Below are 57,671 nucleotides of genomic sequence, written 5' to 3'. Positions count from 1 at the left end.
CATCCTGTGCGATTCCTTTCCAAACGGACAGGTCGCCTGTCTCTTTCCAGTACATATAAGCAAGGGAAGATTTGGTTCCGGCGCCGTCGGCGTGCATGATATTGCAATATTCCGGGTCACCTCCCAATATATCGGGGATGATTTTGCAGAATGCTTTCGGGAAGATTCCTTTGTCGATGTTCTTGATGGCATTGTGCACATCTTCTTTGGATGCGCTCACGCCGCGCATCATGTATCTTTGATTACTCATGAGTTATAGAATTATTTTGTATACGGCTACAAAAGTACTGTTTTTTTTTCGTACAGCCAACTATCTGAATGGAAAAGCCGTTGGCTGACAAAGTTTTCGTATCTGATGAGATACGGATACTTTGTCAGCCAACGGCAAACTTTTCCGGGCAAAATTCAAGCTGTGCTTAGAACTCTACTTTGGGAGCTTTCTCGCTGCCCTCTTCTGCCTGGAAGTATGCTTTCTTTTCAAAACCGAACATTCCCGCGAAGATATTCTTCGGGAAGCGGCGGATATTGGTGTTGTAAACCTGTGCGGCGTCATTGAAGTTCTTGCGCGCCACATTGATGCGGTTTTCGGTGCCTTCCAGTTGCGCCTGTAGCTCAAGGAAGTTCTGATTAGCTTTCAAGTCCGGGTAATTCTCGGTGATGGCCAGCAGTTTGCCCAATGCGGAAGTCACGGCACCCTGTGCTTGTTGATATTGGGCGAGTTTTTCCGGCGTCAGGTCGGCGGCATCCACTTTTATCTGGGTAGCCTGGCTACGTGCGGCAATCACTCCTTCCAGCGTCTCTTTTTCGTGCGTGGCATACCCTTTCACTGTATTTACCAGGTTGGGAATCAGGTCGGCGCGGCGCTGGTATTGGGTTTCTACGTTTGCCCACTGCCCGTTCACGTTCTCTTCCATATCTACAAGGCTGTTATGCACGCCGATTGCCCAAATAGCAATGGCAGCTACAATGGCTAAGATGATAATAATTGACTTTTTCATGTTTCTTGTTTTTATTGATGTTGATAATCTGATTTTCAAATCTTCTTTTAAAACCGCGAACCGGCACCTCCTCCGCCACCCATTCCGCCGCCGAAGCTGCCTCCGCCAAAGCCTCCGCCTCCGAAACCTCTGCCGCCGATGAGCGGACCTCCTCCGCCACCGCGATGGTGATAGTCGTTTTCGTAACTTTGCTGACGCCGTAGGAGGGTGTGTCCGCAGTTTCTACAAGTATAAGTGACGTCTTCTGTCCTCACACCGTTTCTTCGCGACACTATCCTGCTACCGCTTCTTTGCAGGGTATGTTTTCCGCATTTCGGGCAACGGCTCTGTTTGCGTGCGGCAAAGAAGGCCGTACTTCCCCCAATCAGCATGAAGAAAAAGAGGGCGAGGATAAAATCGAACGAACCGCCTTCGCCCGAATCGGAAAGAGCATCGTTCTCCATAGAGCCGTCGAGCCGTTGGCAGGTGGCTTTCAGGCCTGCCACCATTCCTGCATCCCAGTTGCCGTCCTTCAGATAAGGAATCATATATTGCGTCTGAATCCTTTTGCAGATAGCATCGGGAAGGATACCTTCCAAGCCGTAGCCGGTATAAAACTGGATACAACGCTGGTCCGTAACCAACAATATCACCAAGCCGTTGTCCTTGCCTTTTTTCCCTACGCCCCATCGGTTCAGTAATTGGTGGCAGAAGTCGAAGCAACTTTCCTCGCCGATGGAAGGCACTGCGGCAACTACCGTTTCGATACCCGTCTGCTGCTCCAAAGCATACAGCATGGCGTCAATGTTGTCGCAGGCAGCTTGCGAAAGTACTCCCGCAGGGTTACACACATACTGCATTTTATTCTGCAGATGAACCTTCGGAAGATTGTCTATCGTATATACTTTCTCCCGCGCTTGCAAGGGAATCAGCAGGAAAGTGAAGATGAGAAGGCTGAATATTGATTTCATAATGGTTTCAGTGAATGTATCGTTCGACAAACTTGCGGACTTTATCGGTATATTCCTGTTTGTTTTCCTGATAGGAAACGGCATGGTCGGCGCCCGGTACAATCCAGAGTTCCTTAGGTTCCGGTTTGGCTTCGTAGAGCGGATATACCATCCATGTCGGGACGTATGTGTCTTTATCTCCGTGAATGAACAACATCGGCAGTTTGCATTTTGCCACTTGTTTCAGTGAAGAGGCCTCTTTGAAGCCCCAGCCGTATTTCTTTTGGCATAGCAGGCTTGTGGTGTACATCAACGGGAAAGGCGGAAGTTGGAAAGACGACTTCAGTTCGTTGGCGAATTCGTCCCATACACTGGTATAGCCGCAGTCCTCGACGAAGCATTTTACAAAAGGCTGCTGTTTCTCGCCCGATACCATCATGGTGGTTGCGGCACCCATTGAAATTCCATGTACCACCATCTGCGTGCTGTCGCCGAACACCGCATTGGCTACGTTCATCCACTGCAATACGTCCAGGCGGTCTTTCCATCCCATCTGGATAGCAGGACCTTCGCTGGCTCCGTGATGTTGAAGCTCGGGGAGCAGGATGTTGTATCCCAAATCGCGGTTGTACAGGTAACCAATCATAAACATCCGGACGGCGTTGTCCGTATATCCGTGCACGATGACTGCCGTCTTCCCGGTCGGCTTGGGAGCAGCGGCATAATAGGCATGAAGCTGCCGTCCGTCCGGATTGACGATAAAAGTATCTTTCAGTGCATTCGTTTGCCGCAGACTGTCTACCCACGGGCGCAGGAAAGGATAGTGCTTGTACATGAAAGGATAAGAGTCGGCATTCTTTGACAATAGCTGTGCGTCGGGAACCAGGGAGAAGTTCAGCATATAAAAACTTCCTCCGACGATGCAGCCGGCTATTGCCAACAAAACGATGATAATGCTATAAACTACTTTTCTCTTCATATCAATAATACCTTATCCTTTTTTTACTCTCTCGTCTTGAAAAAGGGGTAGGAGAGAGAATTTATCTGTGCCATATTTCCCAGGCGGCAAAGGCCTGAAGAAGCAACATTTCAAGACCGTTTTTAACAACGGCACCCTGTGCTTCTCCCTTTTTCATGAAAAGGGTTACGTTTGGATTATATAACAAATCGTAGAGCAAATGGTTTGGAGTCAGCAGCTCGTAAGGGATGTCGGGACAGAAATCGACTTTGGGAAACATACCGACAGGAGTACAGTTGACAATGACCGTATATTCCGCCATGATTTCGGGGGTCAGTTCCTCGTAGGTCAGTACGCCGTCCGCTTTGCGGGTGCGCGAAACGAACACACTCTCGATTCCCAGATTCTTAAGACCGTGATAAACAGCCTTCGACGCTCCGCCGGTGCCTAAAATCAGGGCTTTTTTGTGATGAGACTGCAACAGAGGTTGTATGGATTGGGTAAATCCGATGATGTCGGAGTTGTATCCCACCAACTTTATTTTACCTTTCGGTTGGCGGATAATTTTGATTACATTCACCGCACCGATTTTCGCCGTGTCGGGGTCCAACTCGCTCAAGAAGGGGATGACTTGTTCCTTGTAAGGAATAGTGACGTTCAGACCACACAGGTTGGGATTTGCTTCAATCACTTCCGTGAATTCGTCGATTTTGGGAATCTCGAAGTTCACATATTCTGCATTGATATCTTCGGACTTGAATTTCTCGTTGAAATATCCGATGGAGAATGAATGTCGGAGCGGGTAACCGATTAAACCATATTTTTCCATGATACGAACGGATTAAATTAATCAATCATTGTAATTCGTTATTTTGTTGCGGTGTAAAGCGTGCAGATACCGAATGTGAGCCGTCGGAAATGGACTTTGCTGAATCCGGCGCGTGCGATGACTTCCTTCATGATTTCCCCTTGCGGAAAAACCTTGATGGTGTCCGGCAGATAACGGTAGGCACAGTTGTCTTTGGAGAGCAGTTTGCCCAACAATGGGATGACGGCTTTGGAGTAGACGGCAAACAGTTGCTTCATCGGGAAGCGGTCGGGGGTGGTAAGCTCTAAAATCACGAGATGTCCTCCCGGTTTCAGTACCCGACACATTTCGGAAAGCCCTTTGTCAAGGTCCTCGAAGTTGCGGATGCCGAATGCTACGGTAATGGCGTCAAAGTCATTGTCGGCAAAAGAAAGAGAAGTGCAGTCCTCCCGGGCAAAAGAGATTTTGTCCGAGAGTCCCGCTTTCTTTACTTTTTCGCGTCCCACGTTCATCATACCTTCCGAGATGTCCGTGCCGATTAGTTCGGCAGGTTGCAGTTTGCGGCAGGCAAGGATGGCGAAATCTCCCGTGCCGGTTGCCACGTCCATCATGCGCTGCGGCTGGAAAGGGTGCAGCCAGGCAATGGCTTTGCGTCGCCAACTGCGGTCGATGCCCAAAGAGAGGGCGTGGTTCAACCTGTCGTAAGCGTGGGCGATGTTGTCGAACATACGCTCCACCTGCTCGCTCTTTTTCCCCTCCTTGTCGTAAGGTTTGATATGTTGCTGTGGGTAGTCCATTTCTTGTTTTCGATGGCGATTGACGGCTGCTGCTTAACCGTTAATCATGGATGAAACGTTCTTTTCGATACGCTCGGCGATGTTGCTTGTATCTTCTTTCACAAATTTCTCGCCGGTGATGTTTTCGTACAATTCGATGTAGCGGTCGCTGATGCTCTGCACGATAGCCGGTGTCATTTCGGGTACCTGCTGACCCTCTTTGCCCTGGAATCCGTTTTCCATCAGCCATTCGCGTACAAATTCTTTGGAAAGCTGTTTCTGCGGCTCGCCTTTCTCAAAGCGTTCTTGGTAGCCTTCGGAGTAGAAATAGCGACTGGAGTCGGGCGTATGGATTTCGTCCATCAGATAGATGGTGCCGTTGTGCTTGCCGAATTCGTATTTCGTGTCGACAAGAATCAGTCCGCGTTCCGCAGCGATTTCCGTACCGCGTTTGAAGAGAGCCAATGTATATTTTTCGAGCACCTCATACTCCTCGGGAGTAGCCAGTCCTTGTTTCAGGATTTCCTCTTTGGAGATGTCTTCGTCGTGCAGTCCCATTTCGGCTTTGGTAGTCGGGGTGATGATGGGTTCGGGGAATTTTTCGTTCTCACGCATTCCCTCCGGCAACTTCACGCCGCATATTTCGCGTACGCCGCTTTTGTAGGCACGCCATGCGCTGCCACAGAGGTAGCCGCGTACAATCATTTCGACCGGAAAACCTTCGCACATCACGCCCACCGTAACCATCGGGTCTGGAGTGGCCAGTTTCCAGTTCGGGCAGATGTCGGTAGTGGCGTCGAGGAATTTGGCTGCAATCTGGTTCAGCATTTGTCCTTTGTAGGGAATACCTTCGGGCAGTACTACGTCAAAGGCCGAAATGCGGTCGGTTGCTACCATGACGAGTTTTTCGCCGTTGATGTTGTACACATCGCGCACTTTTCCGTGGTACACGCTTTTCTGTCCCGGAAAGTTGAAATCTGTTTTTGTTAATGCTTTCATTGTCTTATCTGTAATTACAAATTATTAGTTTCGTTTTTCCGTCTCTCCCGTTCGGCTTTCGCTTCCTTGTCGAATTTCTCATAAGCGTCTACGATGCGTTCCACCAGTTTGTGGCGCACGATGTCTTTCCGGTTCAGTTCGACAAAACTGATGCCTTTCACCCCTTTCAGTATGCGGAGTGCCTGCACCAGTCCCGAAGTTTGCGAGGCGGGCAGGTCGATTTGTGTCATGTCTCCCGTCACAATCATTTTGGTGTTCATGCCCATACGGGTGAGGAACATCTTAATCTGTTGGGCGGTGGTGTTCTGCGCTTCGTCGAGAATCACGACTGCGTCGTTCAGTGTGCGTCCGCGCATGAAGGCCAGCGGGGCAATCTGTATGATGTTCAGTTCCATGTATTCCTTTAACTTGGCGGCGGGTATCATGTCCTGAAGCGCATCGTACAGAGGTTGCAGGTAAGGGTCTATCTTGTCTTTCATGTCGCCGGGCAGGAAGCCGAGTTTCTCTCCCGCTTCTACGGCGGGGCGGCTGAGGATAATTTTTTTGATTTCTTTGTTCTTCAACGCCCGTACGGCAAGGGCGATGGCGGTGTACGTCTTTCCCGAACCTGCGGGGCCGATGGCGAATACCATATCGTTCTTGGCGAATCCTTCCACAAGTTTCTGCTGGTTTTCGCTTCGGGGGATGATGGGCTTTCCCGTGACGCTGAACACAATCACGTTGCTGCTCTGTTCCGTTTGTGGAGCATTCCCTTTTATGATGTCGATGATGACTTCTTCTTTCAGCGCGTTGTATTGGGCGCAGTATTTTTCGAGTTTGGTGATGTTTTCTTCAAAGGCGCACATCTCTTCCTCATCGCCCAGCACTTTGATGACATTGCCACGGGCAACGATGCGCAGCTTTGGATATAAAGCTTTAATTAACTGTATGTTGGCGTTGTTTACGCCGTAAAAAATAACAGGATCAACATCCTCAAGAACAATTGCTTTCTCTATCATTCAATCGTATTAAAGAAAAAAATTTCTGCAAATTTAATGAAACGTTTTGGATTCTCCGGTTGTTTGGGCGATGAATTTTACTGCATTTTACACGCATCTCCCCGTTATCGGGCGGTGATGTGGAAACATCCCTGCTTCAACTCATATTTCACGTAGCATTTTTCCGCCTTCCGCAAGTCTCTTAAAACCTCAGACAGAACGAGTTTCAGTGTGTCCGCGCTTACGTCTTGCAGAGGGCGTCCGTCTTTGTCCTCTACCTTTTTGAAGCGTTTCCAACTGATGTCGAACGTAGCCCCGAAGCAGTGTGCCGAGTTTGCCGAAGCGTTTCTGTTGCGGCGGCGAAGGCGGGCTACATCCTTTTCGGTGCGCAACACCGAGGTGACGATTACCCGGTTCGGATTCAGCCCTTTGGCGGTGAGCGAGTCGAGGAAGTTGGCGCCAATCGTATCGAGCAACACGGCGGCACGGGGCACGAGATAGGGGATGGAGTGTGTCAGGGAGTCTACGGCATACAGTTCGTTGCCGGTAATATGCGTGAGTTTCTCTTTCATCGCTTCCGCCGCTTCGCGGTCGGCAGGCGGGGGGAGGCCGATGGTCTTGGCGGCTTTCAGGTGTGCGTCGTTCAGGTCGGGGAAAGAGCGTTTGTAGCTGACTACTCCACGGATGTTGCGCGGTTCGTTCAGTTTCAGCGACATATCTTTCTTTTTGCAGCCCGAAGTGAAGGCGGTGGCTCCTGCAAGCAGCAAAAACAGGGATAAGGTACGGAGTTTGTGTATCGTCATTTTCTGTTTTTGCCCGCAAAGGTATATGAAAAACATCGGAATCTCTTGGGTTTACGGAAATAATTCCTGCCGGTATGGCTTTTCTGCCGGTTGCCTGTCGGGATGCGGTTCGTTGGGCAGATTGATTGCGTTCCACTGTAGTTGTCTTTGCGGAACACTATAGTGGAACGCAAGGGAAACTATAGTGTTCCGTTCGTCCCACTATAGTGGAACGAAAAAGGAATAGGGAGAAAAGGCGGTCTGGACGGGCAACGAACCGGATGCTGTTTGAACGCGGATGCGGAATCACGAAGGCGTATGCGTTTTCCGAATATGTCAGGTTTGTGGGGGTAATACAAAGATAAATTAGGATAAAATGACTACTTTTGCAGGCGAAAATCAAAAAAACGAGGAATTAGCGTGCAAAGGTATTTTATTTATTTGGCTTACGACGGGACCAACTATCATGGTTGGCAGATTCAACCGAACGGAATCAGTGTGCAGGAATGCTTGATGAAGGCACTTTCCACCTTTCTGCGCCACGAAGTCGAGGTGGTCGGAGCAGGCAGGACGGATGCGGGCGTACACGCCTCCTTGATGGTTGCCCATTTTGAATCCGAAGCGCCGTTGGACACGGATGTTGTTGCGGACAAGTTGAACCGTCTGCTTCCGCCGGATATTTCCGTTTACCGGGTGCGCCGGGTCGCACCGGACGCGCACGCCCGTTTTGATGCCACGGCGAGGACGTACAAGTATTATGTGACCACCGCGAAGCATCCTTTCAACCGTCAGTATCGCTGCCGTGTTTTCAGCCCGTTGGATTATGAAAAGATGAACGAGGCGGCACGCGTCTTGTTTGAATATACCGATTTTACGAGTTTCAGCAAACTGCATACGGACGTCAAGACAAATATCTGCCACATCACCCAAGCCGAATGGACGCAGGAAGATGCTTCCACCTGGGTATTTACCATCCGTGCCGACCGATTTTTGCGCAACATGGTGCGTGCGATAGTGGGTACGCTCATTGAAGTGGGGCGTGGAAAACTGTCTGTCGAAGGCTTCCGCCGGGTTATCGAACAGCAAGACCGTTGCAAGGCGGGCACTTCCGCACCCGGCAATGCTCTTTTCCTGGTCAATGTAGAGTATCCCGAAAGCCTGTTTGCAGGCAGCCGTCCGTAAATGACAAATCCGAATCGTAATTATAATAAATCTCCTTATGTGGTTATTATTGGCTTTTCTCTCGGCAACCTTGCTGGGATTTTATGATGTGTTCAAAAAGAAATCGCTGAAAGACAATGCGGTGCTTCCTGTTCTGTTTCTGAACACACTCTTTTCCAGTCTTATCTTTCTTCCGTTTATTCTGCTCTCCGCCTGTCGGCCCGCGTTGCTTGGCGACACGATATTCAACGTTCCGGTGGCGGGGTGGGAACAGCATAAATATATCATCGTCAAGTCGTTCATCGTATTGTCTTCCTGGATATTCGGTTATTTCGGTATGAAGCATCTGCCTCTCACCATCGTAGGCCCGATTAATGCCACGCGTCCGGTGATGGTGTTGGTGGGAGCCATGCTTGTGTTTGGCGAGCGGCTGAACCTCTATCAATGGATTGGGGTGCTGCTGGCTATCGTCTCCTTCTTTATGCTGAGCCGTTCGGGGAAGAAGGAGGGTATCGACTTCAAGCACGACAAATGGATATTCTTTATCGTACTGGCAGCCGTGGCAGGCGCCGTCAGCGGCTTGTACGACAAATATCTGATGAAGCAGTTGAATCCGATGCTGGTGCAGTCCTGGTACAATGTTTATCAAGTTTTCATCATGTGTCCCGTTCTGCTGCTGCTTTGGTGGCCGAAGCGGAAGTCTACCACCCCGTTCCGTTGGGAGTGGACGATTCTTCTGATTTCCATCTTCCTTTCGGCGGCAGACTTTGCTTACTTCTACGCACTGAGCTATGACGATTCCATGATTTCCATCGTTTCGATGGTGCGTCGCGGCAGTGTCATCGTCTCCTTCATTTTCGGAGCTCTTTTCTTCCGTGAAAAGAATTTAAAAAGTAAAGCGATTGACCTGATACTGGTGTTAATCGGAATGATATTCTTATATTTGGGAACTAAATAAATGTTGAAATGAAAATGAATAGACTTTTTATCGCCATATGTTTCTCGGTAGCCGGACTGTTTTCGTCGGCTGCTCTTGGAGCGCAAGAAGCCAAAACGTTGTTTATCAATATGCCCGATTCCTTGAGCCCTTTGCTGACAAAGGTCAATCGTGCCGACTGCATTGATTTTCTGGAAAGCAAGATGAAAGCCCGCGTGGAGAACCGCTTCGGGAAAAAGTCGGAAATGACCGAATTGGGTAAAGATTACATTCGTCTGCAAATATCCCCGCAGACCACGTGGCAGATGAAAGTGCTGGCTCTGAACGATACGGCAAGCGTTGTCTGTACCGTTTCCACCGCTTGCGCTCCTGCCTGCGACAGTACTGTCCGTTTTTATACGACCGACTGGAAACCGTTGGACGGGACACCGTTCCTCACCCTGCCCGCAGCATTGGATGATTTTCTCCACGCCCCCGATTCGGCCGATGTCTATGCTTTTGACGAAGCGCGCCGTTCGGCGGATGTGCTCCTGATGAAAGCCGATTTCAATAAAGACAATACGGAACTGACCGTCACACTTACCACTCCCGACTATATGTCAAAAGAAACGGCAGAGAAACTGAAACCGTTTCTCCGCCGTCCCTTGATTTATCGTTGGAAGAACGGGACTTTCAATTGAAAGTCCTCTCTTTCCGTCTTCTCTTATTCGTTAGCCAGACACTCGTTGATAAACGCTACCATCTCCGGTGTGTGTGCTTCTACGCTTTGAAGCAGTTTGAATTGTGCTTTGGTACGCACCAGGTTGTGTTCCGGATACTTAATCTTGTAGTAAGTATCTCCATTGATGTAGTCGGCAAGGAAACGCACGCATTGCATATAGGGGAACAAGGCTGCCGCATACGGAAGATTCTCTATTTCAATCGGTGTCAGGAACGATTTGGCTCCTTTCAGATAGCCTTTGGTGAAGGCTTTGAAGATTTCCATATTGAAGTTTACGCGGTCGAGGTCTTTGTCATCTTCGTCGCCGGTGTTGGCTCCTGTGCGTAGGAAGTCACCGTAGTCGGAGAAAATGAAGCTCGGCATAACCGTATCCAGGTCGATGACGCAGAGCACCTTGCCTTCTTCGTCAAACATCATGTTGTTTACTTTCGTGTCGCAGTGGCATACCCGTTTGGGCAGTTTGCCTTCGCGGTACAAGCGTTCGGCTTTGCACATTTCGTCTGCACGTTTTTCTATTTCGTCCAGGAAATACTGCACTTCCGCTACCCGTCCGGCAGCATTGGCGGCAACGGCTTCACGCAGTTGTTGCAGACGGAATTCCATGTTGTGGAAATCGGGGATGGTCTCGCCCAAAGTCTCCGGAATGTCCGCCAGCATCGCCTGGAAGTTTCCGAAAGCCTCGCCGGCATAGTTGGAATATTCGGGATTTACGGTTTCGTATGTCTTGGCGCGCGGAATGAATACCATCACACGCCAATAGCTGTCGCCGTCAAACCAATAAGTCTTGCCCTCTTCCGCTTCAACGAAAGACAACACTTTACGGTCGATGTCCGACTCTCCTGCTTCTGCCAGTTTCTTGCGTATATGTCCTGTGACAGCCGCTATGTTGGATTGGAGCATTTCCACATTTTGGAAAATAGCGTGGTTGATACGTTGCAACACGTAGTCGGGAGCATCTGCTTCCTTCGTGTTCACTTTGTATGTATCATTGATAAGTCCTGCTCCCAACGGTTTGATTTCTTCTACCGTACCCTGAACTTTGAATTTCGCAACAATGTTAGATAAATCTTTCATGGATCTTTTCTTTAAAATTTATAATAAGGTTACTGATAATCGTATTTGGCTGCTTCGTTAGCCTGGCCTGCCGAACGGACGGGTACTAAGGTGAATCCCCAGTTGTATTCGCGGTTGGCGGGAATCTGATGGAAAGGTTCCGGACGCGCACCCCAACTGTCGTATCCGCCTACTCCTTGCTGTTTCATGTCTACGCACACTTCTACAAAGTCTCTCGGGGTGATGTCATTCACGTGATGCATTCTTCGCAATACGTTACGGGCTGCTTTTTCATCATGATTGGCAACCTCTTCCGGAGTGAAGTTGTTCCATTGGTAGGGGTGGGGCAGAGCTTCTTCCGAGTCGAAGTCTTCGATAGAGTTGCGGAGCGCGTTGAAACCGATAAGACTGTCAGCCACGATGGCCAGTCCGTTGCCTTTGTCGGGCGACAAGGCAATCCAGCGGGTGTCTGTATGGTGTCCGTTTTCCTGCGGGCGAACATAATTGAAATACATCTTGTCGGCCGTTGTCTTGTAAACTCCGACCAGCGTGCCGTGGTTGCGGTCGATGTAGTTCTCTTCCGGTCCGCGACCGAAGTACTGTACGTTATTCATCTGAGCCGGCAGACGGAAACGTACGCCGATACGGGGAACTTCCAGTTTGGAGGCTGCCTTGCGTGCCGCATCGCTTCCGGGGGTGAAAGTAGCCATACGCGTAGCTTCGGAAACTTCGGTTTCTGCCGCCTGCATATTTGTAGAGGTAAATGTAGCGTTTACATTGACTACGCCGCTCGGATAAATCTTATAAGTTACTACATACAGATTGCCGGCAGCCAACAGGTAATTCACTTTCAATGAAACGACTTTGCCTTCGGTAGTCATGCTGGCGTCTGTCACATGGAAGTTCTTGCTCGATTGTTTCCATACTTGCAGACGCTTGGGAGCACCGTTTCCGTAATCGTTGTCGTTCGGGGCGCGCCAGAAGTTCGGCTGGATACCGAATCCGTCTTTGAAATACTCGGTTCCGTCTACTTTGTAAGAAGTCACCAATCCGCTTTTCTTGTTGAATACGAAATTGACTTTGGAAGATGAGGCAATCAGTTCATCTCCTTGTGCCGATGTTTTCAATGCGGGACCACTCACTTTGTATGTTCCTTTCTGGGCGTGGATAGGGAGTTGGAACTGGTCGTATGCAATTTCATATCCTACTGGAATCAGAGGTTCAGGCTCGGTGGTTGTCACGCTGAAATTGACAAAATATTCGGTTCCCGGCTGTGCTTTCAGACCGTTTACCGGCACAGTGAACTCTTTGGATGCTTGCGGAGCGATGTCCAAAGAAACTTTTCCTCTCTTTATGTTCTTACCGTTGGCAACGATATTGTAATGAATCTGATACTTTTTCAGATTGGTGAAGTAGAAACGGTTGGTAATCTTGAATTTGCCGGATGCGGCATCGGTTGCTTCAAAGCCTACATTCTGATGAACATATTTCACTTCGGCCATTGCCGGATGCGGTCCGCGATCGGGATTGACAAGACCGTTGCAAAGGAAGTTACCGTCGCTGGGCATATCCACGCCGAAGTCGCCGCCGTAAGCCCAGTATTCTCTTCCGTTCTTATCTTTTTGAAGGATACCTTGATCCACCCAGTCCCAGATATATCCGCCCTGCAGGTTCGGATACTTATAGATGGCCTGCCATTGTCCCCACAGGTTTCCGGTGGAGTTACCCATAGCGTGCGCATATTCGGACGGTGCTATTGGACGGTCGCTGCCGCTCTTTCCTATACTTTCCAGCCAGCTTTCACCCGGATATTGGGGTACGTACATATCGGAGTTCCATTCCCATTGGGCACGTTCGTAGTTGACGGGGCGTGCCATGATGTCTTTGTCCGCCTCTTTCACCCAAAGGTAAGTCTGATAGAAGTTATATCCGTTTCCGGCTTCATTACCCAATGACCAGAAAGTGACACTCGGATAATTCTTGTTGCGTTCGAACATATTGATGGTGCGGTCCATGTGCGGTTTCAGCCATTCGGGATTATTGCCCAATGAGCCGCCTTTGCGGAGGTCGTAATACATTCCGTGGCTTTCGATGTTCGCCTCGTCATACACATACAATCCGTATTCGTCGCAGAGTTCATAGAAACGGCGGTCTTGCGGATAGTGGCAGAGACGCACACTGTTCAAGTTGTGCTGTTTCATGAGTTCAAAGTCGCGGCGCATCAGTTCTTCTGTCACATAGTGTCCTGTTGCCGGGTTGTGCTCATGGATGTTGACACCTTTCAGTTTCAACGGCTGGCCGTTGATAAACAGACATACATAGGGTTTGCCGTTTGCCGCTATCTGTTCGGTAGGTTTGATTTCGATGCGGCGGAAACCAACGTTGAAAGGTACTATTTCTACAAACTTGTCTCCGTCTTTGATATACATCAGCAACTTGTAGAGGTTGGGTTGTTCGGAAGTCCACGTTTTTACGTTGGGGACATTCACCTTTATTTCATTAAAACAAGGAATCGTTTGGTTGGCACGGATAGCCGTGTTCATTTCGGAGCCGGCAATTTCTTTATCCGTTTTCGGGTCAATCACCTTGTATCCGATTGTATAATTCTTAGATGTTTCCGAAGTATTGTTGCGTACATCCATTGCCAGGCGGAAAATACCGTTTTTGTAAGTATCGTCCAGCGTAGATGTAACGCGGAAGTCTCTGATTGCCACTTTGGGTTGTGAATAGATATATACATCACGCTCAATACCACTCATGCGCCAGAAGTCCTGACATTCGAGGTAAGAGCCAGTGCTCCAACGGAATATTTTCAGAGTCAGCACGTTCTTTCCCGGTTTCACATACGGGTTGATTAAAAATTCGGCAGGATTCTTGGAATCTTCGCTATATCCCACTTCTTTGCCGTTGATGTAAACATACACACCCGATTTGGCTCCTGCCAAGTGCAGGTAAATGTCTCTTCCGTCCCAATCGGCAGGAATGTCAATGTCGCGGCGATATACGCCGACCGGAGTCGCTTCAGGCAAGAGGGGCGGCTGCGGGTTGCGGGCTTTGAATTCATAGCCGTGATTGGTATAGATGGCTATTCCGTGTCCTTGCAGTTCCCAGTTGCCGGGCACTTGGATGTTGTGCCATGCGTCTGTGCTGGTATTGGGGTCGGTAATGTTGTCGGGAAGGTTTTTGTAAGAATCTACAAAGTAAAACTTCCATGTTCCATTTAGCAACCGGTAGTATTTGCTTCGTTCGTATTTGCCGCTCATGGCATCGTTCCGGTTGTCATACGTCATAAACGAAGAGCGGGGATACTCTTTATTGACTGCTACTACCTGTACATCTTGCCAATAAGGTTTTTTCACATTATCAGCCGTTGCATGGGTGGGCATTAAGGAGAGTACTCCCATGACAATGTTGGTTAATAAAAAGGAATGTGATCGAAATTTCATGTTTTTCAATATTGGTTTTGTTTTCTTTTTTACTTCACTTTAATATGGTCAAATCCTTCTCCATATACCCCGATAACCGCGCTTTGCGAGACAAAGGCTTTCGGGTCGATGTCTTTGATTAACCGGAAGATAATGGTAGATTCCCGTTTCTTGGCTAATACAAACATCATTTTCTGTTCTCGTCCTGTGTAGAATCCGGTTGCGTTGATAATGGTAACTCCCCGGTGCGGGTATTCGTTGATTCGTTTTCCTATTTCCTCATATTTATTGGAAATGATGAAAAACTGCACAGACTGCCGGGCGCTGTTTACTACCTGGTCGAGTACGAAACTACAAATATAAAGAGTTACGAATCCATACACTACTTTTTCCCAGTCTTTTAAGACAAAATAACTGGATGATATGATAATCATATCACAGATTAAGACGACTCTTCCTAATGTGATGTCCCGGTACTTGTTGATAATGGCTGCAATGATATCCGTTCCTCCGGTGCTACCGTTTGCCGAAAAGGCAACCCCGATACCGCCGCCGCAGAAAGAGGCTCCGATGACACAGGCCATGAAAGGCTGGTCTTGAAGAAGGCTGGCACCTCCTGCCAACTTTTGGATAACCGACAGAAAGAATGTCAGGGTGAAAACCCCGAAAATTGTTTTGATGCAGAATTTCAGCCCCAAGAGTTTGAGTGCCAATAATAGCAGAAAGAAGTTGATGGTGAAGTATGTATATTGGACGGGAAAACCGGTGCCCCAGAATATGATAGAAGCAATGCCCGCTACTCCCCCGGTGGTGATATCATTAGGAAGTAGGAAAACTGTCCAGCCGATACCATATAAAATCATGCCGATGGCAATCATTACGTAATCTTTGGCTTCACGGATAATATTCTGTTTGGAAGGTTTGAGAATTGCTGTTTTCATAACCTGCAATGATGATGTTCTGATAAGATATTCAAGCACGAACCTACGAACAATCCGGCTTTCTTTCGAAAGAAAGCCGGATTGTTGCGCAGCGTCCGTGCAAAAAAGGAAAATATGATTTGTTATTTTACAAAAGCGTGACGATAGCCCTGTATCTTGTTCCAACTTCCGCGAGTGAAATCGGGAACTTCAACCGGAGCCGAATTGTTTTCGATTGAAATACGGGTAAGTTCAGCCATGCAACACCATTCTGCAAGGTCATAAACGTCCATATCCAACGGCAGACCGTTCTGCAAGCAGTAAGCCAAGCGATAATCCATGATGAAGTCCATACCACCGTGACCGCCTACTTTCTTGGCTGTCTCTTCCAATTCTACGTGGATGGGGTGTTTGTATTTGTCCATCAATGCTTTTCTTACATCAGCAGGTACGGAGCCGTGTGCGTTCAGATTTTCGTGGTTGGGCACATCGTCCGATTTCACTTGTGACGGTCTCAGGCAGTATTCCTGAGTCGGATATTTGCTTGCGTAACCGTCTGCACCTACTATCTGATACATACGGCTGTAGGGGCGGGGAGTCATTACGTTGTGTTGAATCAACATAGTCTTGCCGTTTTCAGTGCGAATCAAAGTTGAAGTCTGGTCACCGTTCTGGAAATCGGTCACCTCTTCGCCTGTCTGCTTCTTGATATAAGCCGGACCGTTCAGGGCTTTCGTATCCATAGATACCAAAGTTTTCATGCGGTCTCCACGGTGGATGTCAAGTAATTGGCAAGCCGGGCCCATACCGTGAGTAGCGTAAACGTCGCCACGGAATTTGTGGTTGTAGTCCATACGCCAATTGTTCCAGTATGTACCCCAGAAGTCTTCCAGGTTGTGGATATAAGCACCTTCTACATGGAGCACTTCACCGAATACACCTTGTTGTGCCATGTTCAGAGAAGTCAGTTCGAAGAAGTCATATACACAGTTCTCCAACTGCATACAGTGCTTGCGAGTCTTTTCCGACGTATTGATTAACTGCCAGATTTCGTCCAGCGTCATTGCGGCAGGTACTTCGATAGCTACGTGTTTGCCGTGTTCCATTGCGTAAACGCCCATTTCCGTATGGTGTTTCCAGTCTGTTGCGATGTACACGAGGTCGATGTCTTCACGTTCGCAAAGTTGTTTCCATGCATCTTCCGAACCGCTGTAAGATGCTGCTTCGGGCAGACCGGCATTTTTCAGAATTTCCTGTGATTTTTCCACACGTTCGGGAAGAAGGTCGCACAAAGCTACGATTTTAGTTCCCGGGATGTGTGTCCAGCGTGCGACGGCACCGGGACCACGCATTCCTAATCCGATGAAACCGACGCGTACGGTATCAATTTTAGGAGCAACGAGTTGGATTACATCCTCTTGACCGGCAGGGCGGGCAGGAGTTTCTACTTGGATAGGAGCAAATGCTTCTTGAGCTTTTTGCTGTGAGGTGCAGCTAATGTGGCAAGTTAACAAAAGGCCGAGTGCTGCGACTGTGAATAACTTTTTCATCATGTTTTTAAAAATTTTGAAATAGGGGGTTATTTGTCGTTTCTCATTTGATGGGTCAAAAGTAGTAATTAATTAGACAATAACGTGTATCTGTAGGCAATAATTTTATTTTTATTCGTGTTGCAGGCCGAATATCCATATATAATAAGGAGAAAAGCAAAATTACTTGTTGTTGCATATGGGGGGCAACAACAAGTAATTTGCAGTGTTAAGTTTATATCCCCCTTAGTTGAGAGGCACTCGTTTTCCGTCTGCCTGCACGGCAAATACTTTCGCATTTGTCATGGAGATGGATGCCGGAACATCGAATGTGAAGGAGTTGGAGAAATAGAGGATTTTTCCGTTCTCGCTTCTTTCGCGTACTTCAAACGCAACAGCTTCTTCTCCGTTTTGAATGCTGACCGCATTGCCGGAGATGGTGGCGCTTATTGCTTTCGTGATTTTTACATTGTTTTGGAATTGTGTGTAGTACCCTACATCTCCGACTTCGTTGTAACGGTAATCGTTGGTGGGGAACTCACTCTTCTTTCTGTCCTCAATGTATTGGAAAGCGTGTTTCGGCTGTGGGTATTGCTCCATGAATCTTTTTGCTTCGTCAATCATGGGTTGGGTGACGGTGTATTGGAAGTCTCCATATTGGGAGATATTGGTGCTGACCGTTCCGAAGAATCCCCACATCTCGAAGAAGTCCGTCAGATTTTCGTTGGCAGCTTTGCTTGCCATCTTGGCGAATTCCAATTGCTTGCGTCCGGGGTCGTTCTCATAACTTGCTCCCACTTCTTCGCGCATGAGTTTGAAGAGTGTTTGCCAGAAGTTGGTTTTATATCCGCAGCGATGGTAATAATTCCACAATTGCCAATTCATGCGCATATGTACTTCGGTATCTTCGCCCTGGTGGGTGGCGTCGCCCATATTATACCACAGTTGTTTGTCGCGATATCTGGCGTTGGCAACCTCTACCAGTCCGTTGCCGCGTGATTTGTATTTGCCTAATTTGTAGATAATGAAGTTTGAGAACAGGTTGTTGGACGATTCCGTACATCCTGCCCAGTCGATGGCTTTTTGATGAATGTGTCCGATTTCGTGGGCGGGGCCCCATGCATTGTCCTCGGCGGCCATTACGTTGTCGTATAGCAGGATATTGCCTAAGTAAGTGTAGACGAATGCGATTCGGTAATCGGAGGCCCACATATAACTACCTTCCGGCGAAATGGCAAAGAGATGGTTGTTGAACTGGCTTGGGCGTACGTCGTCGATACCCATAAGTTCTTGTTCCCATCCGATGATGTTGTCCCACAGTTCGATGGCGGAAAGGATGTTGTTGCGCACGTGCTCCAGCATTTTTGTCCGGTGGAAGTAGAAGATGATGTTGTTTCCTCTTACTCCGAAGTATTTGTCGGTGGCTTTCGACAGCAATTCCGCATATTTGGCGTCCGTTTTGTGCTCTTTCAGGTCGAAGAAACCTGATACTTTTCCGCTACCCAACGGAATGTGTATCTTTATGGGAGCAGGCTTGGAAGTCAGGTCGCAGTTGTACATTACGAACAATTGTCCACGGTTGCGTACGGTGATTTTGTTGACACCTTGTTTCAGGTAGTAGATATCACCTGATGCGGCGGTCTGTACATAGGGAGCATCTTCCAGGAAATTGGTTCTTTCTTCTCCTACGCATTGAAGAGATACGTCTTGTCCGTGTGTGTCGCCTACAAGAACGATGATTTCATCGTTTTGTTCAACGGAGATTCCTGTCAGATTGTCCAGGCAACTGTAATGCTTGGTCATTAATTTGTTTGCCCATATATTGACATCGCTGTATGCTTCGTAGTTGCGTATGCGGAATTCCTTTTCCCATTCATCGTAGGTATTATTCTTTAAGGCTTCGGCAATGCGGATAAAATAACTATTGGGCAATGCTTGTATATCTTCATTGGTTATTCCGTTTTTCAATTCTGCACAGGTTATGTCTGTAAATACGGTCAATAGCTTATTTTCGAGGGTTTTATCGGTGTTTGTTTTAAAGAACTGCATTTCGTCGCAACTCACAAAGTTGCCCAATCCGCTTTTTACAACAAATTTGATTCCGGTAGCTTTTATGCTGTTTTTGAAAGAAACTTTGGATGGATTATTTTGCATTTTGAAGTCGTAGCTACCTTGCAGGGTATAGTTTTTTCTTCCTTCATCTGTAGAGGTATAAACTTCTACCTCTCCGAAATTTCCATTTCCAGAGCGTGTGTAATAGATGAAATAGTCTATTTCCGTATCACCTCTGAAATAGTATTCCAATGTTACGGGAAGTTGGGTATTGTTCCATAGACTGTGATAGTGTGACTCTGTTCCGTCAATCGTGAATTTTCCGTCATAGGATTTTTCGATACCGTATCCCGGTTGGTATTCGCTTGCTTTTCCGCCATAAGGTTTTATTTGAATATCTGCATCTACAACTACGTCGTTAGAGCCATATTGGGTAATAGTAATTGTATATTTACGAATGGGAGAAATCACATTGATGGTTGCTGTTCTTTTATCTCCGGTATTTTCTTGTATTGATACATTTATGTGGTCAGCAGATGGAAATGCAGTCAGCCACTTATCTGTATATACCACTTCCCATTCTTTGACGGAAAGCGTGGTGGTGACTGGTATGCTGAAACTTGTAGCTGATTTGTCTAATTCTTTGTTTAATGTTTCACTGGCTATTTCAAAGATATTTGTTGCATTGGCTTTATTATCGTCTTTGCAAGCTATCAGGATGACAAGTGACAGGCAGAATATGGTTTTGGATATAATGTGTATTAGTTTCATTCCGTTTCATTTTAAAAGGAAATGAATAGTATTCCTGTATAGAATAACTATTCATTTCGCATTTGTTTATTTAAAGATTAGAAAGAACTTACAGAGCGTATAAACTGAATTCACTCCATACGAAAAATGCACCACCTGTCCAGTTTTGTTTGCAGATAAAACGTATGCTCTTAAACGGAGACGTACTTTCCAGTTTGGTAGAGTTGAACACTTCCGCACTTCCGCCGGGAAGTGAATCGGCATCCCAGGCATATGACTTAAGTGGAGTGAATGTTTGTCCGTCATTGCTTGTTTCGACATCAAACCATGCTAATGCGGCGTTTCCATTAGAATCTCTGTTGGTATAAGAGAACATAAATGACGATATGGTGTTCGGTAAGTTGACTTGTACATAATGTTTTCCTTCTACCGCAACACTCCATGCACTATGGAAGAATGTTCCTATCTTTCCATCTAATACATTGGCCAATGGACCTTCGGAGGGCTCTTGAGCATTGGTAGATAGCATACTTGCTTCCAACGGGAATTTTGAATTTACTCCTAACAGGTAAGCATCGTTGTCTTTTTGGAATGTTTCAAGGCTGATGCTTTGCAAAACCAAAGGAAGTACGTAAGTATTCATATCTAATTCAGTAGTCTCCGTTCTGTTGACAGTGACGGTCAGATTAGCGGTTTTGTTACCTTTGCTGAAAGTTACTACACCATTGTTTTCCAATGTATATCCATTTTGTAATAGAGGATGATTTCCAGCCTTAGTCTCATCAACTCCGACTGTACAAGTGAAATCCCACTTATTCTCTATTTGCAGTTCTAACGGAATGGTCAGAGTGGTCGTACCTTTACCGCAATATTGAGCTTGTAATCCTTTTTTTGTAAAGGTAACAGACGGTATAATCACATTAGGTCTGACAATCAGTATATTCTGTGCACTGCTTACCGAATCTGTCTCACTTTTTAGAATTAACGGAATCACATAATCTTTTTCTGTATCAGCCAATTCATCAATGTTGTTTGTATGTAATGTCAGATTGACTTTTTTATATCTTTCGTTAGTATTGAAAAACATATCCTGTCCGGCTAATTCATAGCAATTTTCCGGTAATGCTTCAAGCGATAGACCGCGTGTTTCATTGTAAACCTTCAGTTCTTCTTTATTCATTGGACAAATGACAGCTTCCGCAGTTTTTTCCGGTGAAGTACCGTTTTTCATAATTGAAAGTTCGTAAGTAGAGTTTTCGCCCGTTTTGTAAATGGTTAAATCTACTATTCCATTTGTTTTCAGCATAAGTATTTTCTGAAAATCAGCTTGGAAGATAGCACTTTCATCAATATCTTCGCAAGCGGTGTTGATGGCTAATAATCCCAATAATAAGGATGATAAATATATTTTTTTCATGTTTGTAGACGTTTTATGAATTAATAACCGGGTGACTGTACCATTTGAGGATTTTTGTACACTTCATTGTAGAATACAGGAGCAATGTACATTCTGTTTTCCCATGCATACGGTTGCGGAACCTTCACGCGTTGGTTATATTCCTCAAAAGTGGGGTTCACCTTTGCTTCTGCATTCAGACCTTCGCGTTTTCCGGCAGCAAGATATTTAGGACCCTCTACCCAACGACGGATATCGAAGTAACGATGGCCTTCTCCCCATAATTCGATGAAGCGTTCATTGCGTACCCAATCCATCAATGTCATATCTTTGCTGATGTCCTCTTTGGTCAGTGCGGGTACTCCTGCACGTTCGCGTATGATATTCAGGTTGTCTAATGCACCATCATTACCCAGTGCAGCTTGGCATTCGGCCAGGTTAAGGTATAATTCAGCCATTCTGATGAGTGGTTTGGGTTTATGTTGCAGGTTCCAACTGTTGTTTGCCGACAGATTCAGGTTCGGTTGGATATACTTTTGGCACAAGAAACCTGTTACGCAATGGTCTCTGTTGAATAATTCAGGATTGTATCCTTGCTTTTCTCCATTTCTTAACTCTAATTTTAAAGGTTGGCCGGCACATAGTGTAGACGAAAAATCACCGCCGTTGAATGCAATCCATGCATAATAGCGTGGTTCGCGTGCTATATTAATATTTATGATATCTTCACGGTCGGAAATACCTGCACTTTTTAACCAGTCTTCTTTTGCGTAGAATGTTTCGTCTTTTTCGGGAAGTTTTCCGTTCTTCGTATAGAAATGTTCTATTGTATAGAGGAAAGGTGAAATTCCACTATATCCGCTATACCAGTTACCACCGTTCAACTTCAATACACGTGTCGGAATGGAAGCTATATAATTATCGTCGGTGGCGTTCAATCCCCATATTGTTTCTTTATTTCCTTCGCTGGGTCTCATTTGGGTGACATATCGCATCAGAAGTACCTTTTTGGCAAATGCTTCCCCTTCCGGTGTGGATGTATTAATACCGGGAATGTAAGGTAGAGGTACATTCTGTTCGGCATATTTTTCTTCATTCCTATAAAGGTCGTTTCCGTTGCTTAGAGCAGCATCTATTGCCTCTTCACAGGCTTTTTGGGCACGTACCCATTTTTCTCTGCTATAGGTTTTGCTGACTAATTCTTTTCCATAACCGGGAGTCTCAAAATTTTTATTTTGCCATTCGGGGTAAGGGAAACTACCGTTCCATAGCGGGGAGGCTGCATACATTAATACACGTGCTTTCAGGGCTTTTGCTATGACAGTTGTAGCACGTCCCCATTCGCTGACATCTTTTGTACGGGTATCGGGAAGTCCGCTTCGGATAGCATCCTCCAACATATTTACAATCCACTCTGTTACATAGTCGTAGTGTGAACGGCCGTTGTAACTTGCATTTGGTGTGTCTTGCGGTATGTAGGAGTCGGTGATTGGGCAAGGGCCATAGAAACGGAGCACTTCAAAATGATAATAAGCAAGCAGGAATTTAGCTTCGGCGCTCCATTCGGTGCGTTGCTGTTCTGAAATACCTCGTGCGTTTTCTAATTCTTGCAAGAACAGGTGCGTTTGTCCGACAAACCGATAGAACGATCCCCAACGATGGTCTATCAAGTTCTGTGGTGTATTTAGATTGTATGCTACTTTATGAGCTGCGTGTCCCCATAATTCGGGCAAAGCATATTCGTCTGTACTGGCTTCCGAGTCAGTATAAGACATCGGACTTCTCACTCCTGCATAGCATGAATAGAGGAAACCGAGAGTAGATTCGGCATCTTGAGTCGCATCCGAAAGTCCGGGTTGCTCAACAGGAACTACATCCAGAAAATCGCATGAACTGACTATTCCGCACATTGCCATAGCAAATGCGCTGCTCCATAATTTTATGTTTTTAAGTAGTCTCATAATTCTAATAAATGTTTTTCAGGTTAAAAATTCAGTTGTAATCCAATATTAAACGTTCTTTGTAACGGATATTTGTACCATTCCAATTCCGGGTCCCAATCTTTGAATGGTGAGAATACTGCCAGGTTGTCGCCTGTAAGATAAACACGACCGTGTTTGAAACGGTAACCTAATTCCAAAGTCTTGAACCGTAGGAAATTTCCATTGCGCATCCAGTATGTGCTGGTTTGCTGGTTGTTTGCTACGCTACTGTTGGTTAATCCTAAACGGGGATATTTGGCATTCGGGTTCGGATTGGCTTCCGTCCAATAGTCATCGGCGATGAATTGGAAAATATTGCGGTCTGTTTCACCGAAAGGATGGATACCGGATACAAATATTTTACGCATGGCAGAACCGTTGAAGAATACGCCAAAGTCGAATTTTTTATAAGTGAGGTTAAGACCGAAACCATATTGGATACGTGGAGTTTTTCCATATTCGGAAATCAATGCTTTATCGTAGGAGTCGATAACACCGTCGCCGTTCAAATCGCGGTATTTGATATCTCCGGGTTGAGGAGTACTACCGAGGTTTTGTGCAGGGCTGTTGTCAATTTCTTCCTGGCTTTGGAACAATCCTTCTGCTATGTATCCATAGGAAGCAGCGAGGGAGTGTCCTGTACTGATTTGCCATTTGTACGGATAAATCGGTTCATCCAGATTTTCATATCTGTTTTGAGTATATGTGAAGTTTGTGCGTACATCCATTGACAAATCTTTTGTGATTTGCTGGTGGTAGTTGCTGCTGAATTCAAATCCCCAGTTGCTCACTTCTCCCATGTTTTTCCACGGTTTGGCTGTGTAATATCCCAGTGATTCGGGCCATGCTTCACGGTGAATTAGGATGTTGTAGCGGCGTTCGTGGAAATAGTCGGCAGTAATGTTCCAGTTTCTGAATAAATTCAAATCAAGACCGATGTCAAATTTCCGTGAACGTTCCCATCCGCCGTTGACAACACCGTATTGATTGACGAAAGGTCCTTTTTTAGTTGTATTCCAATCTTCTCCGGTAGTGAAGCCTACGCTTCCCAAACTGAATGAGTCGATATACAAGAAGTGAGGAGAGTTGGCAATCAGACCTGTTTCATCACTACCTACAAGACCCAAAGAAGCTCTTATCTTCATGTTGTCGACTGTATTCTTGAGGGGTTCGAAAAATGGTTCATTGCTGATTACCCATCCTAAAGAAGCAGCAGGGAAGAATTCAAAGCGATTACCTTTTGCCAGACGTTCTGTTCCGTTGTATCCGAAATTGAATTCAAACAGATACCGTTGTCCGTAGTCATAGGTGAAGCGTCCGGAGAAGCCCTGGTTGCGCTTGGGAAGCGGGTTGTTGTAATAGGTCTCTTTATAATCACGTTGCATATACATCAACATTCCGCCTACGTTATGCAAACCGAATTGACGCTGATAGTTTAATTGGAACTGGAGCGTGATGGTACGGTCGCTGTTCTTGGCTATGTCACCTTGTGAAATATAATCTGTTCCGGAAGTGCCTAATCGTTCCAAGTCGTAAGTTGTGGGATTGAGGGGGTCGTAACTTCCGCTTGCCACTCTGTAGTAGTAAGGTTCTATGCTACGTGCATATGCGGTTACCGAGTAATTTTTGAAGTTTACCAATGCATTGGCACTTAAACCTTTTGTGATGAAATCGAATTTCTGGTCGATTTTCAAGGTTGTGTTCAATGTGTTTTCGTCCGACTGTTTGAACGAAGTTGACATATAAGCATACGGATTGCTACGGTAGTTATTACCACTGATGTAACTGTTACCGAATCTCATGTGGCTGTCGCCTTCTTGTTGCGGATAATAAGCCGGGAAGTTGATAGGATTGGCAGCCAATGTCATTGCAAACAAATCGGAAGTGCTGAAATTCGGTCCTTTGAGATTGCCGATTTGTGCATTCATGTTCAAGTCGATTTTAGTACTTGATGTCACCTTGTAGGAAATGTTGTTCTGGAAATTATATCTCAGGTTATTGATATTGTTGTTCCATGAATAAAGTTTGGGTGAATCTAACAATCCTGTATCGTGGTTGACATTCAAACTCATATAATAGGTTACTTTTGAACCACCACCCGACAAGTTGACGTTGGCACGTTGATTGATTGCCATATTTCTGAAAATTAAACTTCCCCAGTCAACATCAGGGTACACGTATGGATTGATGTGGCTACGTGTGCCGTCGATTTGTTCTTGTGAGTATTTGGGAGTGATTCCCGGAGTACGGGTTAACTGAGCTTCGTTGTACATTTCCATCCATGTGGCACCGTCTGCGAATTTGGGGAATCTCATCGGACTGTTGAATGAGTTTTCTACAGTGATGTTGATTTTTGCTTTCGAGTTTTCCTGTCCTCTTTTGGTGGTAATCAACATTACACCATTTGCTCCACGTGCACCATAAATAGCTGTGGCCGAAGCATCTTTCAAGATAGAGAAACTTTCGATGGTTTCTGCAGGGATGTTATTTAAGTCTGTTGTAGAGATTTCCACATCGTCCAACATGATAAGCGGGGTTGCACGTCCGCCGAATGTGGCGATACCACGAATATAGAATTCGGATGCTGCTCCCGGTTCACCACTGGAGGTTGTTGCGATGACACCTGCCAGTTTACCGGCAAACGAATTGGTGAGTGAAGAACTCGGAGCTTTCAACTCCAAACCTTTTACACTTGTGATTGAACCTGTTACACTGACTTTTTTCTGCGTTCCCGAACCGACGATTACCACTTCGTCCAATACTTCGTTGTCAGATTCCAGTTTGATATTAATAACTCCTAAGTCTTCTACTGGAATTTCGCGCTTTTTGTAGCCGATGTAAGTAATTTCAAGTGTAATTCCTTTTTTGGTTGGTACGGAAATGCTGAAGTTACCATCCATGTCGCTAATGACACCTGTATTTTCACCTTTTACAACGATGTTTGCGCCAATGATTGGCGTGCCGTCGGATGCATCTGTAACTGTACCGCTGATGGTACGCTTTTTAGTCTGTTGTGTAGTTGTTGTTTTTTCTACTTTAAGGATGACTTCTTTTCCTTTGACAACATAGCTTATTCCGCTACTGCTGAAAACTTCGTGCAGAACTTTTTCGATAGAACCGTTGCAACTGATGTCTTTTTTAGGGACATTTTCCAAATCTAATCCATTATAAAAAAAGGAATAGTCACTGCTTTTCTCAATAATCTGAATAATTTGTTTGATTGTTAGAGATTGTCCATTAACAGTAATGTTTCCCTGTGAAGCAAGGGATGATAATGGACAAAAAAGCAATGCTAATGCGATATATTTGACATATCGCTTGCAACCGAAAATGGTAAAGTTTCTCATGCTTTTTAAATTTAAAATTAAAAAAAAATAATAATATAATATTCTCATTAATAAACGATTATTTTACTACCTTCTTCTTTCTTGTTCAGGTTCAGACTGTAGCATATTTTGTAAAGCACTTCATCAATTTTTTCATCATGCCGGATATTTCCACTGAATGAAGATTGTTGTATATGTGTTGCTTTTAAAACGATGTCACTATCATATTTCTGGTTTATGAATTCGATGAGTTGGTTTAATGGAATATCTTTAAAGGTATATTTGCCATTTTCCCAGTTGATATTTGTAATGCTTTCTATTTGAGTTTGTGAGTTGGCTGAATTATAAATGAGTTTTTGTGAGGGAAACATTTCCTTTGTTTGTTGGGTCGATTGTATGTTGAACTCAACCTTTCCTTTAAATAAGGTTACTTCGCAGAGATCGGTGTTTTCTTGCTTTACAAGAAAACAGGTTCCTTTTACCTCAATAAAAGCATCATTGATATGTACTTGAAAGGGGCTTTCTTTGCGTTTGAAAACTTCAAATAAAGAGTTACCGCTTAACCATACTTTTCTGTCTTTATTGAAATCTTTGTAATATTCAATAGAGCTTCCGGGTTCCATCCATACTTTACTGCTATCTGGAAGTATATGTAATGTGTTGTACTGTGTTGTAACCTTGACTAATTCATTTTCTGAAAATTTGTAGTTTAATGAGTGTTTCCACAATCCGGCTATACCTAATAATAGGGCAAGAGAGGCGGCAACGTAAATCCACCTAAGTCCTACAAGAACTTGGTTTTCTTTCTTGCCTTCACATTGGTTTCTTACCTTTTTCCATATCTGTTCTTTTATTTCCATATCGACGGGTCTGTTGCCAGACTCGTCCCATTGTTTTCTTATTTCTATATTTATCGGTTCCAAGTCAGCAAAGTCTGTGCGTTGCTTTTTGGTTAGTCTACCCGACAGCAAACTTTTGATTAAGCTTTTCTTATCAACTTTATCCATCCTATTTCACCTCGTTGGTTTTAAATTTTATTATTGCTTTTGTATTATAAATACACGCAACTCCCCTCTAACCCCACATCGACTTTGAAAAAAAAATGAAGAAAAAATAAAATAAATTCCTAATACGTTGAATTTGTGAAACTTATGAAGAAATATTTTTTTGTTAAAAAAATTAAGTTTAGAACTGTTGGAGCTATTTCGGAAAACTATTTCTCATATTTTCATGCTCTTTCTTCTTGTTCTATTTCTTATCCATTATTAAATAAGATACTCCCCGTTCCACTTTTCTTAGTTATTTCCGAACTTATAACTTATTCAAGGTTTGATACTAAAATTTCTATTGATTGAAACTTTAGTATCATTAAGATGGAACAAAAGTTTAACACAAGAGAAACAAATTTGAAACTCAATATTTGTTTTTCACTTTAAGGTTGATTGGGGGATAATGGCCGTTTGATTTTGCGAAATAGCTTTAGTAGCTATCTGTAGGCATATAAAAGTGGCTAAGTTCTTGTAGGACTTAGTAATAACGGGCCTTTGAGGTAATAGCCAACTTTTCTTTGAAAGAGGATTTGTCGGCTATATGTGAAATAAAATCCTTAAAAATTGTTGTCTTTAATAATTGTTTCCTTATTTTTGTGTTATAATTGGAAACAATATGGAAGAGAAAGTTATTGTTGAAAAAGTGAAAGCTGGCGACACAGCCGCGTTTGCATTGTTATATGACCGCTATTGGTTGAAGGTCTATAACTTTGCACAGCTTTATATAACTTCTTCTTCCGTAGTATCCGAAGTGGTGCAAGATGTTTTTATGAAGGTATGGGAATCAAGAGGGAGGCTGGATGAAGCCAAAGATTTTGACGGTTTTCTTTTTATCATTACCCGTAACATTATATTCAATTATTCGCGTCATCTTTTCAATGAGTTGAATTTTAAAATGACGGCTTTGAGAGGAATCGAGCACTCATATAATATGGAGGAAGAACTGGACGCCGCCGATTTGAAAATTTATATCGACAGCCTGATTGCCCAACTTCCGCCGCAACGGCAGTATATTTTCAGACTCAGCCGTGAAGAGCATCTTTCTAATAAGGAGATTGCAGACCGATGTGCCGTTTCCGAAAAGGCGATAGAACGCCAAATTACTTTGGCATTGAAGTTTATTAAAGAGAATTTGCCGTTGTTTATTGTGTTTGTGGGGTAGCTTTATTGCAGGTCCTGGGAAATACTTCCTTCGGAGTCATTTTGCCATAGTTCCATATGAACTTGGTAACAAAAAGAAACCGAGAAAAAGGCTATTGAAGGATGCTTTTCAAAAAATGCTTCTTTTTTGTAAAAATGTCGCTTGAAATGGAATCATCTTAAAATAAAACGATTAGTTTGATTGCTTTAAAATTGGATAGAAAGATTTGCAGGCATTCCTGTTTTGGAACTTTTCATAACATCTGCTTCGAAATAGTAACTTTTGATACCAATTTCATGTACTTTATCAGATGCTTACGTTCACCTATCGGTTAGCGGAGAATTGCCTAAGATTTAATTTTCCGTTGCCTACAGACTAACGGTCGGGATGCATACATTTATTCGTCTGACTATAGTTAAACTTGCGTCTGACTGTAGTGTTTCTTTCGTCTGACTATAGTCAGACGAAACGGTCACTATAGTCAGACGAATAAATTTTAGTAAGAAAACCAACAGACATTCGCATGGCAGCCGACAGGCCATCGCAGGAAAAAGATTAGTTTTATATAAGGCTCATGCGTGTGTATGCAACGATTTCTAAGATTCAACGCATTTTATTAATAATCAACCAATTACAAACTACTCATTGATTAATGATAATTTTTTTTCAAAAAAAATAGCCATTCATTGTAGGGATAAGCCCGCCTGCGGTGTATTTATATATGTAACACCAGTTAATGAACAACAAAATAAAGATGAAAACAGATATAGATAAACGAAAACAGTTGATAAGAAAACTTCTCATTGAGGAGTTATTGCCGGAAGAGAGAGAGGACTTGGTAAAGAGAGAATCGGTAGAAAAAGAGATGCAAAAACAATGGAAATTGTTTGCAGATGACCCTGTTAACTCTGATACGAAAAAAAGAATATGGCAGAATGTCCAGCGTAGATGCGAGGGGAAACCGAAAACTATAGTTCATATGGAACTATGGCGTCCGTTGGCTGCTGCCGTTGCAATACTCTTAGTGGTAGGAAGTTTGCTGTTTTTTTCCGTACGCGATGAAATGGAGGTAGAAAATATAGAGATACTTGCAGAGACAAGTCAGTTACACGTGTTGCCCGACAGCACAAAAGTATGGATGCAGCCCGGCAGCTCCATCCGATATGCAAAAGCATTCGTGCAAGACAGGAGAGTTTGGCTGCAAGGTAATTCTCTGTTTGAAGTGCAAAAACACAAAGGCAGTACGTTTCGGGTATATATAAACAAGGCATTTATAGAGGTGAAAGGAACTTGCTTTTTGGTAAAGCAAGAAAACGCACATCGTAGCGAAGTCACTCTGTTTGAAGGTGCAATCGAATTTAATATCCCCTCTACCCATCAAAAAACGGTAATGCTTCCTTTGCAGAAACTTACTTATAACTCGGTTGATTCACAAACGCAATTAGATAATATTGCCAATATCAGTTGGGAAAACGGAAGATACAACTTTAAGGATGTTCCGTTGGCTCAACTGATTCAAATCGTGAGCCAAATGTATCACACCGAAATTCTTATGGAAGGAATACAGCGCGATGAAGTTTCGTTCAGCGGCAGCATTCATTACAATGAATCTCTGGACAATGTACTCAATAAGATTCGTTTCAGCTTGAATCTGAATATCCGTAAAGCAGATGACAAGTTCATTTTATATTAGCCAATTTTTTTATTAACCATATGTCTAATCAAACTTAATTAAAGCATGAGAAAATCACTCAGTTTTCAAAGTTGTGTACGATATTTCAAGAGTATCGTGCTGGTTTTGCTTTTTTATCCGTTGACAGCACTTGGAGCCCAGGGGCATATTACGGTAAAAGGACAGTCTATTACTATCAAAGAAGCTATTATGCTCATTGAAAAGAACAGTAATTATGTCTTTTTCTACAATGCTGCGGATTTAAAAAACATTCGATTGAAAAATATCAATTGTTCGGGTACGATTGATAAGGTGTTAAATGAAGTCTTTGCCGATACCGGAATTACTTGGATGATTCAGGACAATGATGTGATTCTGAAAATGAGTAAAACGGAATCGGTTCAACAAGCTAAGAAAGCGGAAGTTGTGGGTGTGGTTACCGACGCACGGACGGGAGAACCTGTCATTGGAGCAAGTATCGCTATTGTGGGAACATCGACAGGTGTTATCACCGATATCGACGGTAAGTTTGTGATTCAGGCAAATCCGCAGGATGTGCTGAAAGTATCGTATGTGGGATATACCACCAAAGAAGTGAAAGTAGGCAATCGGAAAGTGCTTACCATCGATTTGGCGGAAGATGCGCAGGCACTTGAAGAAGTGGTGGTGACGGCTTACGGAACAGGACAGAAGAAGGCAAGTATGGTAGGTTCGATACAGGCCATCCGTCCGGCAGAACTGAAAGTGCCTTCAACGAATCTTTCCAACTCATTTGCCGGTCGTCTGGCAGGTGTGGTTGCCGTTCAGCGTACCGGCCGTCCCGGAGCTGACGGTTCGGATTTCTGGATTCGCGGTATTTCAACCCTGAGCGGAACAACATCTCCTCTGATTATTATTGATGGTGTACAGGTGTCTTCGGCCGATTTGAACGCCCTGGACCCGGAAGTAATCGAAGGATTCTCCATCCTGAAAGATGCTACCGCTACAGCAATGTATGGAACCCGTGGTGCCAACGGTGTAATGATTGTCACTACTAAATCCGGACAGAATTTGGATAAGCCGATTATCAATTTCCGTGTAGAAGGGCAGGTGAGCCAGCCTACCAAGACTCCCAAGTTTGTGGATGGAGCTACGTATATGGAACTGTTCAACGAAGCAGTGAAGAATGATGGCAGTTCGGACGTTCTGTATAGTCAGGATAAGATTAACGGTACGCGTATGAAACTGAATCCATATGTTTTCCCAGATGTGAATTGGTATGATGAGATGTTTAATAATATAGCTTTTAATGAGAAAGTGAACTTTAACATCCGTGGTGGAGGAAAGAAGATTGATTATTTTTCGAGTATCTCGGTCAATCACGAATCAGGTATGTTGAAGAATCGTTCCAAAGATTTTTTCTCTTACAACAATAATATTGACGTGATGCGTTATGCTTTCCAGAACAATATTAATGCATACCTTAGCAAGTCATCAAAGTTATCTGTAAGATTGAACGTGCAACTTCGTGATTTGCGTGAGCCTAACCGTGGTGTTGATGATATCTTTGCAGATGCAATGAATACAAGTCCGGTTGAATCTCCCGTTTTCTATGAGCCTGATGGAGTGACCAATCATGTGAAATGGGGTACTACCGACCGTTTGATTACAGCTTATCAGGGTAATCCCGTTGCCCAACTGACTACAGGATATAACGATACGTTTGAAAGTACGGTTATTGCTGCAATTGAATTTGAACAGAAATTGGATATGCTGACTAAAGGACTTCGTTTCAAGGCTTTGGGAACATTCAAGAACTGGTCGAAATCGGTGAACCAATATAGCGCCGGCTGGAATAAATATTTGTTGGATTCGTATCAACTCAACGAAGATGGTTCGTACAGCTACACCACAAGCAGGGTAGGCAACGAAGTAACGACCGACTTGAACAATACGAATGCGACGGCAGGAGACCGCCGGATTTATTTGGAAGCAATGGTTGATTATAACCGTACATTTGGAAAGCATGATGTGAATGCTATGTTGCTTTACAATCAGGATGAACTTGTGAATAATGTGCCGGGTAACAATCTTATCAATTCGTTGCCCAAACGCAAACAAGGTCTTGCCGGACGTTTTTCGTATGCATACGACGGCAAATATATGGCGGAAGTCAATATGGGTTACAACGGTTCCGAGAACTTTGCGAAAGGACACCGTTGGGGTTTTTTCCCTTCCGTAGCGTTGGGGTATAATATCAGCGAAGAGAGTTTTTTTGAACCTCTTCGTAAAGTTGTCACTAATATGAAACTGCGTGGTTCGTGGGGATTGGTCGGTAATGACCAGATTGGGGGCGAAAGATTTATCTATATGCCTACAATCAATCTGTCCGGCAATGGCTTTACTACCGGTATCGACCAAAACTATGGACTGAACGGACCGGTTTACACACGTTACGAAAACAATAATATCACTTGGGAGGTAGGAAAAAAAATCAATTTAGGAGTTGACTTGCAACTGTTGAACAGTCTCAACATCGTGGTTGATATCTTCCGTGAGAACCGTACAAATATCTTTCAGAAGAAAGGAACCATTCCTACCTATTTGGGAACCGGAGCTACGGATGTGTATGGTAACCTTGCCGAGATGAAGAATCAGGGATTCGACCTTTCGATTGACTACAACAAGGCCTTCAGTAAAGATTTCTATATGAACTTTAAAGGAACCTTTACGTATGCCCACAATGAGATTACCAAATACGACGAAGCACCTAAGTATGCTTTTCAGTCGAAAGTCGGACAGAGTGCCAATGTGACCTCGGGATATTTGTCGAACGGATTGTTCTTGGATGAGGCTGAGATAGACTGTTACAATCAACAGATGGGGTCTACATTGGGGGCAGGCGATATCAAATATATCAATGTGTCGAAAATGCACGGATATGATGATGATATCGTAGATGTGGACGACTGGACATGGATTGGAAACCCGTCTGTACCTGAAATTGTATATGGTTTCGGACCTTCGTTCAAATATAAGAAATGGGACTTCTCTTTCTTCTTCCAGGGTGTGGCGAAAACCTCCTTGTTTATGAGCGGATTCCATCCTTTCGGCGACAACTCATTGCGTAACGTACTGCAATTTGTGGCAAACGACAGATGGTCGCCCACCAATCAGAATGTGGATGCGAAGTATCCGCGCTTGACACGTAAGACAAGTTTGAATAACACCCGTACATCCGATTACTGGATGCGCGACGGTTCGTTCTTGAAACTGAAAAATATGGAAATCGGATATACATTGAAGAGAATGCGTTTCTATGTGAGCGGTTCCAATCTGCTGACATTCTCCAAGTTCGATTTATGGGACCCGGAACAAGGTGGCGGTAGTGGCTTGAAATACCCTACACAGCGCGTCTTTAATGTTGGTTTCCAAATGACTTTCAATAATTAAATTTATATAGTATGAAAAATATAATAAAATATCTGTTTTTGGCATTGTTTGCAGGAGTTACAATGGTTTCCTGCAATTTCTTGGATGTGGTTCCGGCGGAGAAAGCAAGCGATAAGGATGCTTTTTCCAGCCCTAAAGCGGCAGAAAGATTCCTATACTCTTGCTATGGATATATCCCGCAGATTAATATGGTGCAGAACTGTCTCGACTTCAGTGGAGATGAGATTATAAGTCCGTTTACTCAGGAATCGTACGTGAAATTTGCCGAAGGCGTCTATACTTCGGGAAACTTGATTATCAGCTATTGGAACGATTTGTTCTTGGGTATTCGCCAATGCTATTTGTTGAAGCAGAACATCAACTCGGTTCCCCGCATTGACCAGGAAACGATAGACAGTTATGTGGCTCAGGCTGATTTCCTGATTGCTTATTTCCATATGTTGCTGATTAAATGCTACGGCCCTGTCGTATTGGTGAAAGAATTGCCGATTTTGGATACTCCAAGAGAGAATCTGTTGGGACGTACCGCTTATGACGAGTGCGTGCAGTGGACTTGCGATATGTTTGACAGTGCTGCCGGAAGATTGCCGGCCACCCGTACCGGTTCGGAATACGGACTTGCAACCAGCGTGGCTGCAAAAGCCCTTAAAGCCCGATTGCTGCTTTATGCGGCTTCTCCTCTGTTCAACGGCAATACGGAATACTATAGTGAATTTGTCAATACGGACGGCAGTGCGTTGATGCCTCTCTCTTACGACGAAAATAAGTGGAAAAAGGCAGCAGACGCCGCACTTGAGGCAATCAATTTGGCAGAGTCCAACGGATATAATTTATATGAAATGCAAGAAGGAGATTTGAGCGGTTATCCCGAACCTCAGGATTTGATACAGCGCACGATGCGTTTTACATTTATGGACAAGGACAACTCGACAGAAGTGCTGTTTGCCGAGACGCGTAAAGCGGGTGCATACGGCTTGCAGCCCAAATCCTTGCCTTTCTTGAGTGACGGCTCGTGGAACGGTGTTGCGCCGACTTTGACTATGGTGGAACGTTTTTATACGAAAAACGGGCTTCCTATTGACGAAGACCCCGAGTTTGATTATCAGAACCGCTTCTCGGTAGTTCCTTTCCCCGATGATGTTACCTATGGCGAAGGACAGACCTTGAAGATGAATATTGACCGTGAACCCCGTTTTTATGCTTGGATTGCATTTCAGAATGGTTATTATGAATGCCAGACAGAGTCTAAAGAGAATGCATATGTAGCGAGTGCCGAGCGTGTGGGAGGCAAGAAATGGCTGACGGATTTTACACTACAGGGAAATTGTGGTAAGCAAGGTAGAAATAACAACTATTCAAAAACCGGATACTTGAATAAAAAGGGAGTTCATCCGGGAGTAGCTGCTTCCAAATCGCAAAAGGCGCCCTCAAAGGACTATCCGTGGCCGGTTATCCGTCTGGCGGAATTGTATCTGAGCTATGCAGAAGCGTGTATCGCTTACAATAAGGAAGGCTATCTTGAGAAAGGTATGGAAAAACTGGACAGAGTGCGTCAGCGTGCCGGACTTTCTTCTGTGAAAGACTCTTGGAAGAATGCGAAGAATCCGATAGTGAGCTATGCGGGAAATGGTGGTCTGAACGGTAAACTGACAGAAATCGTAAGACAGGAAAGAATGATAGAACTTTATCTGGAACAGCAGAATTTCTGGGATATCCGCCGTTGGAAATTGGGAGCCCAATACTTTGATGTACCGGTAAGAGGTATGAATATCGATGCTTCTGATATCAACGGATTTGCCACGGTGAAAACACTTCCCGATGTGCGCAATTTCGATACTCCGCGCCAGTATTTGTTGCCGATTCCGGCTGCCGAAGTGAGCAAGAACCCGAATATGGTGCAGAATCCTAATTATTAATTAAATTTTAGCATGACTGTTATGAAGAAAAATATTTTTTTATTGGTTGTCACTCTACTCTTGGCTGGATTTGCAGCTTGCAGTGACGAAGATACAAAGTCTGTTGTCCCTTCTGATGTGATTGAGTTGAGTGCCGATACGCAAAATAAGCCTGGTTACATTGTGCTTCGTTGGGTGACGCCTGACGATAATACCATCAGATATATTAAGGTATCTTATTATGACTATTTGCTGGAACAGGAAGTGGTAAGACTGGCAAGTGTTTATGCGGATAGTGTGTTGATTCCGGATACACGCAAAAAGTTCGGTGAGTATGAATTTAAAGTACAGTCTTATAGCGAAACGGGTGATGCGGGAAATGTCCAGACTATCACGGCCGTATCGGAACCGGCACCGGTGCAAGTAGTCTTTGGTGAATCCAAACAGATGGCATTGACGGAAGAGCAGTTGTCGACCAATGCTCAGGAGCAGTCGGAAGGACCTATTGCTAATCTTATTGACGGAAATACCGGTTCTTACTTTCATACAAGCTGGAGTGGGAATGTACCTCCGGCTCCCCACTGGTTTCAGATAGAACTGCAAAAAGAGATTACTTATTTTAAGTATGAGTCGGTAGCGCGTAATGGCAATAATATTCCTGATGATGTGGATATTATGGGTAGCAACGATGGAGTCAATTTTGAGTTGATTGAGAATCTTACTAAAGCTAAGAACGGAATGTTGATGAGCACAACGCCATACACATCGCCCATCATGGGAAGTAACTTAAAACCTTATCGTTACATACGTTATTCGGTGAATCACACCAATACCGGCTCTGTCTTTTTCAGTATGGCGGAATTCAAATTGTTTGAGGTTGACGCAAATGTGGTCGATCCTGAAGCCGATTAGTACCGGATGTGAAGTGCATACATTGACATAATTGAATGGGTTTTGTCTTTTTGACAGATAAGGCGGAAATGAAATAGTTCTTTATTTAAGAACAATATTGGATTTCCGCCTTTTTTATCCCTGTTTTTGAATAGATTTACATAATAATAGATAATGATTGGCTATTTTCTCCTGCAGATCGCTCATATAGAGGGGAAAATAGCGTAATAGATTTCGGCAAATGATGAATAGTTATACAAAGAAATGTTTGATTATCTTCTTCGCACTTATACAGTGGGCTGTCGCTTTTTCTTGTGCCGGCGATGACGAAGTGCTGGAAGGAGTCGATTTGTCCGTCAATAAGGAAGTGGTGGACTTTAAATGTGAAGCCGGTGCGCAGAACATTACAGTCACGACAAATGCTCCGGTTTGGGAAGCTACGGCGGATAAGAGTTGGTGCACGCTGTCTGTGGCAGGAAAGATATTGAAAATTTCCGTAGACGAAAGCGACGAAAGGCTGGTGCGTGAAGCTGTCATAACCATAACGGCGGCGGGATTGAAAAAGGCGGTTAAAGTCCGCCAGTTGGGTTATGAGCCTGCCATATTGGTTGATACCAATGTGGTTGAGGTAGAAGTCATCGGAAAAGAGATTACTTTCAATGTTACTTCCAACGTGGAGGTAAGCGCCGTGCTGCCCGATTGGATTACCAGGAAAGCAAATACCCGTGCATCGGAAATGGTGACGTCGACCCATACTTATAGCGTGAAAAGCAGCACATTGGATGAAAAGAGAGAGGGAACCATCCTGTTTACCGAGGTCCTGCCGGAAGGGGCTCCGGAAGAAACGGCTCCGGCTACTGCTTCGGTTTTGGTTGTACAGCATGGGTTGAATGAGTACAATAGCGGCGAGGGAGAAGATATCGAAGGGGATGTCAAAGTGAAAGTTGTGAGCGGTACTGATACTTCTCATCAGGGAGGAGACGGCATCGAAAAGTCTTTTGACGGTGATTATAATACGTTGTATCACTCGAATTGGTCGAACGAGGGGGCGAATTATTTCCCGATTACGTTGACCTATAATTTTGCGGAAGCATCCGATGTGGATTACCTGATTTATTATCCCCGTTCCACCGGATATAACGGCCGTTTTCAAGAAGTGGAGATACAGTATTCGGAAGACGGGAATGCATTTACGAAGTTGCTCGATAAAGATTTTGAAGGTTCGGCAACCGCCACCAGAGTGACTTTCGATAATACGGTCAGGGCTAAGTCTTTCCGTTTTATCGTAAAAAGCGGCGCGGGCGACGGCCAGGGATTTGCTTCCTGTGCCGAGATGGAATTCTATGCTAAGAATCTGGATGCTTTCGACTACTCTACTCTTTTTGAGGACGAAACGTGTAGCAGCCTCAAGGCGGGAATCACAGAAGCGGATATCGAGAACTGTAAATATCCTTTTTTCAAGAATCTCGCCTATTATATGTTTAACGGCAAGTATGACAGAAACTTCCGTGTGGCAACGTATCAGGCGTTCCCCAATCCGGATATTCAGTCGGGAACCCATAAGACGAATCCATACAGCCTTCTTGACAACCCGACGGGAATCTCGGTGAAAGAAGGAGAAACGGTGGTGGTCATGGTAGGCGATACATATGGGCAGAACATTGGAATGAAGGTACAGAATTTGGATGCACCGGGAGGTGACGGTTTCGGGGGAATGACATATCCGTTGTACCGTGGTGTCAATAAGTTGACAATGAGTGGAAAAGGACTGGTGTATGTAATGTATCATACCAAGACGTTGGAAGAGGCGGAAACGGTACGGCCTGTCAAGATTCATTTTGCTTCGGGCACGGTGAACGGTTATTTTGATTCGCAGAATGCAGAACACCAGGGGCGTTGGAGCGAATTGTTGGGGAAAGCTACGGACAAATATTTTGATGTGGTAGGCCGATATGCACACCTGACGTTTGAAACCAACGATTTCAAGAGATATGCTGCCGCAAACGGTAATGAATTGATTGACCTTTATGATGAGATTGCTTACAGTGAAATGCAACTCCTCGGTTTGGAGAAATATGGAAAGATGTTCAAAAACAGAATATATCTCAATGTCATGTATCACTCTTTTATGTACGCAACCGCTTATCACACCGCCTACAATCAGACGACGATGGGAGATGTCTGTAATCCGGCTGTCCTCAAAACTTCCGGCTGCTGGGGGCCTGCCCACGAAATAGGGCATTGCAACCAGACCCGTCCGGGAATCAAGTGGATAGGACTGACGGAGGTGACCAATAACATCATGTCGGAGTATGTGCAGACTACGGTGTTCGGCCAACCCTCCCGAATACAGACCGAGGATATGGGGGCGGTTTACCGCAACAGATATTCGAAGGCCTGGAACGGTATTATTGTTCCGAAAGCTTCTCACGCCAACTTTACCAACATCGATGATTCGAACGATGTGTTTTGTAAACTGGTTCCTTTCTGGCAACTGGAACTTTACTTTGGCAAGGTGCTTGGAAGGACTCCTCTTCAACAGCCGGACCGTGGAGGCTTCTATCCGGAAGTATTCGAGTACGCCCGTACAAAAGATTATGGTGGCATGAGTGAAGGAGAAATTCAGTTGGATTTCGTTTATAATTGTTGTGTGGCAGCCCGTCTGAATCTGCTTGATTTCTTTGAAAAATGGGGATTCCTGACTCCGGTAGACAAGCTGATTGATGATTATGGCACGAAAACCTTGAAAATTACCGAAGATATGGCAGAAGCATTGAAGAAGAGGGTAGAGAGCCTGGGATATGATAAGTTGCAGGATACAGCCCTCGAATATATATCGGATAATACGTGGGAACTGTACAAAAACAAACCACAGGTAATATCCGGAGCAAATGCAACCCGAAGCGGCAATACCATTACAATAAAGAACTGGCAGAATGTAGTGGTTTATGAAGTGAGGGATCAGGCGGATAATCTTATCTTTATCTCCAGTGGTGAAACGACGCCTTCCGACACCGATGTCTTTACACTCTCCGGTAACTGGAATGACGGCTATACATTGTATGCTGTTTCAGCAGCAGGTAAACGGACTGAAATTCCGTTTGCCGATTGATTGTAACTATAAATTTTGCCATAGATTGACACTGCTGTTTTATCAGATAATTGTGCGGCGTGTTAATCTATGGCTTTTTTCATGCATTTTATAGATGTAATTCTCTGTAAAATCTTTATCTTTGTATAAAGCAAGATTTTGTACAATATGAGAGAGGAAGAGTTGATAGAGCAAGTAAAAAATGGTAATAATATAGCTTTTGCTGTATTATATGACCATTATTGGCAGAGGGTCTATAATTTTACTAAGTTATATATAACTTCTTCCGACAGTATCTCTGAAATCGTACAGGATGTTTTTGTGAAGTTTTGGGAAGCTCGCCATCTGTTGGATAACAATAGGAAGGTGGAGGGCTTTTTATTTATTATTACCCGAAACATTATTTTTAATAAGACACGTAGCAAGATACGCGAAGATATGTTCAAGATGACGGTTTTGCGTTCCATTGAAAATGAAGAGCCCTACAATCAGGAAGACCGGATGGTGGCTGAGGATTTGAAGGAATATATCGACCGGTTGATAGCTGTATTGCCCGAACGGCAGCGTGAGATATTTTTAATGAGCAGGGAGGAAAATATGACTTATCGGGAGATTGCCCTCCGTTGCGGAATCGGTGAAAAAGCCGTTGAACGTCATATTTACCTCACCTTGAAATTTTTGAAAAAGAATCTTCTTTTATTCATTCTTTTTTCGATGCTTCCCGAGTAAAGTCCGTATATAGCTATCGGTGTGCTTCCATTCAACACCGATAGCTTATTGGATATCTGCTTATTTGATTTTCCGGAAGAATGGGTTTCTGCTGATTTTTATATCGGATGATTTCATGTTTTTAAATTTTACAGAACGTCCTAATACATCTCCTTCAATCTTGTTATCTGAAATAATGACCGATTTGCAGGCTTCCAGCGTGATGCCTTCTTTGCGGTAGTGATAGGGCTGATAGGTTGTATTGCGTATCAGAGTGTTGTTGGAGAAAGTCAGTCCGTTTACCGAACGAGCGAAAAGAATCGGATAGTCAAACAGGTGGAAGGTGTTGTCTACAATCCGGATGTTACGATGGTATGGATACTTTTGTTCAAGCGTCGGTATTTCCGGATCAATGCTGATTACAGCTTCACAGAATTGGTAAAGTGAAGAGTTGCATGGATAGCTGAAAACATTGTTACGTATTAGTACATCTTTTACGGCTCCTGATTCGTACCAGGCATTGGCATCTCCGGCAATTAAGATAGCGGAGCCGCTTGATTCGAATCGGTTGTTTTCGATGATGACTTTTCCGGGAGTAGATACGAGCAAACCGCGTGCACGGCAACTTCCGAAATGGCAGTTGCGTATTTCTGCATCTGGAGTACAAGTCAGGTTTTCTATCACGTATCCGGCTTCTACTCCGGCAGGAAGCGGGGCGGACAGTTCGATGACAAATTCGGCTTTGTTGAGTGCTTCAAATTTATTCATCTTTCCGGTAGCTACCGTACGCATTGTCTTGTGTTCTATAAATCCGATCGTTTCGTCCGGGCGTCCCCATTCCATTCCTTCGCTCATGTCATGCATGAATTTACATTTAATGCGGGTAGGAGAGAGGACTTCCATGATGCGTGAGCAGGTTCCGTGAATGTTGATGGGATCATCCATCAGTCCTGCCCAACTGCAATTTTCAATTTTGAGCAGACCGCTGCATCCCATAAAGTGAAAGCCATCGTCGTGTCCGCTTAATACACGTCCTTTTGAAGCATTCGGGATGATATGTACATCGTCAAAAGAGAGATTCTTGCTGTATTGCGACAAGATACCCAATCCGCAAGTATGAAATAATTTCAGGTTTTCCATTTTAGTGTTCGTGCTATGGAAAATGAAGATACCGGCGTGGTCGCGGGTACTATGTCGCAACACAAGGATGGTACCGGCAGCAGGATAGAATTTGCTTGCTTCTCCTTTGGGGTCGGACAGGCGCACACGTCCGGGACACACTTCTACTGCATCATAGCCGCGCCATCCCAGATTGTCACCAGTATTGGGCAAAACGAAGTGGGTTTTGGGGTCGAACTGCATAATTGACCACACGCTACTTTTCCATCCTTCACCGACAAAAGTCAGTCGCTTGTTTTCGATAATGTACGGATATTGGCAGGCGTCGATTTCAATTTCCATGAATTCGGGGGTTGATTCAATGACTGTGCCTTGTGCAGTTAAAGGGATGTCCCAGTCTACGGTGAAGTTTTTCAGTGTAATGTTTTGACAGTGATCTAAGGTGAACGGTTGCATTCGTCCGTGCATGATGAATTCCGAACCATTGCCGTCAATAGTCAAGTCGTTGATTTCATCCAACAATATTGCAAGGATTTTGGGATTTACATCATATGTATTTGTTTCGTGATATTCCTTTTCGATTGCGTATTGCGCCCAGAAATCATATCTTCCTTTGGGGAAGACAAGTACGGAACCCGGATTTTCTTTGCAGGCTTTTATTGCTTTTTGTACGAATGGAACCGCATTGATACGGCTGTCCGGTTTTAGACCGAAATCGGCTACTGAGATGATTTTGCCTGCCGAAATACTGGCTGTGCAGAGTAAGAGTGCAGATAATAGGCAAGTTCTTAATGATAAAAGTAGTTTCATGTTTTCTAAATTATTATATGATGACTTTATTTTTATACTCCTTCCAAGCTCCTTTGGTGAAGTCTGGTATCTCTACCGGTATGCTTCCGTTCAACACTGATTTTTCACTTAATTCCGTGATACACGACCATTCGGCAGCATCATATACATCCATATCTAATGGAAGCCCATTGCGCAGGCAATAGATAAGACGATAGTCCATCACATAGTTCATTTCGTTGGGTAATCCTTTGCGGTGTGCTTCTTCACCGATGGTCGCACTGAAAGGATGTTTGTAGCGTGCCAGTGTTTTCTCCAGTTTTTCTCCCATAAGTGGTGTGTCGCCGTTCGGGTCTAATGCGATGCATGGAACCGGATATTTCTGTGCGAATCCCAATGTGCCGCATACCGTCTGTAGGCGACTGTAAGGGCGCGGGGTGGAAACGTTGTACTGAAGCATGATTGTCTTTCCCTTGAGTGTATGGATAAGGGTCGTATTGACATCTCCCAACCGATATTTCTGGCAGGCTTCGGGTGAGTATTCACCGAACATCCGGCGGGCATATTCGCTCATTCCCGCCTGGTGGGTAGACATGGAAACGAGATACTCCATCTGGTCGCTGCGATGGATGTCGAGAATTTGACAGGCCGGGCCCAAACCGTGGGTAGGATAAGGATTACCGGTATGTTCGATGCTGTACTTTTTTCCCCAGTGATTGTGATAACCGCCTTCGTTTTCTTCGGCAAAATACATGGAGCGAAGGTCGTGGATGTAAGCTCCTTCTACGTGCATGATTTCTCCGAGTATTCCACGGCGTGCCATATTGAGCGTGGTCAGTGCAAAAGAATCATAGCAACAGTTTTCCAACATGATGCAGTGACGCCGGGTTTTCTCAGCCGTATCGACCAGTTGCCAGCATTCTTCCACACTCATGGCTGCCGGAACTTCGATGGCTACGTGTTTGTTGCATTGCATGGCAAACGTTGCCATGACAGTATGCATCAGCCAGTCGGTACAGATGAAAATAATATCCAAACCGTCCGATTCACACATCTTTTTCCAACCGTCTATGCCGGTGTATCCGATGGCTTCGGGACGATTTGCCTCTTTTAATTGTTGTTGCGCCTTTTGGAGATTGCCTTCTCTGATTTCACAAAGGGCTTTGATTGCTACGCCTTCTATTTGCAGATAGCGTTGCAGGGTGAGCAATCCCCGATTGCCCAGTCCTATAATTCCGATGTGTACGGTAGGGATAGGGGAATGCGCTAACCGGAGTACGTGAGTTTGTGTTTGAGAATCTTTCATAATCATAGCGGTCTGAAGTAAAACAAAAAAGAGAATCCAATTTCTCAGATTCTCTTCGTAGAGCGGAAGACGGGGCTCAAACCCGCGACCCTCAGCTTGGAAGGCTAATGCTCTATCAACTGAGCTACTTCCGCAATTTTTGTGGGCAAAGATGGATTCGAACCACCGAAGGCGTAAGCCAGCAGATTTACAGTCTGCCCCATTTGACCACTCTGGTATTTGCCCTTTTCGCTTTTGAGATGCTTTGTTTCTCAATTGCGATGCAAAGATACGACTATTTATTTAAACTCCAAACAAAATCGATCATTTTTATTGCAGAAATTGCACATTCGTCTCCTTTGTTCCCCAATTTACCGCCTGCACGATCCTCTGCTTGTTCCATTGTATTGGTCGTGATTAGTCCGTAAATCACTGGTATATAGCCGGTTGCGTTTAGTTCAGTGATTCCTTGAGTAGCTCCCATACAAACATAATCAAAATGTGGGGTATCTCCTTTAATTACGCAACCGATTGCGATAATTGCATCAATATCGCAATTTTCTATCATTTGATTGGCACCGAAAGTAAGTTCGAAACTTCCCGGAACGGTTTTCACCATAATATTTTCTTCTTTTGCTCCATGTTTTTTTAAGGTGTCGACTGCACCTTTCAGCAAAGCACCTGTTATATTGAAATTCCATTCGGACACCACGATGCCGAATTTCATCTCTTCTGCATTCGGAACCGAATCGAAATCGTATTCGGATAAGTTATGATAAGCTGTTGCCATAATAAATTGAGAATTAAAAATTAAAAAATGAAATTTTGGAAAGGGTGGGAAAAAAGGCACGGATTACACGGATTTCACGGTCGTTGTTGATAACTGTTTAATCCGTGTCAATCTGTGTAATCCGTGCCTGAATATTCTTATATATAATAAGGTATATTACTTCTTCATCAGTTTTGCTTGTTCGATGTACTTGTCGATGTCCATAGCTTGGTAAGACTGGAAGTATTTTTCCTTGATTTGGGTATAGGCTTTCACTGCATCGTCAAATTTTCCTTGTTTCACCAGGATTTCTCCGGCTTGTACCAGGAAAATCGGGCTTAATGTGTTATTGTCAGCTTTGTCTGCTGCCGACATCAAGGTAGAAGCTGCTTTATCCAATTGTCCGAGTTGTGCATAGCAATTTCCGATGGCACCTAAGATTGCAGGGGCAACCATTTGGTCTTTTCCGTTGAAACTGTCCAACATCTTCACGGCTTCTTCGTATTTACCGAGTTGTGCATAGCAAATACCTGCGTATGCTTTCGCCAGGTTTGCAGCTTTTGTTCCACTGTACTCGTCAGCTACTTTCAGGAAACCGGTATAACCGATGCTGTCACCGTTCAAAGCCTGTTCGAAAGCATCCTGCTCAAAGTATTCCTGTCCTTTGAAAAGGGCTGCCTGTGCTTTTTCTTCACGTGGTTCAGCATAGAGGTTCTTATACATGATGATACCTGCTACAACAACAATCACTGCAACAACACCGCCGATGATTGCGTTTTTGTACTTGATGAGAAATGCTTCCGATTGTGTCAGTGCATCTTCTACATTCAGATGTTCGTTCTGATTTTTCTGTTCTGCCATTTTATTATGATTCTTTTTGTTATTATTCACTATTTGATATTTCGAATCGCAAAAGTAGTTTTTTTATATCTACAAATGAAATTTAGAGCCATCTTTTTTTATTTTACATCCGAAAACCACGAAAATCTTGCTACTTTTGTGAATAAAATTAATGTGTACGCAATGATACTGAAACGAATATCCATCTTAAATTATAAGAATCTGGAAGAAGTGGAGTTAGGATTCTCCGCCAAACTGAATTGTTTTTTCGGGCAGAACGGAATGGGAAAGACGAATCTGCTGGATGCAGTCTATTTTCTTTCTTTCTGCAAGAGTTCGGGGAATCCGATTGATTCTCAGAATATTCGTCACGAACAGGACTTTTTTGTCATTCAAGGTTTTTATGAAGCGGAAGACGGGACGCCCGAAGAAATTTATTGTGGAATGAAACGCCGTTCAAAGAAACAGTTCAAGCGTAACAAGAAGGAATATAGCCGTTTTTCCGACCACATCGGTTTTCTGCCTTTGGTGATGGTATCGCCGGCCGATTCGGAACTGATAGCCGGAGGAAGTGATGAAAGGCGGCGGTTTATGGATGTGGTGATTTCGCAGTACGACAAAGAGTATTTGGATGCGTTGATACGGTATAACAAAGCGTTGACACAGCGTAACACACTGCTGAAAAGTGAGTTTCCCGTGGAGGAGGAGCTGTTTTTGGTTTGGGAGGAAATGATGGCGCAGGCGGGTGAAATTGTGTTCAGCAAGCGTGAAGCGTTTATCAAGGAGTTTATTCCTATTTTTCAGTCTTTCTATTCTTTTATTTCTCAGGACAGAGAATCTGTGGGATTGTCTTATGAATCTCATGCGCGCGATGCTTCCCTGCTGGAAGTGTTGAAACAGAGCAGGGAGCGCGATAAGATTATGGGGTTCTCTTTGCGGGGGATTCATAAGGATGAGCTGAATATGCTGTTGGGCGAATTTCCGATAAAGAAAGAGGGCTCGCAAGGGCAGAATAAAACCTATCTTGTTGCATTGAAACTGGCGCAGTTCGACTTTCTGAAACGCACCGGAAGCACGGTTCCGTTATTGTTGTTGGATGATATTTTTGATAAGTTGGATGCTTCGCGCGTGGAGCAGATTGTCAAGTTGGTGGCGGGCGACAATTTCGGACAGATATTTATAACGGATACGAACCGCGAACATCTGGACCGTATTTTACATAAGATTGGCAGCGACTTTAAGATTTTCCGTGTGGAAGGGGGAGCGATTCACGAAACGGAGGTTGAGCAATGAAGCGGAATGATGCCGAGCAGATAGGAAAACTGATTCAGCAGTTTCTTCGTCAGGAGAGTTTGGAGTCTCCGTTGAACGAACAGAGACTGCTGGATGCATGGCCTCAAGTTTTAGGACCTGCGGCAACTTATACCAGTAATCTTTTTATTCGTAACCAAACTTTGTATGTTCATCTCACTTCGGCTGCTCTCCGGCAGGAACTTATGATGGGGCGTGCCGTGTTGATACGTGCGCTTAATGAGAAGGTGGGAGCTACGGTTATTACAAATATCATTTTCCGTTGACAACGGACGGATCGTGGTCTGTTATAATTGTATCCATACGGATATCGTGCGGTTCTGCGGGAACTTCTTCCACTAATTGAAACGGAAAACAGATGCCGGCTTTGAAGGCAGACGGAATGCGTGGCAGAAGTCGGTCGTAATATCCTTTTCCACGTCCCAGCCGATTGCCTTTCAGGTCGAAAGCAACTCCAGGAACGGCGATGAAATCTATCGCCGCATAATCTATAAACACTTCTCCGGTCGATTCTTTTATGCCATAACTGCCGATGGTCATATCTTCGGGAGTGCTATAGATGCGTAATTCCAAATCATTGCCGATAACTACGGGCAGCAGAATACGTTTTCGGTTGCTCCATTTCCGGATAAAAGCGTGTGTGTCTACTTCATCTTTCAGCGAATGATAAAGCAATATGGTATTTGCCGCCCTGAAAGCCGGGTGGGCTTCAAGGGCGGCAAGTATTTTGGCTGACTGTGATTTTAGCACAGACGAATCCTTGTAGCGGATTTTCTGTGATGCGATGCATTTACGCAGTTCTTTTTTCTTTTCCATCTTTGAGGTTCTGTGTACTATTTTCCTCTTCAACTGCTACGGGAGCTTTTGGGAAAGCCTCTCCTTTTTCGAGTATTTCGATACCCTTGTTGACAGTAGCATCCGTCTTGTTGAAGTATTTGAGATAGGCTTCCAGCCCCAGCATATTGTAGATGATATTGCCATAGATGTTTTTTTCCAATAACTTATAGGATTTTTGGATAAGAATATTTCTTCTTTTCACTCCTTTGCTTTCGGCAAAACGGATGAACTGTTCAACCAATCCCTGACGGCGGAGGTAGTTCAGCAACTCTTCCTCGGTTTCATACTCGCTGAGTTTTTTCCGGTTATTGTCCGTATATTGGAATGTGAACGGAATGTTCAGACTGCGGCTGATAATTGTAGAAAGATAGGAAGTGACCCCTGTCGTATCTTGTGGCACGAAGATATCCGGCATGATACCGCCGCCACCATATACGGTGCGTCCTAAAGTGGTGCTGTAACGTTCGTTCTCGTTTTGTTTGATGCTGTCGCGTGAGAAGAATTCTCCATGTTCGTAACGGGTGTATAAATCAAGTTCGTAGTTGCGGTCTTTGCCACTTTCGTAAGGACGCTGGATACAACGTCCGGAAGGAGTGTAGTAACGGGCAATTGTCAGGCGGATGGCAGAACCGTCGCTGAAATCGATCGGCTGTTGCACAAGTCCTTTGCCAAAAGAGCGGCGTCCTACTATGGTACCCCGGTCGTTGTCCTGAATGGCTCCGGTGAAGATTTCACTGGCGGATGCGGAACTTTCGTCAATCAATACCACCAATGGCATTTTCTGGCAACTGCCTGTGCCGTTGGCATATTCCTCTGCACGCGGATATTTGCGCCCCTGGGTATATACAATCAGTTTTCCTTCGGGCAGGAACTCATTTACCATACGGATGGCGGCTTCCATGTATCCGCCGGTATTGCCGCGCAAGTCGACAATCAGCCCTTTACATTTCTTATGATTGAGTTGTGCCAATGCATTGAGCAGTTCTACGTGTGTGGTACGGCCGAACTTGCTGACTTTTATGTATCCGATATCGTCGTTTAACATATAAGATGCATCAACTGTATTTTGAGGAATGTCTCCCCGGGTGATGGCGAAATTCAGTAAGTCTTTCTCTCCCATACGTTTGACGCCCAACTTCACTTGCGAGCCTTTAGGACCTTTAAGAGTACGCATGGCACGTTCGTTGGTCACCTTTTTACCGACGAACAGGCTGTCGTCTACCATGACAATACGGTCGCCCGCCATCAATCCGACCTTTTCGGAAGGACCTCCCTGAATAACAGCATTCACATGAATGGTGTCATTCTGTATGGTAAACTGAATACCGATTCCGCTAAAACTGCCTTCCAGTTCGGCGTTGATTGCTTCGAGGTTCTGAGCCGGAATATATGTTGAATGCGGGTCGAGTTCAGCCAAAATCTGCGGCATTGCTTTTTCCACAAGGTCTTTCATGTTTACGGTATCCACGTACTGGTCATCTACGATTCGTAGCAGTGCATTCAGTTTGTTGGAAGAGCCGTTGATGATTCCTAAACGGTTGCCGGCAAAATGCTTGGCATAAAATGTGCCGATAAGAATACCGATTACCACGCTGACCGCTATGATGATAGGTGTAAAACGCGAAGAGTTTCTTCTACTCATGTCCATTCCTTTTTTTAACGTTCGTCTTATTATTTGTTCAAAGCGGAATTTTCATCCGGTGCTGTATAGATGATTTCAATTCCTGCCCGTTTTAATAACTCTATACCATCTTCCAGGCGATAGTGTTCGGAGTAAACCACCCGTTTGATTCCTGCCTGTATGATGAGTTTGGCACATTCGATGCAGGGAGAAGCCGTGACATACATCGTGGCTCCGTTGCTGCTATTGTTTGAGCGTGCTATTTTAGTAATGGCGTTGGCTTCCGCATGGAGCACGTATGGTTTGGTCAAATTGTTCTCGTCTTCGCATACATTCTCGAATCCCGAAGGCGTTCCGTTGTAGCCGTCAGAGATAATCATTTGGTCCTTAACGATCAAAGCGCCTACTTTACGACGTTGGCAATAGGAGTTTTCAGCCCATATGTTAGCCATACGTATATAACGTTTGTCAAGTTCTAATTGTTTCTTTTCTGAGTCCATGTTTCTTTATTGTTAGTTGTTTACCACGTAGAAAACCATACGGAAAGTCTGCTTGCTGTCTTTAGGCTTATATAGCAGGTATAAGTTTTTGTTGTCTCCTTCATAGGAAGTAGCATTATTGAGTCCTTCCATAAAATTGTAGGCGAGTCTGTCTTTGCTGCCATCTCCTTCTGTGATGTTAGCGTTGAAATGATTGTTTTTGCCGTTTGCACTCCAGGTTCCGGTAAGGGGATAAGCAGAGGTTACGGTTCCTTTAATTTTTCCGTTGATGACCTCTCCCTCGGCTGCGCCTTCAAAAACGACATTGTATGTTCCTTTTTTATTCAACTCTTCGATGCTTTTCCTTTTATCTGCTTCATTTTCCCAAAAACCGAACATTTCATGACCGCCATCTACTGTGATGTAGTTTAGTTTCCATGTCTTTCCTGTGAAGATGGCATTTACATCGTCCGTATCATTGCATCCGGAAAATAAAGGAAGCAATAGCAGTAATCCTGCAATTTTGTATATACTTTTCATTCTGTTTAATTATGGCCTGTTACTTATTTCTTGATTCCGTTTCTGATTAACAAAGCGTCAATGGTCGGTTCCTGTCCGCGAAAACGTTTGTAAAGCGTCATAGGATGCTCCGTGCCTCCTTTCGACAGGATATGGTTGCGGAACGAATCGGCAACTTCCCGGTTGAATATTCCTTTTTGTTTGAATAGCGAGAAAGCATCTGCATCCAATACTTCCGCCCATTTATAGCTGTAATATCCGGCAGCGTATCCGCCGGCAAAGATATGAGAGAACTGTGTGCTCATGCAAGCCTCTTGCACGACAGGCAATATTTGCGTTTTTCTCCATGCTTCCTGCTCGTAAGACTTCACATCTCCCTCGAAAGGAACGGTTCGTGTGTACCAAGCCATATCAAGCAATCCGAAACTCAACTGTCGCAAACAGGCGTATGCGATATTGAAATTCGATGCGTCTGTCAGGCGTTTGATTAATTCCTCCGGCAAGACTTTTCCTGTCTGATAATGGCGGGCGAAAGTATTCAGAAAATCTTTTTCGATGGCGAAGTTCTCCATAATCTGTGAAGGAAGTTCTACGAAATCCCAATATACATTCGTACCGCTTAAACTCTTGTAAGTTGAGTTGGCAAATATACCGTGCAGGCTGTGTCCGAATTCATGCAGGAATGTCTCCACTTCATTGAACGTCAGCAAGGCAGGCTTGTTTTCGGTCGGTTTGGTGAAATTCATTACAACAGATACGTGCGGACGGCTGTTTTCACCTGTCTGTTGGTTTATCCATTGCTCTTTGTAGCTTGTCATCCAGGCACCCGAACGTTTGCCGGAACGCGGGTGGAAGTCGGTGTATAAGACCGCAAGGAATTTTCCCTTCTTATCGAACACTTCAAAGGCTTCTACATCTTTATGGTAGACCGGAATCTCGGCGTTTTTCCGGAATGTGATGCCATATAACCTTTCTGCCAGCCCGAATACTCCTTTTTTAACCTGCTCAAGCTCGAAGTAGGGGCGAAGCATCTCTTCGTTTATATTGAATTTCTTGTCTTTCAGTTTGTTTGAATAATAGCTCCAATCCCAGGGCATTACAACAAAGTCGTCTCCCTGTTCCCGGCGTGCCAGTTCTTGTACTTCCCTGTATTCCTGCTGCGCGGTGGGAGTGTATGCTTCCAATAGTTGGTTGAGCAGCCTGTATACAGATTCGCTGTTTTCAGCCATTCGTTTTACGAGCATATATTTCGCATAATCCTTGTATCCCAACAGTTGGGCTATCTTCATGCGTGTATTGGCTATCTTCTTTACGATTTCGATGTTGTTGAATTCATTGTCGTGCGTACACTTGGTATTGTAAGCCATATACAGTTTTTGGCGTAAATCGCGGTTGGCCGCATACGTCATGAAAGGAATATAGCTTGGTGCATGGAGGGTGAACGCCCATCCCTCTTTATCTTCGCTTTTGGCTGTTTCGGCAGCAGCTTCTACGATGATGTCGGGCAATCCGGCGAGACTCTCCTCTTTGGTCAGCAACATTTGGTAACTATTGGTTTCTTTCAGGTTGTTTTCGCTGAAATCGAGTGTCAGTTTGCTCAGTTCGGTAGTCAGCCGGCGGTACTCTTCGCGTGCTTCGCCTTCTAAGTTGGCACCGTGGCGAACGAAACTGTCATATGCATTTTCCAATAATTTGCGTTGCTCCGGTGTAAGCGGCAAGTTCTCTTTTTGGTTATATACCTCTTTCACGCGTGCAAACAGTTTTTCGTTCAGTGTGATATTGTTGCTGTGCTCGCTGAGCAACGGCATGATTTTTTGGGCTAATGCTTGCAGGTCGTCATTCGTTTCCGCGCTTAGCATATTTCCGAATACGGCTGTCACTCTATCCAATAAATCTCCCGAATTTTCGAAGGCTTCTATGGTGTTGTCGAATGTCGCTTTCTCCGGATTCTGTATGATGGCTTCCAGTTCGGCGTTTTGCTGCTTGATTCCTTCGAGGATGGCAGGTTCATAGTGTTCGGTTCTTATTCGGTCGAAAGGCACGGTTCCGTGCGGCGTCTGATATTGCCCGAAGAACGGATTCTGGGCCTTTGCTATATTGTTCATGGTGCAAACAAGTATCAATGTTATTAATAATTTCTTCATAGGAACGCAAATCTACTAAAATTGTGGCTTATACAGCGGATAACCGTTTGCTTTTTAACAATATATAAAATGAAATGCACAAAAAAAACCGCCACGGTTTCCCATGACGGTTTCTTATATGTTAATCTTCTAATTAAGCGTTAACTGATGCCATATGAGCGATCAAGTCAAGAACTTTGTTAGAGTAACCGATTTCGTTGTCATACCAAGATACAACTTTAACGAAAGTATCAGTCAAAGCGATACCTGCTTTAGCGTCGAAGATAGAAGTACGAACGTCGCCCAAGAAGTCAGAAGAAACTACTGCATCTTCAGTGTAACCCAGGATACCTTTCAATTCGCCTTCAGAAGCTTCCTTCATTGCAGCGCAGATTTCAGCGTAAGTAGCCGGTTTAGCCAAGTTAACTGTCAAGTCAACTACAGATACGTCCAAAGTCGGAACACGCATAGACATACCAGTCAGTTTGCCGTTCAAAGCAGGGATAACTTTACCTACAGCCTTAGCAGCACCAGTAGAAGAAGGGATGATGTTGCCAGAAGCAGCACGGCCACCTCTCCAGTCTTTCATAGAAGGACCGTCAACTGTTTTCTGAGTAGCAGTTGTAGAGTGAACTGTAGTCATCAAACCGTCAAGGATACCGAACTTGTCGTTCAATACTTTAGCGATAGGAGCCAAGCAGTTAGTAGTACAAGAAGCGTTAGATACGAACTGAGTACCTTTAACGTATGTTTTTTCGTTTACACCGCAAACGAACATCGGAGTATCATCTTTAGAAGGAGCTGACATTACAACATATTTTGCACCAGCTTCGATGTGAGCCTGAGCTTTGTCTTTGCTCAAGAATAAACCTGTAGATTCAACAACGTATTCAGCTTCAACTTCGTTCCATTTCAAGTCAGCCGGATTTCTTTCAGCCGTGATACGGATAGCTTGACCGTTAACAATCAGTTTGCTGTTTTCAACGTCTGCTTCGATAGTACCGTCGAACTGGCCGTGCATTGTATCATACTTCAGCATATAAGCCAAGTAATCAACCGGGCAAAGGTCGTTGATACCTACGATTTGAATATCGTTTCTTTTCATTGCAGCGCGGAAAACGAAACGTCCGATACGTCCGAATCCATTAATACCTACTTTAATCATTTTGTTTAAACTTTTAAGGGTTTTATAATATTTGTTCAAATATCTCTTAGCCTGCGCACTTGTTTTATTTCCAAATGCGGTGCAAAATTACGAAAATGTTTTTATATTCGCGCATTAAATTCATATTAAATATTGAAAAAGATGGGAAAGAGTACATTTTTACAGGACTTTAAAGCGTTTGCCATGAAAGGCAACGTTATTGACATGGCTGTCGGTGTAGTGATTGGTGGTGTGTTTGGAAAAATTGTATCGTCATTGGTGGCTAATGTAATCATGCCGCCGATCGGCCTATTGGTTGGCGGTGTGAACTTTACGGATTTGAAATGGGTAATGAAAGCGGCAGAGGTAGGAGCTGACGGCAAAGAGATTGCGCCTGCGGTATCGTTGGATTACGGTCAGTTCCTTCAGACCACTTTCGACTTTCTGATTATTGCTTTTGCCATATTCTTGTTTATACGTCTGATTACGAAACTGACGAATAGAAAGAAAGAAGAAGCGGCGGCAGCGCCACCCGCTCCGCCCGCACCGACGAAAGAAGAGGTGCTGTTGGCTGAAATTCGTGATTTGCTGAAAGAAAAGAAGGCTTGAACGGATTAAAAAAATAAAGGAGATTCCGAGTATTATCTTGTGAGTCTCCTTTACTTTTTTCCTTCATTGTTATACAGATTGCGTACTTTTTTCTACTTTTGCACACTATTTTATTAAAAATCCATACATTGATATGCAGGAAAAAATAATAATTCTTGATTTCGGTTCGCAGACAACGCAACTTATAGGTCGCCGTGTCCGTGAATTGGACACATATTGCGAAATTGTTCCTTACAACAAATTTCCCAAAGATGATGCTACGATTAAAGGGGTGATCCTTTCGGGAAGCCCTTTTTCTGTTTATGACAAAGATGCTTTCAAAGTAGATTTGAGTGAGATTCGCGGTAAATATCCCATATTGGGTATATGCTATGGCGCACAGTTTATGTCGTACACCAATGGCGGCAGAGTGGAACCTGCCGGTACGCGCGAATACGGACGTGCTCATCTCGCTTCTTTCTGCAAAGATAATGTATTGTTCAAAGGAGTTCGTGACAATTCACAGGTATGGATGAGTCACGGTGACACAATTACCGCCATTCCGGATAATTTTAAGAAAATCGCTTCGACCGATAAGGTAGAGATTGCTGCTTATCAGATAGAAGGTGAAAATGTGTGGGGCGTACAATTCCATCCCGAGGTATTCCACAGTGAGGACGGAACGCAGATTCTGAAAAATTTTGTGGTAGATGTTTGCGGTTGCAAACAAGACTGGTCGCCGGCTTCCTTTATTGAAAGCACGGTTGCCGAGCTGAAGGCACAGTTGGGCGACGATAAAGTCGTTCTCGGTTTGAGCGGAGGTGTCGATTCGTCGGTTGCGGCGGTGTTGCTGAACAAAGCCATTGGCAAGAACCTCACTTGTATCTTCGTGGACCACGGTATGCTGCGTAAGAATGAGTTCAGGAATGTAATGGCCGATTATGAATGTCTCGGCCTGAATGTAATCGGCGTAGATGCCAGCGAGAAGTTCTTCACGGAGTTGGCGGGTGTGACCGAACCGGAGAAAAAACGCAAGATTATCGGCAAAGGCTTTATCGATGTGTTTGATGTGGAAGCCCACAAAATCAAAGACGTGAAATGGCTGGCTCAGGGCACTATCTATCCGGACTGCATTGAATCGTTGTCCATCACGGGTACGGTGATTAAGAGCCATCACAATGTAGGAGGGCTTCCTGAAAAGATGAATTTGAAGTTGTGCGAACCTCTTCGCCTGCTGTTTAAGGATGAAGTTCGGCGTGTAGGCCGCGAATTGGGAATGCCCGAACATCTGATTACCCGTCATCCGTTCCCGGGTCCGGGATTGGCTGTACGTATCCTGGGCGATATTACTCCGGAGAAAGTGCGTATCCTGCAAGATGCCGATGATATCTTTATTCAGGGATTGCGCGACTGGGGATTGTACGATAAGGTTTGGCAGGCAGGGGTTATCCTGTTGCCCGTACAATCTGTCGGTGTGATGGGCGACGAACGTACGTACGAAAGGGCGGTTGCCTTGCGCGCCGTAACATCTACGGATGCCATGACTGCCGACTGGGCACATCTGCCTTATGAATTTATGGGTAAGGTTTCGAATGATATTATTAATAAGGTGAAGGGAGTGAACCGCGTCACCTATGATATCAGTTCCAAACCGCCTGCAACCATCGAGTGGGAATAACCCAATCGAATTTGAAGGATAAGAAAAAAGTCTCAATGGAAAATGTGTACCGTTGAGACTTTTTTTATGATGAATTCCTTTGTCGATTGGCTTTAATCCTGTCCGTCTATCAGTTTCTGCCCGTTCGGGATAAGAATCTCTTTTCGCCGCAATTCAATCAGACCGTTGGCTTGCAGTTCATTAAGCGCTTTGGAAGTATTCAGCCGTGTGTCGTCCATGTAGCGGGCAAGGTCGTCCATTTTCATCTTGAATACCTTCGTTCCTTGCGGCTTCTCGCAATGCAGCAGGAAAAAACGGATGATTTTGCTTCTTAAGTCTTGCGTGGGCGCTTCCCATAAACGTGCATACATATTCTGCGCACGGTTGCTGACAATGTTCATATAGTTGAGCCGGAAGATTTCGTACTTGAACAATTCGCTAAGCACAAACGATTTGCTGATGCTTACCGTGTGGACCTCCGTATGCGCCATGTAAGAAGAATTGTAACTGGTATTCATGCCGAACAACGATTGAGGTTCTATCAGGTAGGGCGCTTCCATCTGTTCGATGACGGTGTAGATGTTTTCTTTGGAATTGGTGACGATGGACACCTCGCCTTTCAGCAGAAAGCAAAGCTGCACGCAAGGAGTGTCGCGTTCAATGATAGTTTCTCCCGCTTTATACTTGGTAAAGTGTAGCTTTACCTTATCTAAGATGTTGGTAAAATCCTCATTGCAAAGACCTTGGAATAAAGGCAATTGGAGCAAGGTGTCGAACATGGTTTCCATACGTCGTAATCTCTTGTTTATCGTACAAATTTACTCATAATGCCACACGGCTGCGAATATCTCCCCTTTCTTTTTGATTTTTTTATTGTTTGAATGCATAAAAATAGAGTATATTTGCAGAAAAAAAAGGAGGGAATTATGTTTGCAGGCTTCAATTGGCAACAAATGATAAGTGCGTTTATCGTACTTTTTGCAGTAATAGATATTATTGGTTCTATACCTATTATTATTAATTTGAAGGAAAAAGGCAAGGATGTGGATGCAATGAAAGCCACGCTCATCTCTTTTGCCCTGCTGATAGGATTTTTCTATGCAGGCGACATGATGCTGAAACTTTTCCACGTAGATATTGAATCCTTTGCCGTTGCCGGTGCGTTTGTCATCTTCCTTATGTCGTTAGAAATGATTCTGGATGTTGAGATATTCAAGAACCAGGGTCCCATCAAGGAGGCCACCCTGGTGCCTCTTGTCTTTCCTCTGGTGGCAGGAGCCGGCGCTTTTACCACCTTACTTTCTCTCCGGGCGGAATATGCCAGCATTAATATCCTCGTAGCTTTGGTGCTGAACATGGTTTGGGTGTACTTCGTAATAAGTATGACCGGACGCGTGGAACGTTTTCTCGGAAAAGGCGGTATTTATCTGATACGTAAATTTTTCGGTATTATCTTGTTGGCCATTTCGGTAAGGTTGTTCACAGCTAATATAACGTTGCTGATTGAGGCGTTGCAGAAGGCCTGAGTATTATCCCCCCAAAAAAAAGTTGTTTTATAATCCTGTTCTTTTCCTTTTTATACGGGTTCTCCGTTTAAAAAAGGAAAAGAACAGGATTTCTGTTTGCTGTATAGGAAAGCGTAGCGGAGAATTGCCTATGGTTTAATTCTCCGTTGCCTGACGACTAACCGCCCGAATGCATAAATTTATTCGTCTGACTACAGTGCACTTTTCGTCTGACTATAGTCAGACGAAAGAAACACTATAGTCAGACGCAACTTTAACTATAGTCAGACGAATAAATCTTAGTAAAGGAAAAAACAGTCGTCCGCATCGTCTACAGTAAACCGTCGCAAGAAAAAGATTAGATGCATACAAGGAGCCGGAAGCCGGGCTGTTAGGGAAAACAACAAATTCTTTACGAATTTTACGCAATCCTATGAATATTTGCACAAAAACTGAAAATAAAAAGCCTTTTTATTTTTGTTTTTATCAATAATTTGTACATTTGGGCGTTATACCTGCTGTGTATGGCGCTACGGATTTTTTTTAACGGATGCGGTGATATATGCAGGTGTGATATGACAGCCAATAATTAACCTTTAAATAAATGCACAACTATGAGTTATTTACGATTTGACAAGACCCTCATGACGAATCTGGAAGAATCTCTTCAAAGGGAAATTCTCCGGACGAACAAGGCAGGAGCTTATCATTGTACAACGATTGTTGA

45 protein-coding genes and 2 tRNA genes (2 of these 47 running past the window's edge) are annotated in these 57,671 nt (G+C 44.4%); 16 read left to right on the top strand and 31 right to left on the bottom strand.

Translation table 11 applies throughout. From position 1 onward, the window contains the following. The 9 genes from QZ331_RS01755 to QZ331_RS01715 form a co-directional block, all read right to left on the bottom strand. A protein-coding gene (locus QZ331_RS01755) for an AIR synthase-related protein (RefSeq protein WP_294627477.1) crosses the window boundary here: on the bottom strand, positions 1-250 show its start. 917 nt of this gene lie to the left of the window's left edge; the window shows 250 of its 1,167 coding nt (coding positions 1-250); it begins with the start codon at positions 248-250; its stop codon lies beyond the left edge, outside the window. Between the two features lie 166 nt (positions 251-416). Next, positions 417-998, bottom strand: coding sequence for a LemA family protein (locus QZ331_RS01750; RefSeq protein ID WP_294627476.1), 582 nt, complete (start codon positions 996-998; stop codon positions 417-419). Positions 999-1,045: 47 nt separating this feature from the next. Further along, positions 1,046-1,948 (bottom strand): TPM domain-containing protein, encoded by a 903-nt coding sequence (locus QZ331_RS01745; RefSeq protein WP_294627474.1) that lies wholly within the window; start codon positions 1,946-1,948, stop codon positions 1,046-1,048. Positions 1,949-1,955: 7 nt separating this feature from the next. Beyond that, positions 1,956-2,906, bottom strand: coding sequence for an alpha/beta hydrolase (locus QZ331_RS01740; RefSeq protein WP_294627472.1), 951 nt, complete (start codon positions 2,904-2,906; stop codon positions 1,956-1,958). A gap of 61 nt (positions 2,907-2,967) precedes the next feature. Beyond that, positions 2,968-3,714, bottom strand: a complete 747-nt coding sequence (locus QZ331_RS01735; protein WP_294627470.1) for a shikimate dehydrogenase — start codon at positions 3,712-3,714, stop codon at positions 2,968-2,970. 38 nt (positions 3,715-3,752) lie between these two features. Beyond that, positions 3,753-4,490, bottom strand: coding sequence for a bifunctional demethylmenaquinone methyltransferase/2-methoxy-6-polyprenyl-1,4-benzoquinol methylase UbiE (ubiE, locus tag QZ331_RS01730; RefSeq protein ID WP_294627468.1), 738 nt, complete (start codon positions 4,488-4,490; stop codon positions 3,753-3,755). 33 nt (positions 4,491-4,523) lie between these two features. Then, positions 4,524-5,468 carry a phosphoribosylaminoimidazolesuccinocarboxamide synthase gene (locus tag QZ331_RS01725; protein WP_294627466.1) on the bottom strand — a complete coding sequence of 315 codons (945 nt, stop codon included), beginning with the start codon at positions 5,466-5,468 and terminating at the stop codon, positions 4,524-4,526. A gap of 14 nt (positions 5,469-5,482) precedes the next feature. Further along, the gene (locus tag QZ331_RS01720; RefSeq protein WP_294627464.1) at positions 5,483-6,466 is read right to left on the bottom strand and encodes a PhoH family protein; all 984 of its coding nucleotides are present in this window, start codon (positions 6,464-6,466) and stop codon (positions 5,483-5,485) included. A 104-nt stretch (positions 6,467-6,570) separates the two neighbouring features. Next, positions 6,571-7,248 (bottom strand): DUF5715 family protein, encoded by a 678-nt coding sequence (locus QZ331_RS01715; protein WP_294627462.1) that lies wholly within the window; start codon positions 7,246-7,248, stop codon positions 6,571-6,573. Between the two features lie 399 nt (positions 7,249-7,647). On the opposite strand from QZ331_RS01715, the gene truA reads away from it, so the two are divergent. The 3 genes from truA to QZ331_RS01700 are packed head-to-tail and all read left to right on the top strand — an operon-like array spanning position 7,648 to position 10,005. Further along, on the top strand, positions 7,648-8,409 hold the full coding sequence (gene truA / locus QZ331_RS01710) for a tRNA pseudouridine(38-40) synthase TruA (RefSeq protein ID WP_294627460.1): 762 nt from the start codon (positions 7,648-7,650) through the stop codon (positions 8,407-8,409). 37 nt (positions 8,410-8,446) lie between these two features. Then, positions 8,447-9,346, top strand: a complete 900-nt coding sequence (locus QZ331_RS01705) for a DMT family transporter (RefSeq protein ID WP_294627458.1) — start codon at positions 8,447-8,449, stop codon at positions 9,344-9,346. 8 nt (positions 9,347-9,354) lie between these two features. Continuing rightward, on the top strand, positions 9,355-10,005 hold the full coding sequence (locus tag QZ331_RS01700; RefSeq protein WP_294627457.1) for a DUF3256 family protein: 651 nt from the start codon (positions 9,355-9,357) through the stop codon (positions 10,003-10,005). 23 nt (positions 10,006-10,028) lie between these two features. On the opposite strand, the gene QZ331_RS01695 is transcribed toward QZ331_RS01700, so the two are convergent. The 9 genes from QZ331_RS01695 to QZ331_RS01655 all read right to left on the bottom strand — a co-directional run bounded on the left by QZ331_RS01695 (position 10,029) and on the right by QZ331_RS01655 (position 27,486). Further along, positions 10,029-11,120 carry an aminoglycoside phosphotransferase family protein gene (locus QZ331_RS01695; RefSeq protein ID WP_294627455.1) on the bottom strand — a complete coding sequence of 364 codons (1,092 nt, stop codon included), beginning with the start codon at positions 11,118-11,120 and terminating at the stop codon, positions 10,029-10,031. A gap of 29 nt (positions 11,121-11,149) precedes the next feature. After that, positions 11,150-14,545 carry a glycoside hydrolase family 2 TIM barrel-domain containing protein gene (locus QZ331_RS01690; RefSeq protein ID WP_294627453.1) on the bottom strand — a complete coding sequence of 1,132 codons (3,396 nt, stop codon included), beginning with the start codon at positions 14,543-14,545 and terminating at the stop codon, positions 11,150-11,152. 29 nt (positions 14,546-14,574) lie between these two features. Continuing rightward, positions 14,575-15,465 carry a YitT family protein gene (locus QZ331_RS01685; protein ID WP_294627451.1) on the bottom strand — a complete coding sequence of 297 codons (891 nt, stop codon included), beginning with the start codon at positions 15,463-15,465 and terminating at the stop codon, positions 14,575-14,577. Positions 15,466-15,587: 122 nt separating this feature from the next. Then, on the bottom strand, positions 15,588-16,994 hold the full coding sequence (locus QZ331_RS01680) for a Gfo/Idh/MocA family oxidoreductase (RefSeq protein ID WP_294627512.1): 1,407 nt from the start codon (positions 16,992-16,994) through the stop codon (positions 15,588-15,590). Between the two features lie 225 nt (positions 16,995-17,219). Continuing rightward, complete coding sequence (locus tag QZ331_RS01675) at positions 17,220-19,796, bottom strand: M60 family metallopeptidase (protein ID WP_294627448.1); 2,577 nt, start codon at positions 19,794-19,796, stop codon at positions 17,220-17,222. An 88-nt stretch (positions 19,797-19,884) separates the two neighbouring features. After that, positions 19,885-21,192, bottom strand: coding sequence for a DUF1735 domain-containing protein (locus QZ331_RS01670; protein ID WP_294627446.1), 1,308 nt, complete (start codon positions 21,190-21,192; stop codon positions 19,885-19,887). Positions 21,193-21,212: 20 nt separating this feature from the next. Continuing rightward, positions 21,213-23,132, bottom strand: a complete 1,920-nt coding sequence (locus tag QZ331_RS01665; RefSeq protein ID WP_294627444.1) for a RagB/SusD family nutrient uptake outer membrane protein — start codon at positions 23,130-23,132, stop codon at positions 21,213-21,215. A 23-nt stretch (positions 23,133-23,155) separates the two neighbouring features. Next, positions 23,156-26,500 carry a TonB-dependent receptor gene (locus QZ331_RS01660; protein ID WP_294627442.1) on the bottom strand — a complete coding sequence of 1,115 codons (3,345 nt, stop codon included), beginning with the start codon at positions 26,498-26,500 and terminating at the stop codon, positions 23,156-23,158. 47 nt (positions 26,501-26,547) lie between these two features. Continuing rightward, a complete protein-coding gene (locus QZ331_RS01655) occupies positions 26,548-27,486 on the bottom strand; it encodes a FecR family protein (protein ID WP_365975672.1) in 939 nt (312 codons plus the stop codon). 658 nt (positions 27,487-28,144) lie between these two features. Between QZ331_RS01655 and QZ331_RS01650 the strand changes: the two genes are divergently transcribed. The 7 genes from QZ331_RS01650 to QZ331_RS01620 all read left to right on the top strand — a co-directional run bounded on the left by QZ331_RS01650 (position 28,145) and on the right by QZ331_RS01620 (position 40,379). Then, the gene (locus tag QZ331_RS01650) at positions 28,145-28,690 is read left to right on the top strand and encodes an RNA polymerase sigma-70 factor (RefSeq protein WP_294627440.1); all 546 of its coding nucleotides are present in this window, start codon (positions 28,145-28,147) and stop codon (positions 28,688-28,690) included. A gap of 1,042 nt (positions 28,691-29,732) precedes the next feature. Continuing rightward, on the top strand, positions 29,733-30,362 hold the full coding sequence (locus QZ331_RS01645; RefSeq protein ID WP_294627507.1) for a FecR family protein: 630 nt from the start codon (positions 29,733-29,735) through the stop codon (positions 30,360-30,362). Positions 30,363-30,407: 45 nt separating this feature from the next. Beyond that, on the top strand, positions 30,408-33,773 hold the full coding sequence (locus tag QZ331_RS01640; RefSeq protein WP_294627438.1) for a TonB-dependent receptor: 3,366 nt from the start codon (positions 30,408-30,410) through the stop codon (positions 33,771-33,773). 11 nt (positions 33,774-33,784) lie between these two features. Then, on the top strand, positions 33,785-35,689 hold the full coding sequence (locus QZ331_RS01635; RefSeq protein WP_294627437.1) for a RagB/SusD family nutrient uptake outer membrane protein: 1,905 nt from the start codon (positions 33,785-33,787) through the stop codon (positions 35,687-35,689). A 21-nt stretch (positions 35,690-35,710) separates the two neighbouring features. Then, the gene (locus tag QZ331_RS01630; RefSeq protein ID WP_294627435.1) at positions 35,711-36,580 is read left to right on the top strand and encodes a discoidin domain-containing protein; all 870 of its coding nucleotides are present in this window, start codon (positions 35,711-35,713) and stop codon (positions 36,578-36,580) included. Between the two features lie 220 nt (positions 36,581-36,800). Then, a complete protein-coding gene (locus tag QZ331_RS01625; protein ID WP_294627433.1) occupies positions 36,801-39,671 on the top strand; it encodes a M60 family metallopeptidase in 2,871 nt (956 codons plus the stop codon). A 147-nt stretch (positions 39,672-39,818) separates the two neighbouring features. Beyond that, the gene (locus tag QZ331_RS01620; protein WP_294627431.1) at positions 39,819-40,379 is read left to right on the top strand and encodes an RNA polymerase sigma-70 factor; all 561 of its coding nucleotides are present in this window, start codon (positions 39,819-39,821) and stop codon (positions 40,377-40,379) included. Positions 40,380-40,439: 60 nt separating this feature from the next. On the opposite strand, the gene QZ331_RS01615 is transcribed toward QZ331_RS01620, so the two are convergent. From QZ331_RS01615 to QZ331_RS01590, 6 genes are all read right to left on the bottom strand, one after another. Continuing rightward, entirely contained in the window at positions 40,440-42,287 is a 1,848-nt protein-coding gene (locus QZ331_RS01615) for a right-handed parallel beta-helix repeat-containing protein (protein ID WP_294627429.1), read from the bottom strand. A gap of 13 nt (positions 42,288-42,300) precedes the next feature. Beyond that, positions 42,301-43,572: a Gfo/Idh/MocA family oxidoreductase gene (locus QZ331_RS01610; RefSeq protein ID WP_294627427.1), complete on the bottom strand. Its 1,272-nt coding sequence runs from the start codon at positions 43,570-43,572 to the stop codon at positions 42,301-42,303. 61 nt (positions 43,573-43,633) lie between these two features. Next, positions 43,634-43,706, bottom strand: a tRNA-Gly gene (locus tag QZ331_RS01605). 8 nt (positions 43,707-43,714) lie between these two features. Continuing rightward, positions 43,715-43,797, bottom strand: a tRNA-Tyr gene (locus QZ331_RS01600). A gap of 49 nt (positions 43,798-43,846) precedes the next feature. Further along, positions 43,847-44,341 carry a 6,7-dimethyl-8-ribityllumazine synthase gene (gene ribH / locus QZ331_RS01595; protein ID WP_294627425.1) on the bottom strand — a complete coding sequence of 165 codons (495 nt, stop codon included), beginning with the start codon at positions 44,339-44,341 and terminating at the stop codon, positions 43,847-43,849. Positions 44,342-44,497: 156 nt separating this feature from the next. Further along, positions 44,498-45,181, bottom strand: coding sequence for a tetratricopeptide repeat protein (locus QZ331_RS01590; RefSeq protein WP_294627423.1), 684 nt, complete (start codon positions 45,179-45,181; stop codon positions 44,498-44,500). 162 nt (positions 45,182-45,343) lie between these two features. On the opposite strand from QZ331_RS01590, the gene recF reads away from it, so the two are divergent. Continuing rightward, the gene (gene recF, locus QZ331_RS01585) at positions 45,344-46,453 is read left to right on the top strand and encodes a DNA replication and repair protein RecF (RefSeq protein WP_294627506.1); all 1,110 of its coding nucleotides are present in this window, start codon (positions 45,344-45,346) and stop codon (positions 46,451-46,453) included. Beyond that, a complete protein-coding gene (locus QZ331_RS01580) occupies positions 46,450-46,737 on the top strand; it encodes a DUF721 domain-containing protein (RefSeq protein WP_294627421.1) in 288 nt (95 codons plus the stop codon). Before recF ends, QZ331_RS01580 begins: the two co-directional genes overlap by 4 nt. On the opposite strand, the gene QZ331_RS01575 is transcribed toward QZ331_RS01580, so the two are convergent. The 6 genes from QZ331_RS01575 to gap all read right to left on the bottom strand — a co-directional run bounded on the left by QZ331_RS01575 (position 46,724) and on the right by gap (position 53,215). Next, positions 46,724-47,287 carry a 5-formyltetrahydrofolate cyclo-ligase gene (locus QZ331_RS01575; RefSeq protein WP_294627419.1) on the bottom strand — a complete coding sequence of 188 codons (564 nt, stop codon included), beginning with the start codon at positions 47,285-47,287 and terminating at the stop codon, positions 46,724-46,726. The genes QZ331_RS01580 and QZ331_RS01575 overlap by 14 nt on opposite strands. After that, positions 47,262-48,950, bottom strand: a complete 1,689-nt coding sequence (locus QZ331_RS01570; RefSeq protein WP_294627417.1) for a S41 family peptidase — start codon at positions 48,948-48,950, stop codon at positions 47,262-47,264. The genes QZ331_RS01575 and QZ331_RS01570 overlap by 26 nt, the downstream gene beginning before the upstream one ends. 29 nt (positions 48,951-48,979) lie before the next feature. Then, positions 48,980-49,429, bottom strand: coding sequence for a dCMP deaminase family protein (locus tag QZ331_RS01565; RefSeq protein WP_294627415.1), 450 nt, complete (start codon positions 49,427-49,429; stop codon positions 48,980-48,982). A gap of 12 nt (positions 49,430-49,441) precedes the next feature. Further along, positions 49,442-49,948, bottom strand: coding sequence for a DUF4847 family protein (locus QZ331_RS01560; RefSeq protein ID WP_294627413.1), 507 nt, complete (start codon positions 49,946-49,948; stop codon positions 49,442-49,444). Positions 49,949-49,971: 23 nt separating this feature from the next. Continuing rightward, a complete protein-coding gene (locus QZ331_RS01555) occupies positions 49,972-52,032 on the bottom strand; it encodes a M3 family metallopeptidase (RefSeq protein WP_294627505.1) in 2,061 nt (686 codons plus the stop codon). Between the two features lie 172 nt (positions 52,033-52,204). Beyond that, entirely contained in the window at positions 52,205-53,215 is a 1,011-nt protein-coding gene (gene gap / locus QZ331_RS01550) for a type I glyceraldehyde-3-phosphate dehydrogenase (RefSeq protein ID WP_294627411.1), read from the bottom strand. Between the two features lie 141 nt (positions 53,216-53,356). Between gap and mscL the strand changes: the two genes are divergently transcribed. Both mscL and guaA read left to right on the top strand, forming a co-directional pair. Beyond that, complete coding sequence (gene mscL / locus QZ331_RS01545) at positions 53,357-53,803, top strand: large-conductance mechanosensitive channel protein MscL (RefSeq protein WP_294627410.1); 447 nt, start codon at positions 53,357-53,359, stop codon at positions 53,801-53,803. Positions 53,804-53,936: 133 nt separating this feature from the next. After that, the gene (gene guaA / locus QZ331_RS01540) at positions 53,937-55,460 is read left to right on the top strand and encodes a glutamine-hydrolyzing GMP synthase (RefSeq protein WP_294627408.1); all 1,524 of its coding nucleotides are present in this window, start codon (positions 53,937-53,939) and stop codon (positions 55,458-55,460) included. A gap of 92 nt (positions 55,461-55,552) precedes the next feature. On the opposite strand, the gene QZ331_RS01535 is transcribed toward guaA, so the two are convergent. Beyond that, on the bottom strand, positions 55,553-56,227 hold the full coding sequence (locus tag QZ331_RS01535; RefSeq protein ID WP_294627406.1) for a Crp/Fnr family transcriptional regulator: 675 nt from the start codon (positions 56,225-56,227) through the stop codon (positions 55,553-55,555). Between the two features lie 138 nt (positions 56,228-56,365). Here QZ331_RS01535 and QZ331_RS01530 point away from each other — a divergent pair, with 138 nt between their 5' ends. Both QZ331_RS01530 and QZ331_RS01525 read left to right on the top strand, forming a co-directional pair. After that, the gene (locus tag QZ331_RS01530; RefSeq protein ID WP_294627503.1) at positions 56,366-56,965 is read left to right on the top strand and encodes a MarC family protein; all 600 of its coding nucleotides are present in this window, start codon (positions 56,366-56,368) and stop codon (positions 56,963-56,965) included. Positions 56,966-57,558: 593 nt separating this feature from the next. After that, a protein-coding gene (locus QZ331_RS01525) for a glycogen debranching enzyme N-terminal domain-containing protein (RefSeq protein ID WP_294627404.1) crosses the window boundary here: on the top strand, positions 57,559-57,671 show its 5' end (the start). The gene runs 1,825 nt beyond the window's last position; 113 of the gene's 1,938 nt are visible here — the first part of the coding sequence; its start codon is at positions 57,559-57,561; the stop codon falls past the right edge of the window.

It is taken from the genome of uncultured Bacteroides sp. (assembly GCF_910586915.1).
Classification (GTDB): domain Bacteria; phylum Bacteroidota; class Bacteroidia; order Bacteroidales; family Bacteroidaceae; genus Bacteroides.
The sequence above is the reverse complement of the archived record's forward strand: the minus strand, read 5'-3'. Positions and strand labels throughout refer to the sequence as shown.

What these genes read in the sequence shown, in the direction of transcription:
- QZ331_RS01750 (WP_294627476.1), bottom strand. Translation starts at nt 998, where the DNA reads ATGAAAAAGTCAATTATTATCATCTTAGCCATTGTAGCTGCCATTGCT.
- QZ331_RS01745 (WP_294627474.1), bottom strand. Translation starts at nt 1,948, where the DNA reads ATGAAATCAATATTCAGCCTTCTCATCTTCACTTTCCTGCTGATTCCC.
- QZ331_RS01740 (WP_294627472.1), bottom strand. Translation starts at nt 2,906, where the DNA reads ATGAAGAGAAAAGTAGTTTATAGCATTATCATCGTTTTGTTGGCAATA.
- QZ331_RS01735 (WP_294627470.1), bottom strand. Translation starts at nt 3,714, where the DNA reads ATGGAAAAATATGGTTTAATCGGTTACCCGCTCCGACATTCATTCTCC.
- ubiE (WP_294627468.1), bottom strand. Translation starts at nt 4,490, where the DNA reads ATGGACTACCCACAGCAACATATCAAACCTTACGACAAGGAGGGGAAA.
- QZ331_RS01725 (WP_294627466.1), bottom strand. Translation starts at nt 5,468, where the DNA reads ATGAAAGCATTAACAAAAACAGATTTCAACTTTCCGGGACAGAAAAGC.
- QZ331_RS01720 (WP_294627464.1), bottom strand. Translation starts at nt 6,466, where the DNA reads ATGATAGAGAAAGCAATTGTTCTTGAGGATGTTGATCCTGTTATTTTT.
- QZ331_RS01715 (WP_294627462.1), bottom strand. Translation starts at nt 7,248, where the DNA reads ATGACGATACACAAACTCCGTACCTTATCCCTGTTTTTGCTGCTTGCA.
- QZ331_RS01705 (WP_294627458.1), top strand. Translation starts at nt 8,447, where the DNA reads ATGTGGTTATTATTGGCTTTTCTCTCGGCAACCTTGCTGGGATTTTAT.
- QZ331_RS01700 (WP_294627457.1), top strand. Translation starts at nt 9,355, where the DNA reads ATGAAAATGAATAGACTTTTTATCGCCATATGTTTCTCGGTAGCCGGA.
- QZ331_RS01695 (WP_294627455.1), bottom strand. Translation starts at nt 11,120, where the DNA reads ATGAAAGATTTATCTAACATTGTTGCGAAATTCAAAGTTCAGGGTACG.
- QZ331_RS01690 (WP_294627453.1), bottom strand. Translation starts at nt 14,545, where the DNA reads ATGAAATTTCGATCACATTCCTTTTTATTAACCAACATTGTCATGGGA.
- QZ331_RS01685 (WP_294627451.1), bottom strand. Translation starts at nt 15,465, where the DNA reads ATGAAAACAGCAATTCTCAAACCTTCCAAACAGAATATTATCCGTGAA.
- QZ331_RS01680 (WP_294627512.1), bottom strand. Translation starts at nt 16,994, where the DNA reads ATGAAAAAGTTATTCACAGTCGCAGCACTCGGCCTTTTGTTAACTTGC.
- QZ331_RS01675 (WP_294627448.1), bottom strand. Translation starts at nt 19,796, where the DNA reads ATGAAACTAATACACATTATATCCAAAACCATATTCTGCCTGTCACTT.
- QZ331_RS01670 (WP_294627446.1), bottom strand. Translation starts at nt 21,192, where the DNA reads ATGAAAAAAATATATTTATCATCCTTATTATTGGGATTATTAGCCATC.
- QZ331_RS01665 (WP_294627444.1), bottom strand. Translation starts at nt 23,132, where the DNA reads ATGAGACTACTTAAAAACATAAAATTATGGAGCAGCGCATTTGCTATG.
- QZ331_RS01660 (WP_294627442.1), bottom strand. Translation starts at nt 26,500, where the DNA reads ATGAGAAACTTTACCATTTTCGGTTGCAAGCGATATGTCAAATATATC.
- QZ331_RS01655 (WP_365975672.1), bottom strand. Translation starts at nt 27,486, where the DNA reads ATGGATAAAGTTGATAAGAAAAGCTTAATCAAAAGTTTGCTGTCGGGT.
- QZ331_RS01650 (WP_294627440.1), top strand. Translation starts at nt 28,145, where the DNA reads ATGGAAGAGAAAGTTATTGTTGAAAAAGTGAAAGCTGGCGACACAGCC.
- QZ331_RS01645 (WP_294627507.1), top strand. Translation starts at nt 29,733, where the DNA reads ATGGAGGTAGAAAATATAGAGATACTTGCAGAGACAAGTCAGTTACAC.
- QZ331_RS01640 (WP_294627438.1), top strand. Translation starts at nt 30,408, where the DNA reads ATGAGAAAATCACTCAGTTTTCAAAGTTGTGTACGATATTTCAAGAGT.
- QZ331_RS01635 (WP_294627437.1), top strand. Translation starts at nt 33,785, where the DNA reads ATGAAAAATATAATAAAATATCTGTTTTTGGCATTGTTTGCAGGAGTT.
- QZ331_RS01630 (WP_294627435.1), top strand. Translation starts at nt 35,711, where the DNA reads ATGAAGAAAAATATTTTTTTATTGGTTGTCACTCTACTCTTGGCTGGA.
- QZ331_RS01625 (WP_294627433.1), top strand. Translation starts at nt 36,801, where the DNA reads ATGATGAATAGTTATACAAAGAAATGTTTGATTATCTTCTTCGCACTT.
- QZ331_RS01620 (WP_294627431.1), top strand. Translation starts at nt 39,819, where the DNA reads ATGAGAGAGGAAGAGTTGATAGAGCAAGTAAAAAATGGTAATAATATA.
- QZ331_RS01615 (WP_294627429.1), bottom strand. Translation starts at nt 42,287, where the DNA reads ATGAAACTACTTTTATCATTAAGAACTTGCCTATTATCTGCACTCTTA.
- QZ331_RS01610 (WP_294627427.1), bottom strand. Translation starts at nt 43,572, where the DNA reads ATGAAAGATTCTCAAACACAAACTCACGTACTCCGGTTAGCGCATTCC.
- ribH (WP_294627425.1), bottom strand. Translation starts at nt 44,341, where the DNA reads ATGGCAACAGCTTATCATAACTTATCCGAATACGATTTCGATTCGGTT.
- QZ331_RS01590 (WP_294627423.1), bottom strand. Translation starts at nt 45,181, where the DNA reads ATGGCAGAACAGAAAAATCAGAACGAACATCTGAATGTAGAAGATGCA.
- recF (WP_294627506.1), top strand. Translation starts at nt 45,344, where the DNA reads ATGATACTGAAACGAATATCCATCTTAAATTATAAGAATCTGGAAGAA.
- QZ331_RS01580 (WP_294627421.1), top strand. Translation starts at nt 46,450, where the DNA reads ATGAAGCGGAATGATGCCGAGCAGATAGGAAAACTGATTCAGCAGTTT.
- QZ331_RS01575 (WP_294627419.1), bottom strand. Translation starts at nt 47,287, where the DNA reads ATGGAAAAGAAAAAAGAACTGCGTAAATGCATCGCATCACAGAAAATC.
- QZ331_RS01570 (WP_294627417.1), bottom strand. Translation starts at nt 48,950, where the DNA reads ATGAGTAGAAGAAACTCTTCGCGTTTTACACCTATCATCATAGCGGTC.
- QZ331_RS01565 (WP_294627415.1), bottom strand. Translation starts at nt 49,429, where the DNA reads ATGGACTCAGAAAAGAAACAATTAGAACTTGACAAACGTTATATACGT.
- QZ331_RS01560 (WP_294627413.1), bottom strand. Translation starts at nt 49,948, where the DNA reads ATGAAAAGTATATACAAAATTGCAGGATTACTGCTATTGCTTCCTTTA.
- QZ331_RS01555 (WP_294627505.1), bottom strand. Translation starts at nt 52,032, where the DNA reads ATGAACAATATAGCAAAGGCCCAGAATCCGTTCTTCGGGCAATATCAG.
- gap (WP_294627411.1), bottom strand. Translation starts at nt 53,215, where the DNA reads ATGATTAAAGTAGGTATTAATGGATTCGGACGTATCGGACGTTTCGTT.
- mscL (WP_294627410.1), top strand. Translation starts at nt 53,357, where the DNA reads ATGGGAAAGAGTACATTTTTACAGGACTTTAAAGCGTTTGCCATGAAA.
- guaA (WP_294627408.1), top strand. Translation starts at nt 53,937, where the DNA reads ATGCAGGAAAAAATAATAATTCTTGATTTCGGTTCGCAGACAACGCAA.
- QZ331_RS01535 (WP_294627406.1), bottom strand. Translation starts at nt 56,227, where the DNA reads ATGGAAACCATGTTCGACACCTTGCTCCAATTGCCTTTATTCCAAGGT.
- QZ331_RS01530 (WP_294627503.1), top strand. Translation starts at nt 56,366, where the DNA reads ATGTTTGCAGGCTTCAATTGGCAACAAATGATAAGTGCGTTTATCGTA.